Here is a 55,297-nt window from a genome sequence, read left to right on the forward strand (position 1 = left end):
CAGCACCTTGCGCACGCCGGCGACCTTGGCGGCGGCGTCAGCAGCGGCCTTGGCGTCCTTGCCGGCGACCAGCACGTCCACGTCGCCCGACAGGGCCAGCGCGGCGGTGATGGTCTTGTTGGTGGAGTCCTTCAGCGACGCGTTGTCGTGATCGGCGATGACGAGAACGGCCATTAGAGCACCCCCGCGGTCTTCAGGTTGGCGACCAGGTCGCCGGCGGTTTCAACCTTGATGCCGGCCGAGCGCTTGGCGGGCTCGGCGACCTTCAGGACCTTCAGGTGCGGCTTCAGGTCGACGCCCAGCGAGGCGGCTTCCTTGACGTCCAGCGGCTTCTTCTTCGCCTTCATGATGTTCGGCAGCGAAGCGTAGCGCGGCTCGTTCAGGCGCAGGTCGGCGGTGATGATCGCCGGCAGGCCGACTTCGATGGTCTGCAGACCGCCGTCGACTTCACGGGTCACCTTGGCGGTGTCGGCCGACAGCTCGATCGCCGAGGCGAAGGTCGCCTGCGGCCAGTCGAGGATGGCCGCGAGCATCTGGCCGGTGGCGTTGTTGTCGCCGTCGATGGCCTGCTTGCCCATGATCACCACGTTCGGGTTCTCTTCGGCGATCGCCGCCTTGAGCACCTTGGCCACTTCCAGCGGCTCCAGGTCCTGGTCGGTCTGGATCAGCACCGCGCGGTCAGCGCCCATGGCCAGCGCCTGGCGCAGGGTTTCCTGGGCCTGGGCCGGGCCGATGGAGACGACCACCACTTCGCTCGCCGTGCCCTTTTCCTTCAGGCGGACGGCCTCCTCGACTGCGATCTCGCAGAAAGGATTGATGGACATCTTCACATTGGCGAGGTCGACGCCCGACTGGTCGGACTTCACCCTGGCCTTGACGTTTGAATCGATCACCCGTTTGACCGGGACCAACACCTTCATGGGTCGCTAGCGCCTCAAATTTGTTTTGCGAAAAATTCGGTCGGATGCGGCATAACGGTTCCGCCGAGCATTGCAAGTCGGCGAGGGATCACAGTTCGCCGCATTTTCGGCGAACGAAGCCGCTAGCAGGCCCCTCGGGGGAAGACTAGAAGCACGCCATGAACCGCACCATCGACCGGCTGAAGCTGATCTTTCTCGGCCTCTTCATCGTCCTCAGCGCCGGGACGCTCGTCTATCACGTCGGCTGGGTCTGGCCGGGCCAGAAGTGCGAGGAAGCCGGCGATTGGTGGGATTGGCGCAGCCGCACCTGCGCGAGCCCGATCCTGATCTCGGACATTACCGGCCGGGTGATCAAGAACGACGAGACCCGCGCGGCGGCCAAGGCCGACGCCGCCAAGGCCCGCGCCGAAAAGGCGCCGGAAGCGCCCGCGTCGCCCAAGCCCTAGGGTCCGGACTCAATTGAGCCAGTATGCGTAGGTTGCGGCGAGCAGGACGGCCGAGAGGTAGTTCCTTGCGAGCTTGTCGTAGCGGGTAGCGATGCGTCGGAAGTCTTTTAGCCTGCACCACATGCGCTCGACGCGGTTTCGGTCCTTATAGGCGTTGGCGTCGTAGGGGATTGGAGTTCGGCGAGAGGTGGTGGAAGGGATCACCGCCTCGGCCCCGCGCTCGGCGAGCCGCCTGCGCAGATGGTCGGCGTCGTAGCCTTTGTCAGCCAGGAGCTTCTGGAAGGGGCCTGTGGCCTGGATCAGGGCGTGAGCCATGCTGATGTCGTTGATGTTTCCGGCGCTGAGCAGCAGCACCCTGGGCCGGCCGCGCTCGTCGACCAGGCCATGGATCTTGGTGGTGCGGCCCCCACGCGAGCGGCCTATGGCTTGGAGGAAGGCCCCCCTTTTGCGCCCGCCGCCGACCGGTGCGCCCTGACGTGGGTAGCGTCGATCGCCGCGCCATAGATGCCGGTGTGGCCCGTCAGCGCCTCAAACATCTGCAGCCAGAGCCCCTGGCGGCTCCAGCGGTTGAAACGGTTGTAGACGGTCGTGTAGGGCCCGAACTCCGGTGGGCAATCGCGCCAGCGAGCTCCGCTCTTCAGCATATGGACAATGCCCGAGATCACCCGGCGATCATCCACCCGATGGGCGCCCTTACGACCTCGCGGAAGCAACGGCTCGATCCGAGCCCATTCTTCGTCGCTAAGCCACTGAACCTGCTTCGCCATATCCAAGGCTCCTTCCGGAATCCTTGAATCAGCAACGCCAACGCCGCGCTAGACCCTATTGAGTACAGACCCTAGCGCGTCGCGCCGGACTGCCAGAACACCTCGGCTGCGCCGCGGTCGTTGGCGTGGCGCGCAGCCACGAACAGGAAGTCCGACAGCCGGTTCAGGTACTTCATCGCCTCCGGCCCGACGCTCTCGCCCGTCTCGACCAGCGCCACGGCGATGCGCTCGGCGCGCCGCGCCACGGTGCGGGCAAGGTGCAGGTGCGCCGCCGCCGGCGTCCCGCCCGGCAGGATGAACGAGGCGAGCGGCGGCAGTTGCGCGTTCATCGAGTCGATTTCGCGTTCCAGCCGGTCGACCTGCGACTGCACCATGCGCAGGGCGTGGGTCTCGCCCTCCTGCGGGGGCGTGGCGAGATCGGCGCCCAGGTCGAAGAGTTCGTTCTGCACTCGCGCCAGCATGGCGTCGAATTCGCCCGTCGTGTGGAGCCGCGCCAGGCCCAGGCAGGCGTTGGCCTCGTCGACCGCGCCATAGGCTTCGACCCGTAGCGAGGCCTTGGAGACCGGCTGGCCGGTGGCCAGGCGCGTCGTCCCGGCGTCGCCGGTGCGGGTGTAGATCTTGTTCAGCGTGACCAAGTCAGCCGCCGAACTTGGCGCGCCACCACACCGCCAGCACGAGGATCGCGATGGCGACCGCCTGCAGCGCCACGCGCAGCCGCATCAGCTTGTTCGAATAGGAGCGACCGAAGTCGCCGCCGCGGAACAGCGCGTAAAGCCCGACGAACAGGGTGATGGTCACCGCGGCCAGGCTGATGGGAATGAGGTAGCTGAAGATGTTCATGCCGCGATCTTAGCCGAGATCGCGGTCGCGGGCCTATCGGTTCGCGGGCGCGGGCGGACGAAATCCGCTGGCGATCAGGCCGATGTGCCGGTCCATGACCTTGCCCATGGCCTCGGCGTCGGCGTCTTCCCAGGCCGCCAGCCGGTAGGTCCAGGCGTAGGAGGCCATCAGGGCGTCGACGATCACCTCCAGGTCGGCGGCCGGATCGACGTCGCCGCGAGCGATGCCGTCGGTCAGGCAGTCGCGGATCACCAGCCGCAGGCGCTGGTTGCGGCCGTATGGACGGCTGGAGGGGCTGAGCGTCCAGTTGTAGGCCGCCGCGATGTGAGCGAGGAACAGCCGCGTACGCCGGGTTTCGAAGGCGTAGTGGATGGCGAAGATCGACTGCAGGCGGTCGGGGGTCGTTCCGCGCAGGTGCGGGACCAGCCGGTCCAGTTCGGCGTAGAGCGCGTCCAGGCGGTCAGCCATGACCTGACTCAAGATGTCGTTCTTGGACGAGAAGGTCGTGAAGACGCTGCCGACAGAAACCGACGCCAAGCTGGCGATCTCGCGGACGGTGGTGGCGTCGAAGCCCTTGGTCTCGAACAGGTCTCGAGCGGCGTCGAGCACGCGCTGACGCGTCGCCTCCTTCTGGGACTTCCGTACGCTCAAATGTTCCCCCCAGCCTGCATCGGCCGTGCAGGCGCCCGGCAAGTGCTTAGGGCGAATCCTGCGCTAGGAATGCGTGATGTAAGAAGGTGCGACAGTTCGCCGCGGAGCTGAAGTCGTAAATACCCCAGGTAAGGCGAAGGCGAGACCTGATCCCGCGGGAGCAGATCTCGCCCTGATCAGTCTAGGCGGTCGTTCAGCCGCGACGAGCGCCGGCCAGGATGACCCGAATCTGGTCCTTCGACTTGGCCTGCAGCGCTTCGAGGCTCCAGCCGCCGAAGATCGCTTCCTGGAAGTTGGCCAGGTAGCAGTCGAACAGCATCTGGCTGCGCAGCTTCACTTCGGCTTCCTGCGACAGCTCGCCGCGCTCGACGCCGAGGGTCAGCTGCTCGGTGAACAGCTCCTGCAGTTCCAGCACCGGCGGCAGGTTGCGCAGTTCCTGGCCCTGTTCCGGCATCCAGGAGATCCCGAAGGCGGCGCGGGCCAGCGGCAGGCGCGTCTTGTAGAAAGCGTAACCGGCGACGAACAGCTTCAGCAGGGTGTCGTCGACGCCGCGACCGCGCGAGACGCCGTCGCGCATCGCTTCGACCAGGGCCTCCATGTCGGCGACCATGATTTCGCGGAACAGGTCCGACTTGTCGGTGAAGTTGGCGAACACCGCACCGGTCGACATGCCGGCCTCGGCGGCGATGTCACGGATGGTCGCGCCTTCGTAGCCGGCTTCAGAGAACAGGCGGCGGGCGGCGGCCAGGACCTTGGCGCGGGTCTGCTGCTTGGCGAGCGCGCGACGGGTCGGAACGCGGACCTGGGTTTCGCCGGCGACTTCGATGTTGCTGGAAACGTGTTTCATCGGGCGATCCTCGCCGTCGCCAGCACCATCGGCGGTTCGAACTCTACGCAATACTCTTTCACTACCTTGGCGATCCGCTCAACGCCTTGCCGCGCGAAGCGCAGTCCCATCCGGGTCGCGTCGCGCAGCTCCACGATGAGCTGGCTCGGGTTTTCTACGGCTTGGTCGCCGCCCGGGGGGAGCGGACGGCGGTGACGCAGGTCGTCATGACCACTGATTCCTCTTAACCCCTCAACTCGGCGGGTCCAAGTGATGGGTTTGGTTGAGCGCGTTCAGCGAACTTGTTTCGCAATGCGTTGATGCAGGCAGCATGTAGCGTGGCGTTTCGGGCTTTGCCGTGTGGCGCAGCGTCGCAGACCGGCGTTTGCTGTGAAATTCGGTAGGGGCGTGTCGGGCGCCCGCCAGTCCCAATAAACCGCCACTCGCTGAGCATGCTCGCAAAACGTCGTGCGATGGGGCGGTTCTCGCTGCGCGTATGGCCGGTGTGCGGCAGGGTGCACACCCAAGACGTCCGGCGGCGAGGAATCCACACCCCCGAAGCGGCGATATTTCGGGGGCCGGCCGTCCGTGCGTTTCAGGTCGAATTGGACTGCTGTCCAAGGCGAGCCTTAGTAACTGACCTGTCCTCGCAGGCCCGAAACTGGTGATCGTGGCGCGCGCCGCGGTCCTTCAAGAAATCGTGTAGTCCCGCGCGCCGCGAGTATTGGCATCAGTCGCGCCAAAATATCGCCGCGATCAGTTGGCGCCTTCCAGCAGTCGGCGCGCGATGACCTGGGCCTGGATCTCGCCGGCGCCCTCGAAAATGTTGAGGATGCGGGCGTCGGCCAGCACGCGGCTGACCGGCTGTTCGGTGGCGAAGCCGGTTCCGCCATGGATCTGTACGGCGTTGTCGGCGCAGGCCCAGGCGATGCGGGCGGCGACCAGCTTGGCCATGCCCGCCTCCAGGTCGCAGCGGCGGCCGTCGTCCTTGGCCCGGGCGGCGAACCAGGTCAGCCGCCGCGCGCCGACCAGCTCGGCCGCCATCATCGCCAGCTTGTTCGTCACCCGCGGAAAGTCCGAGATCGGTCGGCCGAACTGCTTGCGGGCGACCGCATAGTCGACCGCCAGGTCGAGAGCCGATTGCGCCACCCCGATGGCCCGGGCCGCGGTCTGGATGCGCGCGCTCTCGAAGGTCGCCATCAGCTGCACGAAGCCCTGGCCCTCCTGGCCGCCCAGCAGCCGCGCGTGCGGCACCGAGAAGCCGTCGAAGGCGATCTCGTACTCCTTCATGCCGCGATAGCCGATCACGCCGATCTCGCCGCCGCTCATGCCCGGCGCGGGGAACGGGTCGGCCGCCGTGCCGCGGGGCTTGCCGGCCAGGAACATCGACAGGCCGCGGTGGTCCTTCGACGCCGGGTCGGTGCGCACCAATAGCGTCATCAGGTCGGCGCGCGCGGCGTGGGTGATCCAGGTCTTGGCGCCGGTGACCTTCCAGGTCTCGCCGTCGCGCACGGCCCGCGTGCGCAGCGAGCCGAGGTCGGAGCCGGCCTCCGGCTCGGTGAAGACGGCGGTGGGGATGATCTCGCCGCTGGTGATGGCCGGCAGCAGCTCTCGCTTCTGTTCGTCGGTGCCGTGCGCCAGGATCAGCTCGGCGGCGATCTCCGAGCGGGTGCCCAGCGACCCGGTCCCGATCCAGCCGCGCGACAGCGCCTCGGACACCACGCACATGGCGACCTTGCCCAGGCCCGAGCCGCCGAATTCCTCGGGCGCGGTCAGGCCGAAGACCCCCAGCGCCGCCAGCTCGTCGATCAGGGGCAGGGGGATCAGCTCGTCGCGCAGGTGCCAGCCGTGGGCGAACGGGACGATCTTCTCCTCGGCGAAGGCGTGGAACTGGTCGCGGACGTGCTCGAGCGTCTCATCCAGGCCGCTGGCCTCCAGCGACGGGCGGCCGCGGGCGGCCTCCAACAGCTCGACGATGCGGTGCTTCACCGCCTGCGAGGCGCCTGGCGCCAGCGCCGCGATCGCCGGCGACAGCCGCGCGGCGTCGAGGCCGAGGTCGGCCGGGCGGAAGGTCTCGCCCTGGTTCATCGGCAGCCCGCCGGCCAGCTGGCTCAGATACTCGAACGCCAGAAGCTGGGCAGGCAGGGCCTCGGCCTCGCCCAGACGGCCATCGGCCTGCAGGTCGTCCGCCCAGGCGGCGGTCTGGCGCAGGGTCTCGGCATAGGCGGCGGCCCAGGCCAGGCCATGGGCGACGTGCTGTTCGCGATCCAGGGTCTCGCGATCCAGCCGTCCGCCGACGGCCACGCGGGGGGCCAGCGCGCGGCGGGCCTCGGCGACATAGGTTTCGGCGGCGTCGGCGGCGTCGGCCAGCAGGCCGGGAAGGTTCGCAAGCATCATGGCGGGCCGACTATAGGGCAAGCTTGCCGCACGTCATCGGTGACGCTACGCCAAGTGAAACGCGGAGGAAGCGCATGATCGTCGTCCATCACCTCAACGACTCGCGCTCGCAGCGCATCCTGTGGCTGTTGGAGGAGCTGGGGCTCCCCTATGAGATCAAGACCTACCAGCGCGACGCGACCACCCGCCTGGCGCCGCCGGAACTGACCGCCGTCCACCCGCTCGGCAAGTCGCCGGTGGTGACCGAGGGCGGCGCGACCATCATCGAGTCCGGCGCGATCATCGACTACGTGCTGCGCCACCACGGCGCCGGCCGGTTGGCGCCGCCGGTAGGCACGCCCGACTACGAAGCCCACCAGCAGTGGCTGCACTACGCTGAGGGCTCGGCCATGCTGCCGCTGATGCTCAACATGTACGTCGCCCGCCTCGGGGAGGCTGGCGCGCCGCTGCAACCGCGCATCCAGGGCGAGATGGCCAACCACCTCGGCTATGTCGACCGCGCGCTCGCAGGCCGCGACTACCTGATGGGCAAGGACCTGACCGCCGCCGACATCCAGATGAGCTTCGTCGGCGAGGTGGCCGGGGCCTTCGGCCAGTTCGAAACCTATCCGCATATCGCCGCCTGGGTGCGCCGGTTCCAGGACCGTCCAGCCTATCGCGCGGCCCTGGCCAAGGGCGGCCCCTACAACCTCGGCCCCAAGACCTAGAGCCCTTCGGATAGTGGGCTAGGCGCGGGCCAGGGCGGCGACTAGCCGCCCCGGACCCTGGCGAAGGTCGAAGGCTAGGCCGGCGGCGGCGAGATTGGCGCCCACCGCCTCGCCGATCCGTTTCGCCTGCGCCTCTCCCGGCGCATCGAACACCAGCGCCAGGCGGCCGCCGGGCGCCAGCGTGCGGCGCAGGGCGGCGAGCCCCGCGCCGTCGGTGGTCCAGAACAGGTTCACATTGATCGCCAGGACCGCGTCGAAGGCGGCGGCCGGCAGGTCGGAGGTCTCCAGCGCGCCGCAGATCAGCCGCGAGCTCCCGCCCAGCCGCGCGGCGGCGGCCTCGATCGCCTTGGCCGAGCGATCCAGCGCGGTGACCTCGCAGCCGGCGGCGACCAGCTCGGCGGCGGCCACGCCGGACCCGCAGCCGATCTCCAGCACGCGCTCGCCGCGCGCCGGGGCCAGCAGCTCCAGCGCCCAGGCGATGCGCGCGGGCAGGCTCATCGCGCCCAAGGATCGTCCAGCACGCCGTCGATGAAGTCGAAGACGGCGGCCTTGGTCAGGGCGTGCGGAATGGCCGAGAAGTGGTCGCAGCCGGGGATCACCACCCCGCGCCCGTCGCCGAACGCCTGCGCCAGCAGTTCGGGATCGCCGTTGGTCTCGCGCTGGCCGGCCACCGCCAGCATCGGCATCGGCAGGGTCGCAAAGCCCTCGGTGTCCAGCGGCGGGTTCTGGGCCTGGACGAAGGCGGCCAGGGCGCGGCGATCCTCGCCCTGTTCGTCGGCGAACTGGCGGAAGCTCTTGAGGAACGGCTCGGTGATGGTCTCCGGATCGTCGGCCAGCATGGCCTGGGCCATCACCTCGCTCCGCGCCGAGGGCCGCTCGCTCAGCATCTTGTCGCCGACCCCGCCGAGGATCAGGTTCGAGAATCGGTGCGGCGCGGCCAGGGCGGCGGCGGCGGCGACGCGCGCGCCCATCGAGTAACCGAACAGGTCGACCCGGTTGACGCCGAGGTGGTCCATCAGCTCGACCACGTCGCGGGCCAGGTTTTCGCGCAAGTAAGCGTCCGGCTCATAGGCCTTGCCGCTCAGGCCGTGGCCGCGCTGGTCGAGCGCGATCACCCGGAAGCGGCGGCGCTCCAGGGCCGCATACCAGCCGGTCCGCTTCCAGCCTTCGTTGCGGTTCGAGGTGAAGCCGTGGACCAATAGGATCGCCCGCTCGTAGTCGGCGGGGGCCTGGTCGTCATAGGCGAGGGTGAAGCCGTCGCTGGTCGTGAAATCCATGTTCGCAAAGGGCTCGAAATTGAATGCGCCGTCAAAATAACGGCGCTCAACAGAGCCCCCGGCGGGCCGGATGGCAAGCCCCGGTCAGCTGCGCCAGCGCAGGGTCGCGGTCTCGACCGGGTTCTCGAACGGTCGACCGTCCTTGCGGCTGGCGGTCCATTCGCGCTTGAGCTGCTGGTACCACTTGGCCTGGCGGTCGGCGTCGTCGATCCACAGCAGCGAGGGATCGTAGCGTAGCCCCTCGTTCTGCAGGTTCACCATATCGCCGTCCTGGCGCAGGAACGCTCGCGCGCCGGCGGCGATGAACGGCTTCAGCAGCAGGAACGCCGGGTGGTCGGACCAGACTATCTGGGTGATCCGGGTCTTGGTTTCGTGGATCGGCGTCAGGCAGGTCAGCGACAGCACCTGGCGCTGGCCGACGGTGACGTGCTCCCAGCGCAGGCCGGGGATGCGGAAGGTGATCTCGGTCAGCGGCTCGCCGCCCAGGATCGCATAGGCGCGGCTGTTCTTGCTGGGCTCGTGCCGGACCATCGCGAAGCCCTGTTCGCGCGGCTCGAACTTCTTGGCCTTCTCGTGCTGGCTCTTGGCCGAGCGCCACCACCACTGCTGATGCACATAGGGCCCATGGGCCGGATCCATCAGCCCAACGACGGCATGGTCGATGTGCGAGTCGAAGTCCATGCGGTCGACCAGCTTGGGGCCGCCGCCGACCACGCCGGGGAACACCGGCGGCGGCTCGGTCGGCTCGCCGGTGAAGCGCGGGTCGGCGCTGATCCAGACGAAGACCAGGCCCTGGCTTTCCACGGCCGGATAGTTGCGCACCCGGATGCGGCTGACGTCCATCGCCTGGTCGTCGACCAGCGAGGGGATCGCCGCGCAGGCGCCGTCGGTCTTGAACCGCCAGCCGTGGTAGGGGCACTCGACGCTCTCGGCGCCGTCGGCCTCGCGGGTCAGCTTGCCGGCCGACAGCGGGGCGGCGCGGTGCGGACAGATGTCCTTGAGCGCGTAGACCTTCCCCGCGCGGTCGCGGCCCAGCAAGATCGGCTCGCCAAGGATCTCGTAGCGTTGCAGCTTTCCGGCCTTCAGGTCGCTCGCCAGGGCGGCGAAGTACCAGATGTCATGCAGGAAGCCGCGACCGAACTTGGTGTCGGCGGTGGATGCGGTTTTGGTGTCGCCGTCGGGCATGGCCGCCTTCTAGCGCGTTACGCGAGCCGCAGGAACCTGGCCGAGTGGGCGCCCATGTGGAGGGCCGCGCCGTCCAGCCTCGCCTCGCCAGCCCCGGGGGCCAGGATCGCCGCCCCGGCCAACCGCTCGTCGCCGAACACCGCCGGAGCCGGTCCCATGTTGAACAGGCAGGCGACCTGCTGGCCTCCCTCGCGGCGGATGAACGCCAGGATCGGCTCGGGCGCGCTGATCATTTCCAGGTCGCCGACGATCAGGGCCGGAGTGTCGCGGCGCAGGGCCAGCAGGGCGCGCGAGAACGCCAGGGTCGAATCGGCCGCCGCGTCCTGGCTCGCCGCCGACAGCCCGGCATGCTCGATGGCCAGCGGCAGCCAGGGCTCGCCGGCGGTGAAACCCATGTTGGCGCCCTCGGTCCAGGGCATCGGCGTGCGTGAGCCGTCGCGCCCCTTGGCGATCGGCCAGTAGAGATCGCCGACCGGGTCGCGGATCTCCTCGCGGGTCAGGCTCTGGGCCTCGGGCAGGCCCAGCTCCTCGCCCTGGTAGAGCAGCACTGTGCCTTTCAGCGTCAGCAGCAGGGCCAGCATCAGCCGCGCGATCGTCTCGCCGCCGCCGAAGCGGGTGGCCGTGCGTGGGATGTCGTGGTTGCAGAACGAGATGCAGGGCCAATGGCCGGGGAACCGGTCCAGGGTGTCGTAGTGGTCGCGGAAGATGTCCGGCGACAGCTTGCGCGCATGCAGCAGGACGAAGGTGTAGGCCGAGTGCAGCCCTTCGGCGGGCGTGCAGTAGGCGCCGCAGCGTTCCTCCTCCTCGGAAAACTCCCCGAACACGAAGCGCTCGTCGAAGGCGTCCACCCGTCGGCGGATCTCGTCCAGCAGGGGGATGTTCTCGGGCAGGTTGGAGTCGTGCAGATGGCGCTGCATCTCGCTTGCGTGCGCCCAGTGCCGGCGCAGCCGCTGCTCGGCCGCGACCGCCGGATTGTCGGTCAGGGTGTCGTCGTGCAGGAAGGTCCCGGCGACGTCGAGCCGGAAGCCGTCGATCCCCTTGTCCAGCCAGAACTCCAGCACCCGCAGGGCGGCGGCCTTGGCCTCCGGGTGGCGCCAGTTCAGCTTCGGCTGCTGGCGCAGGAACTTGTGGTGATAGTGCTGACGGCGGGCCGGCTGGTAGGCCCAGGCCGGGCCGCCGAACACCGACAGCCAGTTGTTGGGCGCGGTCCCGTCGCGGGCCGGGTCGGCCCAGACGTACCAATCGGCCTTGGGGCCGTCCGCGCCGCCGTCGCGGCTCTCGGCGAACCAGGGATGTTCGTCGGAGGTATGCGACAGCACCTCGTCCAGCAGCACCTTCAGGCCCCGCCGATGGGCGGCGTCGATCAGCGCCGCAAGGTCGTCCATCGTCCCATAGTCGGGCTGGACGCCTTCATAGTCGGAAATGTCGTAGCCCCAGTCGCGGTTCGGCGAGGGGTGGACGGGCGAGAGCCAGATGGCGTCGACGCCCAGGCTCTCGATGTAGTCCAGTTTGGCGAGGACCCCGGCCAGGTCGCCGTGGCCGTCGCCGTCGGAGTCGAAGAAGCTCCGCACATAGACGTGGTAGACGACCGCGCCCTTCCACCAGGGCGCGGTCGACACGTCAGGCCTCGGTCGCGCTGTGGATGATCTTCGAGACCAGGCCGTACTCGACGGCGGCCTCGGCGCTCATCCAGAAGTTCCGCTGGGTGTCCTTGACGATCTTCTCGTAGGGCTGCCCGGTCTCCTTGGCGATCATGCGGTTGACGCGCTCGCGCATCTTCACGATCTCCTCGGCCTCGATCTGGATGTCGCTGGCCTGGCCGCGCACGCCGCCGGCCGGCTGGTGCAGCAGGAAGCGGGTGTTGGGCAGGCAGAGACGGTTTTCCTTGGCCGCGCCCAGGAAGATGTGCGCGCCGGCCGAGGCGACCCAGCCGGTGCCGATCACCTTCACCTGCGGACCGCAGTAGCGGATCATGTCGTGGATGGTGTCGCCGCTTTCGACGTGGCCGCCGGGGGAGTTGATCACCACCTTGATCGGCTTGTCGCTGTCGGCCGACAGGGCCAGCAGCTGGGCGGTGACCCGCTCGGCCAGGCGCATGTCGATCTCGCCGAACACCAGCACGGTGCGCGACTTGTAGAGCGCGTTCTGCACAGGCCCAGCCGTCATCGGCATGTCGGGCTTGCGGGCGCCGTCTTCGCTGTCGTCGTCTTCGTCCAGGCGCCAATTACGCATATGGGGTCTCCAATTCGGTTAGTCCGGAACGTGCGATGCGCAGCGGCGCTTCGCAAGAGCCGGAAGACCACGCAAGGGTCGATAATGCGCGGGCAGGCCGTCTCTAGGCGGTTTGTCTGACGAAGTCGTTGCTTCAGCGAACCTTGAGCGCCAGCAGCAGGAGCAGCGCCGAGACGCCCAGGTGCAGCAGCATGAAGCGCACCAGCACCTGGCTGTTCGACCAGCCCAGTTCCTTGCGCACGTGGTCGTGCAGCGGGAAGCGCACCTTGGACAGCACCTTGAGGCCGAAGAACCGCATCAGCGCCACCTTCACCAGGCCGGTCGCCCCGTTCAGCAGCAGCACCGAGCCGATCAGCAGCAGGAACAGCGGGTTGTTGGTGGCGACCACCAGCATGCCGATCAGCAGCCCGATCGGGCGCGAGCCGGCGTCGCCCATCAGCACCTGGCTAGGCGGGGCGTTGTACCAGAGGTAGCCGGCGATGCAGCCGACCATCAGGAAGGCCATGATCGCCCAGTTGGCGCCGTCGCGGTTGAGCGGGATGTTCAGGTGTCCGGCCACCGCCTCGTTGCCGATCACGGTGTAGAGCAGGCCGCCCAGCAACAGGATCGCCGTGCCGCTGAGGCTGCCGGAGACCCCGTCGACTCCGTCCGAGCAGTTGGTGGCGTTGATCGACAGCCAGATGACGCCGGCCGCCATCGGGATCGAGATCCAGGGCGCCAGGGTCAGCACGCCCTTCCAGCCCGGCAGCCAGATCTGTACCGGCTGGAAACCGTAGATCACCGCGGCCGCCCCGAAGGCGATGGCGGCGTCCATGATCGCCAGTTGGTACTCGCTGAACCCGCCGCGGCGGTCGTCGAGATAGCCGACCATCAGCGCCGCCAGCATGAACGGCACGGTCAGCAGCGGCTTGGCGGTCAGCGGCACGAACACCATGCAGGCCAGGCAGAAGATGGTCACGAAGATCAGGCCTGCGCTGACCGGCTTGCCGACGCTCAGTTCGGCGTTGACCGCGAACGCCCGCCCGCGGTCGGTCGGCAGCAGGCCCCACAGCTTCGGCAGCAGCAGCCACGTGCCCAGGGCGCAGATCGCGAACCCTGCGCCCGAGAGGAAGAAGAAGGAATTGAACAGCCGCAGCGGACCCCAGGCCTCGCCGAGGGTCGAATAGATCCAGTTCAGCATTCAGGTCGCGGTCCGCGCGGTTGGACGATCGCCCGGATGTGTCGCAATCCGGGCGGCTTGTCGATGCGGCGAAGGCGCTTGGCCTATCCCGCCGTGCTGGTGGCGATCAGCCGGGCGTAGAACTGCACGGCGCGGTCCAGGTTCTCCAGGCTCATGTGCTCGTTGGTGCCGTGGATCATCTTGATGGTCTCCAGCGAGAAGACCATCGGCTGGAAGCGGTAGACGTCGTCGGCCACGCCGACCAGGTAGCGGCTGTCGGTGCCGGCGGTGACCAGGCTGGGGGCGACCGGCGCCTTTGCGGTGTCGCCGGCCAGGGCGGCGACCATCTTCCAGGCCTCCGACGTAGTCGAGGAGACCGGCGAGGGCTCGTTCGGTTTGCGGCTCCAGGCGAAGGTCACCGGCAGCGCGCCGACCGCGGCCTTGGCCCGCGCCAGCACCCCGGCCGAACTGTCGCCGGGTGCGATGCGGTAGTTGATCCAGGCGGTGGCGTCCTGCGGCAGCACGTTCTCCTTGGGGCTGCCCTTCAGCATGGTCGGGGCGATGGTGGTGTGCAGCAGCGCCGCCCCGGAGGGCGTGGCCGCGGCCTGCTTGATGATCAGCGGCTCGAACAGCCAGCGGTTGGCCATCGCCATGCGGATCATGAACGAGCCCTGCGGCGCCAGGGTCTCCATCATCATGCCGCCAGGGCCGTCCAGCTTCATCGGCGCCTGGTCCTCGGCGATCTTGGTCACCGCCTTGGCCAGGGTCAGCACGCCGCCGGAATCGGCCGGCGGGGCCGAGGAGTGGCCGCCTACGGCCTCGGCCGTGACCATCAGGGTCGCATAGCCCTTCTCGGCGATGCCGACCAAGGCGACCTGGCCCCCGGTCAGCGGGTTGTCCGAGATGATCGCCATGCCCTCGTCGAGCACGAACTGGGCCTTGATCCCGCGCGACTTGAACAGCTCGGCGACGGCCTGGGCGCCAGTGCCGCCGGCCTCCTCGTCATGGCCCGAGACCAGGATCAGCGTGCGCTTGGGCTTGTAGCCCTGTTGGGCCAGCGCCTCGACGCCTTCGAACAGGGTGACCAGCGAGCCCTTGTCGTCGATCGCGCCGCGGCCCCAGACCGCGCCCTCGGCGATCACGCCGCCGAACGGCGGATGCTTCCAGTCGTCCTCGGTGCCGGGCGTCACCGGCACGACGTCCTGGTGCGCCATCAGCACCACCGGCGCCAGGGCCGGATCGGACCCGGCCCAGGTGTAGACCAGGGTGTGGTCGGCGACGACCTCGCGGGTCATGGCCGCGTGCGCGGCCGGATAGGTGGTCTGCAGCCAGGCGTGCAGCTTGTCCCACTCGCCGGTCTGGTTGTCGGCCTTGTCCTGGTTGCTGACGGTCTGGAACTGGATCGACTGCGACAGGTGCTCGGCCGCCTTGCCGGTGTCGATCGCCACCGCCGGGGCCAGTTTCACCTTGGAGAGGTCCGCGCCGGCGTTGGGCTTATAGGTCAGCGTCCTGACCACGACGACGGCCGCGAGCAGTATGACGAGCCCGAGCAGTCCCAGAGCGATTCTACCGATGAGTTTCATGGGGTCCCTCTCCTCTGGAGCACGACCATAAGTCGGCGCCGCCGGGGAAGTGAAGCTGTGATGGCCGCTGCTAGCCGCGGGCGGCGCGGACGAAGAACACCGCGGTCATCGCGACCGACAGCGCGATGGTGGCGGCGCGCACGACCCGCGGGTCCAGCCGCCGGCCGAGGTGCGCGCCCAGGTATCCGCCGGCCAGGGCTCCGAGCGCGACCATCAGCGCCTGCGGCCAGCGGACCGCCCCGGCGATCGCGAAACAGACCACGGCGACGGTGTTGGCGGCGCTGACCATCAGGGTGCGCGGCGGGTTGAGCTGCTTGAGGTCGACTCCGGCCAGCAGGCTCCAGGCGGCCATCATCATCAGCCCAACCGCGCCGCCGAAATAGCCGCCATAGACGCCCAGCGCGAACTGGAGCGCCAGGATCGGCCCCGGTCCGATCTGCGCATGACGCTGCAGCCAGGGCGCAAGGCGCGGACCGAACGCCAGGGCGAGCGTCGCGGTCAGCAACAGCCAGGGCAGGATGACATCGAAGGTCGAGGACGGCGTCCACAACAGCAGAAGGCTGCCGGCCAGCCCGCCGATCAGCGTGACGGCCAGCATCGGCCGGATCGGCACGCCGCAGACCTGTGTCAGTCCCTGGCGATAGACCCAGGCGCTGGCCAGGCCGCCCGGATAGAGCGCCACGGTGCTGGAGGCGTTCGCCGCCACCGAAGGCACTCCCGCCGCGATCAGCGCCGGCAGGGTGACGAACGAGCCGCCGCCGGCCAGGGCGTTCATCGCCCCGGCCAGCAGTCCCGCGCCCAGCAACAGAAGTTCGCTACCCATGCCGCCAAGCTGCGCCGGCCGCGGCGGGCGCACAATGCGCGGTCGCCGTGGTCAGCCTTCGCTAGCCGCGAAGGCTAGAGCGATTTCAGCCAGGGCAGCAGCCGGGCGTTGACCTCCTGCGGGCGCTCCTGCTGGGTCCAGTGGCCGCAGCCGGGCAGTACGTCGGCCCCGCGCAGGTTCGGCATCTCCGCGCCCATGATCGCCATCAGGTCGCCCTTGCCCAGCATGGACAGCACCAGGTCGCGCTCGCCGCCGACAAACAGCGAGGGTTGCTCGATCTTGCGGCCTTCGAATTGGCGCAGGTAATCGAAGTCGCGCTGGTGATTGCGATAGCGGTTGATCGGGCCGCGGAAGCCCGAGCGCTCGAACTCGGCGACGTAGTAGTCGAGGTCGGCGTCGGTCAGCCAGGCGGGGAAGGGGGCCGGGTCGACCAGTCCTTCCAGCAGGCTCTGGCCGTGGGTCTTGTCGCTCGGCCAGGTCCCGTCGGGCGCATCGCCGCTGATCGCGTAGTAGAACTTGCGCAGGCCCCCGCGGACGTCGGCCTCCAGCTCGGCCTCGGCCGGGCCGACGTTCTGGAACCAGGCCTGGTAGAAGAACTTGCCGCGGCTGGTGAAGACGCTCTCGATCATGTCGCTGAACGGCCGCTTGGGCACGCCGGTGTAGGGCACCGAAAGACCCGCCACCGCGCGTACCCGGTCCGGCCGCACCAGCGCCGTGTTCCAGACGATCGGGGCCCCCCAGTCGTGGCCGATCAGCACGGCCGGCGCCTCGGGGCTCAGCGCCTCGACCACTCCGGCCACGTCGGCGACCATGTGCTCCATGTCGTAGGCCTCGATGGCCTGGGGGCGCGATGAGCCGCCATAGCCGCGCACGTCGATGGCGCAGGCGGTGAAGCCGGCCTGCGCGATCGGTCCCATCTGGTGGCGCCAGCTGTACCAGCTCTCGGGAAAGCCGTGGACCATGACCACCAGCGGTCCCTGGCCTTCGACGGCGGCGCGCAGCGTCACCTCCGGCAGCGCAATCTCACGAAACTCCGGCATGCTGGCTTCTCCCCGAACCGCTTGACCCAACGTCGCTCGGCGCCGCAAATGGCGACGACAAAATCAAACACGTGTTTGGAGGGAACGCCATGGGCGAACTGTTCGACCTGACCGGCAAGGTCGCTGTCATCACCGGATCCTCGCGCGGGATCGGCAAGGCGATCGCCGAGCGGATGGCCGAGCACGGCGCCAAGGTGACGATCTCCTCGCGCAAGGCCGGCCCCTGCGAAGAGGTGGCCGCCGAGATCAACGCCAAGCATCCGGGCGCGGCCATCGCCGTGCCGGCCAACATCTCGTCGAAGGAAGACCTTCAGCGGCTGGTCGACGAGACCCGCAAGGCGTTCGGCAAGATCGACATCCTGGTCTGCAACGCCGCCTCGAACCCGTACTACGGCCCGATGAGCGGCATCGGCGACGACCAGTTCCGCAAGATCCTTGAGAACAACGTCATCGCCAACAACTGGCTGATCAACATGGTCTCGCCCGAGATGCGCGAGCGCAAGGACGGCTCGATCGTGATCATCTCGTCGATCGGCGGCCTGCGCGGCACGCCGGTGATCGGCGCCTATGCGATCTCCAAGGCGGCCGACATGCAGCTGGCCCGCAACCTCGCCCAGGAGCTGTCGCCCGACAACATCCGCGTGAACTGCATCGCGCCGGGCCTCGTGAAGACCGACTTCGCCAAGGCGCTGTGGGACACCCCGGAAGGTGAGAAGCGCGCCTCCTCGGGCACGCCGCTGCGCCGGCTGGGCGAGCCGGACGACATCGCCGGCGGCGCGGTGTTCCTGGCTTCCAAGGCGGGCTCGTGGATGACCGGCCAGACCGTGGTCATCGACGGCGGCTCGACCTCCTGATCGGAAGTCGGGACCTCACGCCCGGCGCGAGAGGTCCCGGGCCTTGGCCAGGCGGCGCACGCCCTCGTCCAGCGTCTGGTCGTTCTTGGCCAGGCACAGGCGCAGGATGGTGATCACCTGGTCCTCTTCGTAGAGCGCCGAGACCGGGATGCTGGCCACGCCCGCGTCCTTGACCGCGCGCAGGGCGAAGGCGCGGTCGGGCTCGTCGATCCCCGAGGCCGCCAGGTCGACATTGAGGAAGTAGGTGCCCTGCGCGGGCAGGGTGACGAAGCCCTCGGCCGCCAGGCCCGCGGCCAGCCGGTCGCGTGAACGCTGCAGGTCGCGCGGCATCGCCTCGAACCAGTCGCCGCTGTTCTCCAGGCCCCAGGCGACCGCGGCCTGCAGGTTGGGCGCGGTGGTGAAGGTCAGGAACTGGTGCGTCCTCGACAGCGCCCGGGTCAGCTCGGCGCCGGCGCACAGGAAGCCGACCTTCCAGCCGGTCAGGCCGAACATCTTGCCGGCCGAACCGATCTTCACCGTCCGCTCGCGCATGCCTGGATAGGCGATCAGCGGCAGGTGCCGCGCGCCGTCGAACACCACCTGCTCCCAGACCTCGTCGCAGATCGCGATGGCGTCGTGGGCGACGCAGAACTCGGCCAGCAGGGCCAGGTCTTCATGCGGCAGCACCGCGCCGGCCGGGTTGATCGGGTTGTTCAGCAACACGAACCGGGTGCGCGGGCCGAACGCCGCCTCCAGCATCGCGCGGTCGAAGCGCCAGTGCGGCGGGCTGAGCTTGACCAGCCGCGGCACGCCCCCGGCGCGTCGGATCAGCGGCAGGTAGGCGTCGTACAGCGGCTGGAACACCACCACCTCGTCGCCCGGCTGGATCAGGCCGAGAAAGGCCGCCGCCAGCGCCTCGGTCGCGCCCGACGTGATGGTGACTTCGCTGGCCCAGTCCAGGTCCAGCCCCTGGGTGCGGGCGTAATGCGCGGCCACGGCGGCGCGCAGCTCCGGCAAGCCGGCCATCGGGGGATACTGGTTGTAGCCGTTCAGCACCGCGTCGGCGGCGTGCTCGCGGATCGCCTGCGGGCCGGGAGCGTCGGGGAACCCCTGGCCCAGGTTGATGGCCCCCAGTTCGCGGGCCAGGCCCGACATCTCCTCGAAGATGGTGGTCGGAAGGTTTGCGAAGATCGGATTGGCCATGGTGTTGCCTAGCACAGCTCGGCTCGGCGCGCCTCGGCCGTCGATCTCGCTCCGTCGATGCGACCTCCGGCGGCGCTGCGCGTTGTGAGGTCTGGATGGACTTTCCGCTCTAGCTTGGAGGGGGAGGAGACATGGGCGGACCCCAACCGCCGACCGGCTGGCGGCGAGGGCTCGCCTTCGGCGGCGTTTCCCTCCTGCTTGGCGTGACCCAGGGCCTGGGCTTCAACCTGGTCAATAACAACCTGCCCTGGATCCAGGGCTCGCTGGGCGCCTATCCGAACGAAGCGGCCTGGCTGTCGACCGCCTACACCGCCACCAACGCCACCATCGGCCTCTTGGCGATCAAGTTCCGCTTCCAGTACGGCTTGCGCTTGTTCGGCGACATCGGGCTTGGCCTGTTCATCGTGGTCGCCGTCGCGCACCTGTTCACCGACGATCTGCGCTCGGCCATCGCGGTGCGCGCGGCCTCCGGGGTCGCGGCCACGGCGTTGTCGACCATGGCGCTGCTCTACATGATCGCCGCGGCGCCCGAGCATCGCCGGCCGATGGGCGTCGCGCTCGGGGTCGGCTGGAGCCAGCTGGCCGCGCCGCTGTCGCGGCTGGTCTCGTCCGACCTGCTGCAGGTCGGCCAATGGCACGGCCTCTACCTGCTTGAGATCGGCCTGAGCCTGCTGTGCCTGGTGGCGGTGAATCTGGTGCGGGTCCCGCCGATGCCGCGCGTGAAGATGTTCCAGGCGCGCGATTTCCTGACCTTCGCCCTCTTCGCCCCGGGGGTGGCGCTGCTCTGCGCCGTGCTCGCCCAGGGCCGCTATGTCTGGTGGTTCGACGCGCCCTGGCTGGGCTGGGCGCTGGCGGCGGCGATCGTGCTGATCGCCGCCTCGGCGCTGGTCGAACTGCACCGCGCCCAGCCGTTGCTGCACATCCGCTGGCTCTCCAGCGCCGACATGCTGCGGCTGGTGGTGATCATCCTCCTGTTCCGCATCGTGCTGTCGGAACAGGGCGTCGGCGCCTTCGGCTTCCTTCAGGCCATGGGGATGAACAACGACCAGATGCGCGGCCTGTCCTGGGTGATGTTCTGGGCGACGCTGGCCGGAATGATCATCGTGGCGGTGACCATAAATCCGGCGCGGGTGTCGACCCCGGCCCTGATCTCGCTGCTGCTGATCGCTGCGGCCGCCTATTGGGACAGCCATGTCACCAATCTCACCCGGCCGGCGCAGATGTATTTCAGCCAGGGGCTGATCGCCTTCGCCAGCGCTCTGTTCCTGCCTGCGGTCATGCTCGCCGGCTTCGGCCGGGCCTTGCGCCAGGGCCAGGAGTTCATCATCAGCTTCGCGGTCATCTTCGGCGCCGGCCAGAGCCTCGGCGCCTTGGCCGGCTCGGCCTTCCTGGGCACGCTGATGACCGTGCGCGAAAAGGCCTATTCCGCCCAGATCGTCGAGCGGCTGCTGCTGACCGACCCACAGGTCGCCGCGCGCGTGCGCCAGTATGCAGGCGCCTATGGCGGGACGATCTCCGACCCGGCCCTGCGCCAGGGCGAGGGCCTGGCCGTGCTCAGCCAGCTCGCGACGCGGGAGGCCACGGTCCTGGCCTATGCCGACGTCTTCCGGGTCATCGCGGCGCTGTCGCTGCTGGTGTTCGCCTATCTCCTGGCCCTGCGCCTGCGCGAGGATGCGCGGGCGCGGCGCGCCGCCCTCCTGATCCCTGTCGAGGCCGCCTGACGTGAGTGACGCCGCCGCTGTCCCATCTCCCGCCAAGCGCCCCTGGTCGCGCGCGGCCATCCCCATCGTGCTGGCTGCGATCGGCGGCGTGCTGCTGGTGCTGTTCGCCTGGCGGCTGCCGCCGTTCGACACGGGCGTCCAGAGCACAGACAACGCCTATGTGCGCGGCTACGTGACGATCATCAGTCCCAAGCTGGACGGATACGTCTCCGAGGTCCTGGTGAAGGACTTCATGCCGGTGAAGGCCGGGCAGGTGCTGGTGGTGATCGACGATCGCAACTACCGCCAGAAGGTCGAGCAGGCGCGGGCGGCGCTGGCGGTGCAGAAGGCCAACCTCGCCAACTGGGACCAGCAGCGCCGTCGGGGGCAGGCCAACATCAGCCTGGTCGGCGCGCAGGAGACAAGCGCCCACGCGGCCCTGGCCAAGGCCCAGGCCGACTTCCGGCGGGCCGAGCCGCTGGTCCAGAAGGGCTGGCTGGCGCCCACCGAACTCGACCGGCTGCGGCTGGCCGTGCAGCAGGCGGAAGCTGCAGTTGGGCAGGCCCAGGCGCAGGGGCGGGTGGCGCAGGAGGATCTCGCCTCGGTCGGGGTCAACCGCGCGGCGCTCGAGGCCGCGGTGGCGCAGTCGCAGGCGGCGCTTGAGCTGGCGCAGATCGACCTGGCCAACACCCGCATCACGGCGCCGGTCGGCGGTCAGGTCGGCGAGGTGGGGGTCAAGGTCGGCCAGTACGTGGCGCCCGGAACCCAGCTGATGGGCCTGGTGCCGCAGGCGATCTGGATCACCGCCAACTTCAAGGAGACCCAGATGAAGGACGTGGCGGTCGGCGAGCCGGTCCACGTCCGCATCGACGCCCTGCCGGGAACCACGTTGCAGGGCAAGGTCGAGCGCATCGGCCCGGCGGCCGGATCGGAATTCGCGGTGATCAAGCCGGACAACGCCACCGGCAACTTCACCAAGGTGGTTCAGCGGATCCCGGTCCGCATCGCACTGGCTGGCGGGCAGGAGGCGACCGCGCGGCTGCGGCCGGGGATGTCGGCGGTGGTGAGCATCGACACTCGTCGCCGCTAGCTGCGGCTCAGAGCGCGTTCAGCGCCTCGCCCAGGGTGCGCGGGCTGAGCGGCTTGCCCAGGAAGCCGATCGGCTTGATGGCGGCCACCGAGCGGCGGAATTCCTCGGTGATCGAGCCGGAGACGAACAGCGAGCGCACCCCGAGTTTGTCGTAGAGCTTGCGGGCCAGCACGCCGCCGTCGGCGCCGCGGGCCAGGCGGATGTCGACGAGCGCGATGTCGGGACGGCCGTCCTCGGCCATCGCCCAGGCCTCGTTGGCGTCGGCGGCCTCGGCCACGACTTCATGGCCCAGGTCTTCCAGCAGGCCGACGATGTCGAGCGCGATCAGCGCGTCGTCCTCAACCACCATGATACGCACTGCGCGGCTCAACTCCTGGGGAAGACCACCGCGAACGAGGCGCCGGTCTTCGGTTGTTCAATCTCAAGTCGCCCGCCGAGCTGTCGGGCTAGGGCCTCGACGGCCCGCATCCCGAGGCTCTTGCGTTGGGTCGGTGAAAAGTCCTTGGGCAGACCTTCACCGTCGTCAGCCACGCTCAAACGGTAGAGCTCGCCTTCTGTTCCGAAGGCGACCCTTATTGTGGACGCCCTATCGGGCGGGCAGCCGTATTTCAAGGCGTTGGTGATCAACTCGTTGAGGATCAGCGCCAGCGGCACGGCCTGCTTCACGTCGAGCACGGCGTGCTCGATCGCGGTCTCCAGCGCGACATCGTCCCGGCCGAGCGAGCCGACCAGGTCCTGCGCCAGGGCTTCGGTGTAGCGGCCGGCGTCGAAGGCGCCGATGGCGTCGTCGGCCTTGTACATCTGCTCGTGCACGCGGCCGACGGCGCTGATCCGGTCGAGCGTCCGGTTCAGCGCTTCGCGGGCGTCGGCATGCTCGACGGAGCGCGCCTGCAGCCGTACGACGCTGGCGATCTGCTGCAGCGAGTTCTTGACCCGGTGGTTGACCTCGTCGAGCAGCAGGGTGCGGTCGTCGAGCAGGCGGCGCAGCTGCTGGGCGACGTCGGACTCGGCCTCGCGGTCCAGGCTGATGTCCCGCAACGCCTTGAAGAACAGCAGCGCCAGCAGGGCCGCGAAGATCATCAGAGAGGCGACGATCACCGAGCGCACGACGGTGACCTGATGCTCGCGCTGGCGCTGCAGGCGGCGTTCTTCTTGTTCCAGTTCGGCGGCGATGGCGCGCACGCCGTGCATGGCCTCGACGCCTCGTCCCCCGCGGATGATCTGGATGGCGGCGCCGGGCGATCCGGTGCGGCGCGCGGCGATCGTCTGGTCGATGACCTCCATCCGGGTGGTCATCAGCGCCTGCAGCCGGGCCAGGCGCTCCAGCTGTTCGGGATTGTCGGCGGTCAGGCGTTCCAGCGCGCTGATGTGGATCGCGGCGGCCGTGCGGGCGCCTTCGATCTGTCGGGTGAATTGCGAGTCGCCCGTGAGAATGAAGGCGCGCTGGGCCGACTCCGCTTCGGTCAGCGACAGACGCAGGCCTTCGATCTCGATCCGCACCTCGTGGGCGTGGGTCAGCCAGCCGGCGGCGCGATCATACCAGAGGAAGGCCCCGCCCAGGGCGGCGAAGGCCAGGAACAGCGCGGTGACGGTGCCGGCCAGCAGGCGAAACGCGCGCTCGCGCGCCGCCTGCCTGCTGATGCTGGGAACCGCCCCCGCTTGCGCCACTACTCCTCCTTGGCGCGCCGCTTGCGGAAGGAGGGGTTCAGCACCTGCTTGCGCAGGCGGATCGACTTCGGCGTGACTTCGACCAGTTCGTCTTCCTCGATGTAGGCGATGGCCTGCTCGAGGGTCATGCGGCGCGGCGGGGTCAGGCGCACGGCCTCGTCCTTGCCGGAGGCGCGGACGTTGGTCAGCTGCTTGGCCTTCATCGGGTTGACGTCCAGGTCGTCGGCGCGGCTGTTCTCGCCGATGATCATGCCCTGGTAGGTCTTCTCGCCGGCGCCGACGAACATCGTGCCGCGCTCTTCCAGGTTCCACAGCGCGTAGGCCGCGGTTTCCCCGTCGGAGTTGGAGACCAGCACGCCCTTGCGGCCGGCGTCGATCGCGCCCTTGTAGGGCTCGTAGTGGCTGAACACGCGGTTCAGCACGCCCGAACCGCGGGTGTCGGTCATGAACTCGCCCTGATAGCCGATCAGCGAGCGCGACGGGCTCATCAGGCTGATGCGGGTCTTGCCCGCGCCCGACGGACCCATGTCCTTCAGCTCGGCCTTACGGGCCGACAGCTTTTCGATGACGATGCCGGTGAACTCGTCGTCGACGTCGATCATGACGTCTTCGATCGGCTCCAGGCGCTGGCCGTTCTCGTCGGTCTGGAAGACCACGCGGGGGCGGCTGATGGAGACTTCGAAGCCCTCGCGGCGCATGCTTTCAATCAGAACGCCGAGCTGCAGTTCACCGCGGCCGGCGACTTCAAAGGCGTCCTTCTCGCTGGTCTCGGTCACCCGGATCGCAACGTCGGTCTCGGCTTCCTTCAGCAGGCGCGCGGCGATGACGCGGCTCTGGACCTTGTCGCCTTCGCGGCCGGCCAGCGGGCTGTCGTTGACCGAGACGGTCATCGAGATGGTCGGCGGGTCGATCGGCTGGGCGGGCAGGGCGTCGGTGACTTCCAGCGCGCACAGCGTGTCGGCCACGGTGGCCTTCGACATGCCCGCGATGGCGACGATGTCGCCGGCTTCCGCGCCGCCGTCGATCGGCTGGCGCTTCAGGCCGCGGAAGGCCAGCACCTTGGTGATGCGGCCGCGCTCGATTTCCTTGCCGTCACGCGACAGCGCCTTGATGGCGAGGCCGGGGATGGCCTTGCCGGCCTCGATGCGGCCGGTCAGCAGACGGCCCAGGAACGGGTCGCTTTCGATCAGCACCGACAGCATCTGGAAGGGCTCGTCCTTGCGGGCCTCGGACTTGGGCGCCGGGACGTGGTCGACGATCAGGTCGAACAGCGGGCCCAGATTGTCGTTCGGCTGGTTGAGGTCCAGCGTCGCCCAGCCGTTCTTGCCCGACGCGTAGATGTGCGGGAAGTCCAGTTGCTCGTCGGTCGCGCCCATGGCGGCGAACAGGTCGAAGGCTTCGTTGAGGACCCGGTCGGGATCGGCGTGGGCGCGGTCGACCTTGTTGAGGCAGAGGATCGGGCGCAGGCCCATCTTCAGCGCCTTGCCCAGCACGAACTTGGTCTGCGGCATGACGCCTTCTTCAGCGTCCACGAGGAGGACGCAGCCGTCCACCATGCCGAGGATCCGCTCGACCTCGCCGCCGAAGTCGGCGTGGCCGGGGGTGTCGATGATGTTGATGCGGGTCTCGCCCGCTTTTCCGTTCCAGAGGACGCTGGTGCACTTGGCGAGGATGGTGATCCCGCGTTCGCGCTCCTGGTCGTTGGAGTCCATGGCGCGCTCGACCGTCGCCTCATTGGCTCGGAAAACGCCCGACTGGGCAAGGAGCTGATCCACGAGCGTGGTCTTGCCGTGGTCGACGTGGGCGATGATGGCGATGTTGCGGAGCGACATTGATTTGGCTTTGTGGGCGCCTATTTGGGGAAGCGCGCGCTTTTAGGTGAGGAATGGCGATTGCGCCAGCGCCTTCTCGCCGCGGCGCCGAACATTGATATCGTGTCTTTGTGCGGTGCAGCAAATCTGGGCTGTTTGAGACGCCTTCAAATCTCACTGATTTGTAACGAAATTTTTCGGCGCTTTCAGAAAATGTGATGGGTCTGGCACAAAATCGCTTGTTGTTTTGTGCGTCGCACCGTATATGTTCGAACTGTGAGGCGGCGCTGCCGCTTCTGCCCTTCCTGGGCGTTTCCTCCCTAATGAACTGCCGGGCCTTCGGGTCCGGCTTTTTTTTGGCCTGAGGCCTGGGACTCGCGAAACTATCGGGTCCGGCCGACTCCGTGTAGGAACGGAGCATGAACCTGGACGCCATTCTCCTCGCCGTGCTGGCCGCCTTGCTGGCGGCCATTCCCGCTCTCGCCTGGGCGCTGATGGAGCGGGGGCGCGCCAATCGCGCCGAGGCGCGGGCCTTTGCGCTGCAGGACGCCGCCGCCCGCCTGCGGCTGCTGGAGGAGCAGGAGGCCAAGAACTCCGCCTTTCTGCAGGCCCAGGCCGCCGCCGCCATCGCCGAGCAGGTGATGAAGCGCGCGGACGAGACCTTCCATAATAGAGAGCAGCTCGCCCAGGCGCGGCTCGAGGCGCAGCTGAAGCCCGTCGCCGAGACCTTGGCCAAGTTCCAGGAGCAGGTGGTCGCCGTCGAGAAGACCCGCGCCGAAGAGACCGGCGGGCTGAAGGAGCAGATCAACCAGCTGATGCAGGCGTCCAGCGCCACCCAGGCCGAGGCGCGCAAGCTGTCTGCGGCGCTGCGTCGCGGGGCGGGCGTCCAGGGGCGCTGGGGCGAGCAGACCCTGCGCAACGTGCTGGAGGCGGCCGGCCTGCACAATCGCTACGACTTCGACGAGCAGACCTCGACCGACAGCGAGGAGGGCCGCCGCCGCCCCGACGTCACCGTGCGCCTACCGGGCGGCGCGGTGTTCGTCATCGACGCCAAGTGCTCGCTCAACGCCTTCCTCGAAGCCCAGGACGCGCCCGACGAGGCCGGCCGCGAGGCCGCCTATCTGCGCCACGCCCAGAGCGTGCGGGCCCACATGCAGGGCCTGTCGGCCAAGGCCTACTGGGATCAGTTCAACCAGGGCTCGCCGGACTTCGTGGCCATGTTCATCCCCGGCGACAGCTTCCTGGCCGCGGCGCTGGAGCGCGCGCCCGAGCTGATGACCGAGGCCATGGACCGCCGGGTGCTGGTCGTCACCCCGACCACCCTGTTCGCGCTCTGCAAGGCGGTGGTCTACGGCTGGCGGGTCGAGGAGCAGGCCGCCAACGCCCAGGAGATCTCCAAGCTGGGCCGCGAGCTCTACAAGCGGATCTCGGTGATGGGCGCGCACGCCGGTTCGGTCGGCAAGGCGCTGGAGGCGGCGGTCAGCCGCTACAACCAGTTCGTCGGCTCGCTGGAGACCCAGGTGCTGACCCAGGCCCGTCGCTTCGAGGACCTCAAGGTCGATCACGAGGGCAAGGAGTTGCCGGAACTGGCCCCGGTGGAGACCGGAATTCGCCCGCTGGCCAAGCTCGCGGCCGACCCCGACGCCCCCGAGAGCGGCCGCCTCGCCGCCTTGACGGCGAAGGGGCGCTGACCTACCTGCGTTTTTATGGCTATCCGTGAAATTCTCGTCGTTCCGAACCCGGTCCTCAAAGAGGTCTCGCAACCCGTCGCCAAGGTGGACGACGAGCTGCGCGCGCTGATGGATGACATGCTGGAGACGATGTACGACGCGCCCGGCATCGGCCTGGCCGCGATCCAGATCGGCGTGCCCAAGCGCGTGATCGTCATGGACATCGCCGGCCCTGACGAGGAGAAGGCCCCGCGCTACTTCGTCAATCCCGAGATCGTCTGGAGCTCCGAGGACACCGCCCCCTATGAGGAAGGCTGCCTGTCGATCCCGGACATCTATGACGAGGTCGAGCGCCCGGCCCGCGTGAAGCTGAAGTACCTGAACTATCAGGGCGAGGAAGTGGTGGAGGACGCGGACGGGCTGTTCGCCGTCTGCATCCAGCACGAGATGGACCACCTCGAAGGCGTGCTGTTCATCGACCACCTGTCGCGCCTGAAGCGCGACCGCGCCGTCGCCAAGGTCAAGAAGCAGGCCCGCGCGGCCTGATCCGTCATCGGGGTTCGCTCATATGGACCTCGACTGGACCCTCACTCTCTTTGACGCCGAGATGCGGGCACGTCCCGCGGCCGCGCCCGGCACGAAGGTGGAGCGCCTCGGCGCGCTCGTCCTGCTGACGGGCGCCTTCAACTATGTCTCCTCATGGGATCTGCGCGCCGACACCGTGCAGGCCGCCGTGCGGGACTGCGCCGCGCATTTCCGGGCCCTGGGCGAAGAGCTGCTGTGGCGGGTCTACGACCACGACGAGCCGTCTGGGCTGTCCGCCTGCCTGGCTGACGAGGGCTTTCAACCGGACCCGTCCGGAACCCTGATGTTCCTGGACCTGGACGACGCGCCCGTCATGGCGCCCATCGCCGGCGCTGAGGTGCGGCGGGTGCGCACCCTCGAAGATCTCGACGACTTCATCCAGGCCAACGGTCGGGCGTTCGGCCAGGAAGAGCCATGGCAGAGGGCTGCGTTCGGCCAGCAGCTGGGCGATCCCGATTTCGTGCTCTTCACGGCCTATGCGCAGGGCCAGGCTGCGGCCTCCGCGCGGCTGGAGATGGCCGACGGCCGCCCCTTCGGCCTGCTGTTCGGCGGCGGCGTGGTCCCGGCCTATCGCGGCCTGGGCCTTTATCGCACCCTGGTCGCCGCACGCGCGGCCGCGGCCAAGGCGCGCGGCCTGCGCTACCTCAGCATCGAGGCCCGTGACACCAGCCGGCCCATCCTCGAGCGGCTGAGCTTCGTTCCAGCGGTTCGCGAGGTCACCTGGGTGCTCCGCCCCTAGCGCCGACGCGCTTGCGGGAATGATAGGTGAGCGCCAGCGCGATGCAGTGGGCGACCACGTCTTCATCCAGCTGCGCCTCGATGTCGCTGGTCTGTTGCATCGCCCAACATCGCGCCTGCCCGAGCTGGACGCCCAGGCAGGCGCGAGGCCGTTAGTGCTTGTCCGGCGCGGTCGCGTCGTGGACCGCGGCCTTGGCGTCCTTGGCCACGCCGGTGGCGGCGGCCTTGGCGTCAGCGGCCGCGTCCTTGGCCGCGACGCTGGCGTCGGCGGCGGCGGCCTTGGTGTCGGCGGCGACGGTTCCGGCGGCGGCCTGGGCCTCGGCGGCGGCCTTGTCGGCGGCTGCCTTGGCGTCAGCCGCGGCCTTGTCGGTCGCCGCCTTGGCGTCGGCGGCGGCCTGATCGGCCGTGGCCTTGGCCTGGTCCTGGGTGGCCTGCGAACAGGCCGAGAGGGCGAGGCCCGAGGCGACCAGGGTGACGATCATCAGATTACGCATGGATTGGTTCTCCCTTCCCGAGTGCTTCTCAGAACGGCGAAGCTTGCCTGAGGTTCCTAAATTCATCCGTCATCGTTACATGCACCCCTGATGCGCATCGCCTTTCTCGGAACTCCGGACTTCGCCGTCGCCGCCCTCGCCGCCTTGGTCGAGGCTGGGCACGAGGTCGTCTGCGTCTACTCCCAGCCGCCCGCGCCGCGCGGGCGCGGCCAGACGCTCAAGCCCTCGCCGGTCCATGCCTATGCTCAGGAGCGCGGCATCCCCGTGCGCACGCCGCTCTCCATGCGCGACCCCGCCGAGATCGAAGCCTTCGCGGCGCTGCAGATCGACGCCGGCGTGGTGGTGGCCTTCGGCCAGATCCTGCCGGCCGCGGTGCTCGACGCGCCGCGCCTGGGCTGCTTCAACCTGCATGCCTCGCTGCTGCCGCGCTGGCGCGGGGCCGCCCCCATCCAGCGGGCGATCATGGCCGGCGACGAGGTCACCGGCGTCGAAGTCATGCAGATGACCGAAGGCCTCGACGAAGGTCCGGTGCTGGCCTCGGAGACCGTCCGCATCGACGCCCTGGAGACCGCCTCGACCCTGCACGACCGGCTGGCCGCCGTCGGCGCCGGCCTGCTGGCTCGGACCATGGCCGCGGTCGAGCGCGGCGAGGCGAGGGCCACGCCCCAAGCGGAAGCGGGACTGACCTACGCCAAGAAGATCCGCGCCAAGGAGGCGCGCATCGCCTGGACCAAACCGGCCGTGGAGGTCGACCGCAAGATCCGCGGCCTGTCGCCGTTCCCCGGCGCCTGGTTCGAGCTGCCGACCGACAAGGGCCCGGTCCGGGTCAAGGCGCTGCTCTCGCGCCTCGAGGACGGCCAGGGCGCGCCGGGCCAGGTGTTGGACGACGCGCTGCTGATCGCCTGCGGCGAGGGCGCGGTGCGCCTGTTGCGGGTCCAGCGCGAGGGCAAGGGGCCACAGGACGCCGAGACCTTCCTGCGCGGCGCCCCCGTCGCGTCCGGGACCGAGCTGGCCTGATGCCGCGCTACAAGCTGACCATCGAGTACGACGGGCGGCCCTACAAGGGCTTCCAGGCCCAGGACGACCTGCCGTCGGTCCAGGGCTCGATCGAGCGCGCGGTGAAGGCGTTCAGCGGGCAGACCCTGCGCCTGCAGGCGGCCGGCCGCACAGACACCGGCGTCCACGCCACCGGCCAGGTGATCCACATCGACCTCGACAAGGAATGGCGGCCCGAGGTCGTGCGCGACGCGATGAACGCCCACCTCGTACCCGAGCCGGTCGCCGTGCTGGACGCCGAAATCGCGGTCGGCGACTGGCATGCGCGTTTCTCGGCGACCGAGCGGCGCTACATCTACCGCATCCTCAACCGCAAGAGCCCGCCGGCCCTCGACCAAGGTCGGGTCTGGCACGTCAAGAAGCCGCTGGACGCTGCTGCGATGGACGCTGCCGCCCGCCAGCTGATCGGCCACCACGACTTCACCACCTTCCGCCACATGCAGTGCCAGGCGAAGTCGCCGATGAAGACGCTCGACGTCGCCCGCGCCTGGCGCGAGGGCGAGTACGTGCTGCTGGAGTTCGCCTCGCGCTCGTTCCTGCATCGCCAGGTCCGCTCGATGACCGGCACCCTGGCCGAGGTCGGCGTCGGCCGCTGGGCGCACGACGATGTCGCCGCTGCGCTGGAGGCTCGCGACCGCAAGGCCTGCGGCCCCGTCGCCCCTGCCGACGGCCTCTATCTGACCGGCGTGAAGTATTGAGGCCCTAAGATCCTCCCCCTCTGGGGGAGGTGGCTCGGCGCGTAGCGCCGAGACGGAGGGGGCCTGCGGAGTTGGAAATCCCCCCAAGTCGGCTGCGCCCACAGCCCCCCAGGGGGGAGCATCTGGAGTCACCCGAACGTCGCGAAATACCGTTCGATCAGCCGCTCATAGACCTTCTGCAGGTCGTGGATCTCCTGCACCGGCGCGCGCTCGTCGACCGCGTGCATCGTCTTGCCGACCAGGCCCAGCTCCACCACCGGGCAGAGCGCGCGGATAAAGCGCGCGTCCGAGGTGCCGCCGGTGGTCGACAGCTCCGGCGCCGCGCCGGCGACGTCCTGCACCGCGGCGGCGACGACGTCGGTGAAGGCCCCCGGCTCGGTCAGGAACGCCTCGCCGCTGATCACCGGCTCGACGGTGATGGTCCCGGCGAATCCGTCCCGCGACTTGGCGGCCTCGGCCTCGATCCAGGCGGCGAGCTCCCCGCCCTTGTGGGCGGGATTGAAGCGGATGTTCAGCCGCGCCTTGGCCTGGGCCGGAATGACGTTGGTGGCGGCGTTGCCGACATCGACCGTGGTGACTTCCAGGTTCGACGGTTGGAATCCGGTGTAGCCGTCGTCCAGCACGTGGTTCTGCAGCCGCGCTAGCAGGTCGATCAGCACTGGGATCGGGTTGGCCGCGCGGTGCGGATAGGCGACATGGCCCTGGCGGCCGTCGACCGTGATCCAGGTGTTGATCGAGCCGCGGCGGCCGATCTTGATCATGTCGCCGAAGGTCTCGGCGCTCGACGGTTCGCCGACCACGCAGTGGTCGATGGCCTCGCCCTCGGCGGCCAACGCCTCGACCACCATCTTGGTGCCGTGGGTCGCCACGCCTTCCTCGTCGCCGGTGATCAGGAACGACAGCGAGCCCGACACCTGGCCGGCGGCGATGGCCTTGGCCGCGGCGGCGGCGAAGGCCGCGACTGCGCTCTTCATGTCCACCGCCCCGCGGCCGATCAGCATCCCCTCGACGATCTCGGCGGCGAAGGCCTGGCGGCTCCAGGCCGCCGCGTCGCCGACCGGAACCACGTCGGTGTGGCCGGCGAAGCAGAGGTTCGGGCGGGCGGTCCCATAGCGAGCGTAGAGATTCTCGATCTCGCCGAACTTCATCCGCCGGCAGGAAAAGCCCAGGTCCTCCAGCGTCCGCTGGACGATGTCCATGGCGCCTTCGTCGGCGGGGGTCACCGACGGGCGGCGAATGAGTTCCTGGGTCAGGGCGACGGGATCGAGCTGCGGCATGGCTCGCTGGTAGCGGCGAGCGTCGCGCGGGGCAATGGCGTTGAGTCGCGCGGGCGTCAAGTCGCCGCGCCCGGAATGGGTAGCTTAATGAAAGCTTACCCACCCGATATGGGAAGTAACTGTATCGACCTGGGACGCCCCTTCAAGAACTATGCCTTATCCGCTCACGGAGACGGCGAACGATGTTCAATTTTTTCAAGCAAAAAGCGTCGTTGGCGTCTGCAGAGACGGTTGTCGATATCATCGACATTCTTGAGCGCGGAGGAAGTGTCCGAGGATCTCAACTACCGCCTCAGATATTCATGCCCAAGGCGGAGCATCAGGTCTCGGCCAGCGATCACATCTATTTTGCGGTTCGTTCGGTCGCCGCCGACAGTCGCCAGCATGTGTTGCAGTACGCCTTCGTCGATGATCGCGGCAACGTGGTGCTCAGCGCCTTCGTTCGGTCGAGCGGCGCCACGGCGCTTTACGGCGGCGTTTGCAGCGAGGACCTGTCCGTCGATCCGATGGAGGAGGCGGCGTTCACCGGCCTGGCCATGAAGCTTTGCCGGGGGGCGACCTTGGTGGCGTTTCATCGGGTTCTACAGGGCGGCCTGCTGCCCCAGGGCTCGCTGGCCGCGGCGAGCGGCGCCGAGTGCGCTTGGCGGCGGTTCCAGGCGGTGGCGCGGCGCAAGGGCATCGGCCTGTCGCGCCGCGAGCCGCTGGCGCTGAACGATTGCCTCGAGAAGTTGGGCATGGCGCCGCTCGAGAGCGAGGACGCGGCGCTTCGCGCCCTCGCGATCCGCAGGCTGTGGCGCCGGCTGGACGATCTCGAATAGGGGAGCGCGGTCAGCGCTCCGTCCGCACCGCGTCCCAGAACAGCGGCTTGAGGTCCGTGAAGAACTGGTCGACGTCGTAGCCTTCGCCGAGGGTGAACAGGCCGTCCGGCTCGCGCACCAGCAGACCGCGCTCGACCAGGGCCAGCAGCTTGCGCCGCGTCGTTTCGCGCGGGATCTGGGTGATGTCGGCCAGACTAAGGGCGTTGAGGCCGCGCCGTCGGCGGAAGGTCGGCGGCGGGCGCGGCCCGCGCGGCAGCGACTCCGACATCTCGGCCAGCAGGAAGACCAAGTATAGCAGGTACTGGTCGAGATCGCCGTCGAAGCGCGAGCGGATCTTGATCAGGGTCGCTGAGAGGTGGCCGCCCCAGCGGTAGAAGAACCGCATGGCGTCCTGCTCCAGATAGCCGGATGCGGGCTCGGTCCAGTTGGCGGTTTCGTGGTCTGAGCGCTCAGTCGGCAGAACGTCTGAGAAGGCTTCGACGGCGGCGATGGATAGCGCTTGGCTCATGGTTCGGGCGCTCCATTAAGGTTAATTTCAGTCGACCCCAGTCATCGCCGGCAAAATTCAATATCCTGTAATAACAACGGGCTCCGAACTCGCCGCGTGTCGCGTTAGGGATATTGATGTTGTCTGCTTTCTGATGCTCGCGTCACTGGAGAAGCTAGCTTTGGTGAAGTATCGCGAGAAGCGAATGCTATAGTTAATTGCGCATTAGCCCCGATCTTGGGGCCTTTTCCTGTGGATGAGGGCGCGGGCCTGACCCAAAATGAAACGCCCCGGCCCGCATAGGCGCGGCCGGGGCGTGTGAAGAGCGGCCCTGCACGTGCGTGCGGGGCGAATCACCAAGAGAATCAGTCGCGAAGCAGCTCGTTGATCGAGGTCTTGGAGCGGGTGCGCTCGTCGACGGTCTTGACGATGACCGCGCAGTTGATCGAGGGCAGGCCTTCGCCGAACGGGCTCGGCATCGAGCCGGGCATGATCACCGAATAGGGCGGGACCTCGCCCTGGAACACTTCGCCGGTCTTGCGGTCGACGATGCGGGTGGTCGAGGTGATGAAGGTGCCCATCGACAGCACGCTGCCTTCGCGCACGATCACGCCCTCGGCGACTTCCGAACGGGCGCCGATGAAGCAGTTGTCCTCGATGATGGTCGGATTGGCCTGCAGCGGCTCCAGCACGCCGCCGATGCCCGCGCCGCCCGACAGGTGCACGTTCTTGCCGATCTGGGCGCAGGACCCGACCGTCGCCCAGGTGTCGACCATCGTCCCCTCATCGACGAAGGCGCCGATGTTCACGAACGAGGGCATCAGCACGGTGTTGCGGGCGATGAAGGCGCCGCGGCGGACGACGGCGCCGGGCACCGCGCGGAAGCCGGCGGCTTCGAAGCGGGCGGCGTCCCAGCCGGTGAACTTGGACGGCACCTTGTCCCAGTAGGGGCCGGGGGCCGGCGCATCCATCAGCACGTTGGCGTTCAGGCGGAAGGACAGCAGGATCGCCTGCTTGGCCCACTGGTGGGTGGTCCACACGCCGTCCTCGCCGCGCGAAGCGACGCGCAGGGCGCCGCTGTCGAGGCGGCTCAGGGTTTCGTCCACGGCCTCGCGGACCTGGCCCTTGGTGGCGGTGTTGACGCCGTCGCGGGCTTCCCAGGCGGCTTCGATCACGGACTTCAGGTCATCGGACATCAGGCGGTTTCCTTCAGGCGCGCCGAACTCAGGAACGGCGTCAGCTTCTCGGTGCGGTGGTGGACGAAATCGGCGGTGGAGGCGAGCGCGCGCGAGCCGACCAGCACCGTGGTCATGCCCAGGTCCGCGGCCGGATGCAGGTTGCGCTCGGAGTCCTCGAAGAAGGCCGTGCTGGCCGGCGTCAGGCCGTGGGCGTCGATCATCCGTTGGAAGCCCAGCGGGTCGGGCTTGGGCGCGAAGCCGAACGAGTGGATGTGGAACACGTCGTCGAACAGCCCGCGCAGGTTCAGGTGCGCCAGCACCCGCTCGGCGTGCTTGTCGTCGGCGTTGGTGAAGATCAGCCGACGCCCCGGCAGCCGCGCGATGGCGGCCACCAGTTCCGGGTCCTTGGCCAGCAGGTCCAGCGACAGGTCGTGGAACAGGGCGTGGAAGTCGGCGGGATCGACGCCATGGTGCAGCATCAGCCCCTTCAGCGTCAGGCCGTGTTCGGCCAGATAGTGCTTCTGCAGACTGTAGGCGGCGTCATGCTCAAGCCCCGTGACCTTGGCCACGAAGGCGGTCATGCGGCTCTCGACGCCCTGCATGAACCCGGACTCCTCAGGGTAGAGGGTGTTGTCCAGGTCGAACAGCCAGGTGTCGATATGCGTCAGGTCCGCGGTCATGCGCGGATGAGCGTGCCCGAGCCGTGTTCCGTGAAGAGCTCGGTCAGCATCGCATGCGGGCGGCGGCCATCCAGGATGACCACGGCCTCGACGCCGGATTCGACCGCGGCGATCGCGGTCTCCAGCTTGGGGATCATGCCGCCGGTGGCGACGCCCGAGGCGATCGCCTCGCGGGCCTCCGCCAGGGTCATCTGGCGGATCAGCTCGCCGTTCTTGTCCAGCACCCCACGCACGTCGGTCAGCAGCAGCATGCGCTTGGCGTTCAGCGCCCCGGCCAGGGCGCCGGCGACGGTGTCAGCGTTGATGTTGTAGGTCTCGCCTTCCACGGACACCCCGATCGGCGCGACCACCGGGATGTAGTCCTCTTCGGCGTAGATCAGCGCCTCGATCAGCTTCGGGTCGATCCGGGTCGGCTCGCCGACGAAGCCCAGGTCGACGACCTGTTCGATCTGGCTGTCGGGGTCCTTCTTGGTGCGGTGCGCCTTCTCGACGGTGATCAGCCGGGCGTCCTTGCCCGACAGGCCCACGCCGCGCACGTCGGCCTCGGCCCCGGCCAGGGTGATCCAGTTGGCGATCTCCTTGTTGATGGCGCCCGACAGCACCATCTCGGCGACCTCCATGGTGGCCTCGTCGGTCACCCGCAGGCCGTCGATGAAGGTCGACTTCACGCCGGCCTTGTCGAGCATCCGCGAGATCTGCGGCCCGCCGCCGTGCACCACGACCGGATGCACGCCGAGCATCTTCAGCAGCACCGCGTCGGCCGCGAACAGCTTGGCGACGCTCTCCTCGCCCATGGCGTGGCCGCCGTATTTGATCGTCACGACCTCGCGGTCGTAGATCTGGATGTAGGGCAGGGCCTCGGCGAGGGTCTTGGCGGTGGCCCAGCCCTGTTCTTCGGCGTCGTCGGTCAAGGTCGCAACCCTCCAGGAGCCGTCCGCGGCTCCGCCACACTAAGCCAGGCGCGAAGGCTCGCGCGCTGTGGGGGCTCCGATAGCGGACCTGCGGCCCCCTGTCACCGCCTGGAGGGCCGGAGTCGGGTGCGCGGCCCTCAGATCGACCGGGCGACCACTTCCTTCATGATCTCGGACGTGCCGCCATAGATCCGCTGGACCCGCGCGTCGCGCCACAGCCGGGCGATCGGATACTCGTTCATGTAGCCGGCCCCGCCGTGCAGCTGCAGGGCGATGTCGCAGGCCTCCCATTGCAGCTCAGTGTGGAACAGCTTGGCGGCCGAGGCTTCGGCGGCGTCCAGCTTGCCGGCCACGTGGCGGGCGATCGCCCAGTCCAGGTGCGCCCAGCCGGCCTGCAGCTTGGCCTTCAGGGCCGCCAGGGTGAAGCGGGTGTTCTGGAAGTCGAAGATCGACTGGCCGAAGGCCTTGCGCTCCTTGGTGAATTTCACCGCCTCGTCGAAGGCGCGCTGGGCGCCGGCCTGGCCGGCGATGGCGATCTGCAGCCGCTCCTGGGCCAGCTGGTTCATCAGGTAGGCGAAGCCGCGGCCTTCCTCGCCCAGGCAGTTGGTGATCGGAACCCGCACGTCGTTGAAGAACAGCTCGGAGGTGTCGGCCGAGTTCTGGCCGACCTTGTCCAGGTTGCGGCCGCGCTCGAAGCCCGGGGTTCCGCGCTCGACCAGGATCAGCGAGATGCCCTTCGAGCCCAGGCTGGGGTCAGTCTTGGCGACCACGATCACCACGTCGGCGTTCTGGCCGTTGGTGATGTAGGTCTTGCTGCCGTTGAGGACGTAGTGGTTGCCGTCGCGGATGGCCGTGGTCTTCACGCCCTGCAGGTCCGAACCGGTGCCCGGCTCGGTCATGGCGATGGCGGTGACGATTTCGCCCGAGACCATGCCCGGCAGCAGCCGCTGCTTCTGTTCTTCGGAGCCGTAGTTGATGATGTAGTCGACGGTGATGTCCGACTGCAGGGTCACCCCGGCCGACGAGCCGGCATAGGACAGCTCCTCGCCGATCACCGCGTTGTAGCGGTAGTCGAGGCCCAGCCCGCCGTACTCGGCCGGAACCTGCGGGCAGAGCAGTCCCGCCGCGCCGTACGCCTTCCAGAACTCGCGATCGACGATGCCGTCCTCTTCCCAGCGGTCGAGGTGCGGGTAGAGCTCCTTGTCGAAGAACTTGCGCACCTGGTCGCGGAACAGGTCGAGGTCGGCGTCATAGGCCGTGCGGGCGGCGGTCGAGAGCATGGTGGCGGTCCTGGGCGTTTCCTTCCCGCCGTTGTTCCATGGACATCCGGGCCCGCAAAGACTGACCCCGCGTCAGCGCGGCGTCGCGACCTAAAGCGTGATCTCGCAGGCCGACATGATCTCGGCCCGCAGCTCCGGGATGCCGACGCCCTTTTCGGACGAGGTGGCCAGCACCCGCGGGAACGCCGCCGGGCGCTTCCGGATCGCCGCCTCGGTGCGCAGGCGCACCGCCTCGACCTCGGCGGGCTTCAGCTTGTCGGCCTTGGTCAGGATGATCTGGTAGGAGACCGCGGCCTTGTCGAAGGCGGCCATCGGCTCCTCGTCCACCGCCTTCAGGCCGTGGCGGGCGTCGATCAGCAGATAGGCGCGCTTGAGGTTGGCGCGGCCGCGCAGGAAGTCGCGGCCCAGGTTCTGGAACTTCTTCACCTCGACCTTCGAGGCCTTCGCCCAGCCGTAGCCGGGTAGGTCGACCAGCCGCAGCCGCTCGTCCAGCATGAAGAAGTTCAGCTCGCGGGTGCGGCCCGGCTCGTTGGAGGCGCGGGCCAGGCCCTTGTGGCCGACGAGAGCGTTGATCAGCGACGACTTGCCGACGTTCGAGCGGCCGGCGAAGGCGACCTCGGGCAGGTCGCCCGGCGGCAGGCCGTCGATCGAGACCGCTCCCATGAGGAAGCTGGCCTGCCGAGCGAACAGCACGCGCGCGGCTTCCAGTTCGTCCTCGGAAAAGAGCGGATCCTGGCTCACCCGACTTCCTTCGGCTTGCCGGTGACCTTGGCGATGATCTGGTCGATCGGATTGTCGACCTTGAACCGGCGCATGATCACGTACTGCTGCAGGATCGTCAGCACGTTCGACCACGTCCAGTAGATCAGCAGGCCGACCGCGAACGGCGCCATGATGAAGGTGAACATCACCGGCATGAACTGGAAGATCTTTTGCTGGATCGGGTCCGGCTGCGGCGGGTTCATCGCCGTCGAGAGGTACATGGTCACGCCGTACAGCAGCGCCATGGGACCAAGGTGCAGCAGGTCGGAATTCAGGATCGACCCGATCACCGGCACGGTCGCCGGGTTGTAGGGCAGCAGGCCGAACAGGTTCCAGATGGTCAGCGGGTCCTTGGCCGACAGGTCCTGGATCCAGCCGAAGAACGGCGCGTGACGCATTTCGATGGTGACGGTCAGCACCTTGTAGAGGCCGTAGAAGACCGGGATCTGGACCAGCATCGGCAGACAGCCAGTCAGCGGGTTGATCTTCTCGCGCTGGTACAGGGCCATCAGCTCCTGCTGCTGCTTGGCCGGATCTTCCTTGAACTTCGTGCGCAGCGCTTCGACCTGCGGCTGCACCTTCTTCATCTTGGTGAGCGACTCGTAGCTCTTGTTGGCCAGCGGGAAGAAGATCAGCTTCACCGCCACGGTCAGCAGCAGGATGGCGATGCCGAAGTTGCCGACCTTCTGGAAGATGAAGTCCAGGAACATGAACATCGGGCGGGTGATGAACCAGAAGTTCCCCCAGTCCACGGCCATGTCCAGGTGCGGCACGCCGAGCTTGGTCTCGTATTCCTTCAGCAGCGGCACGGTCTTGGCGCCGGCGAACAGGCGGGTGACCTCGGTGACCTGCTTGCCGGCCGGGATGATGTGCGGACGACCGACATAGTTGGCTTCATAGATGTCGGCGGCGAGCGACTTGGTCACCCGATACTGGCTCTGGATATGTTCCTTTTGATCGGGGATCAGGGCGGTCAGCCAGTACTTGTCGGTGATGCCGGTCCAGCCGCCGACGGACGACACGTTGAGGCCGCCCTCCTTCAGCCACTTGGCGTACTTCAGCTGGCGCAGTTCGCCGCCCAGCCAGCCGATCGCGCCCTCGTGGACGATCTGGTTGCGTCCCAGCTCGGCCGGCACGCCCTGGCGCTGGACCGAGGCGTAGGGGGCCAGGGTCACCGACCCGGCGCCGGTGTTGGCCACGGTGTCGGTCACCGTGAACATGAACTTGTCGTCGACCTCGAGCTTGCGCGTGAAGGTCAGGCCCTGGCCGTTCGAGGTGCGCAGCACCAGCGGCTGGCCGGGCGCGAGGGTCGAGCCCTCGACCACCTGCCAGACGGTGTCGGCGTTGGGCAGGCCGGGCAGGTTGGCCCCTGTCCAGCCGAATTCGGCGAAGAAGGCGTACTTGGCGCCCTCGGGGCGCAGCAGCTCGACCGGCGGCGAGTCCTTGGCCACCGCCACGCGGTAGTTCTTGAGGAACAGGTCGTCGATCCGCGCCCCGCGCAGCGAGACCGAGCCGGCCAGGGCCGGCGTCGCGATCGGCGCGCGCGCGCTGGCGGCGGCGGCGTCCTGGCGCGACACCACGACCGGGCCGGGCTTGGCGCTGGGCGCGCCGGGCAGGGCCGGCGTCGCGCCCGAAGCGGCCTGCACCTCGGCGGCGGCGGCCTTCTGGCGCGCGGCCTCGGCGCTGCGCTTCTTGGCGGCCGGATCCAGCACGAAGAACTGGTAGGCGATCAGGATCAGAACCGCGCTGACCACGAAGATGATCGTGTTGCGGTTGTTGTTCTCTTGCATGGGGACGCGCGCTCAGGCGGAAGAAGAAGGGGCGCGCTGCGAGGCGCGGGATGGGCTGTCGCTTTCGGCCGCGAGGCTTATCAGCGCGGTTTTCACATCGTCAAGCAAACGCGGCCACGCCCGGGTGGGCGCGCCGTTGCGAGCGATCAAAACATAGTCAAAGCCGGGCTTGCCGAGTTGCGGCAAAATCGCCTGCGCGGCGGCGCGCATGCGCCGCTTGGCGCGGTTGCGCACGACGGCGCCGCCGATCTTGCGGGTGGCGGTGAAGCCGACGCGAATGACGGGGGAATCGTCGGCCCGGTCACGGGCCTGCATCACCACCGCGCCCTCGGCGTGCGAAGACGCCCGCGCGGCGGCGAGAAAGTCCGAGCGCTTCTGAATGCGTTCGATGACTTTTGGGGCGTCGGTCATGCCGACACCTTAGGCTCCAAGACGCGGATGCGTCTTAGGCGGTCAGGCGCTTGCGGCCCTTGGCGCGACGGCGAGCCACGATCTTGGCGCCGTTCTTCGTAGCCATGCGCGCGCGGAAACCGTGACGGCGTGCACGCACCAGTCGGGACGGTTGGAAAGTCCGCTTCACGAGATCAACTCCGGTATAAAATTGAGCGGCGGTTCCTAAGGGGTGCAGGGAGAGGAGTCAACCTTCTCCCGTGTTTTCAGGCCGCCAAGGTCAAGATAATCGGTCCGCGACGGGTCGCGACCAGGGTATGTTCGTATTGGACGGTCGGTTCGTGGCCCGGCGGGGTCAGGGTCCAGCCGTCGTCGCCCTCCTCGACCCAGTCGGCGCCGAGCGACAGGAACGGCTCGATGGTGAACACCAGGCCCTCGTGAATCCGGCGGCGGTCGCCCGGCTCCCACCAGGTCGGAATCTCGGCCGGTTCGTCGTGCAGCGAGCGCCCCACGCCGTGGCTGGCCAGGTTGGTGACCAGCGAGTAGCCGTTCTTGTCGGCGAAGCCCTGGATGGCCTTGCCGACCTCGTTGAGCTTGACGCCCGGGCGCACGGCGCGGATGCCGGCCCACATGGCGCGGCGGCCGTCGCGGCACAGCCGCTCGATGTTCGGCTTGACCGGCGGCACCGCGAAGCTGGCCCCGGTGTCGCCGAAGAAGCCGTTGAGCTCGGCCGAGACGTCGATATTCACCAGGGTCCCGGCCTCGATGCGCCGATCGTCGGGAATCCCGTGCGCGCAGTCGGGGGCGACCGAGATGCAGGTCGCGCCGGGGAAGTTGTAGGTCAGCTCCGGCGCCGAGCGGGCGCCCTCCAGCTCCAGCATCCGCCGGCCCAGCTGGTCCAGCTCGCGGGTGGTGATGCCTGGCTCCAGCGCCTTGCCCATGGCCTCCAGGGTCCGCGCCACCAGCCGGCCAGCGGCCTTAAGGCCCTCGAGTTCGTGTTCGTGTTCGACGGTCATGAACCGAATATATAGCTCAGAGGTCGGGCCGCACGATGGTTTTGCCGACCACCTTGCGCTCGGCCAGCGAGTCGAAGGCCGCGCGCCAGTCGCTCAGCGGGTACTCGTGGTCGACCCGCGGCTTCATCTGCGCCGCCAGGTCCCAGATCGCGGCCTGGTTCTCGCGGCCCTTCTCGGGGAACTGGCGGCCGTATTCGCCGGCCCGCACGCCCATCACCGAGAAACCCTTGATCAGCGCCATGTTGACGGGCAGCACCGGCAGCCGGCCCGAGGCGAAGCCGACCACCAGCAGGCGGCCGTCGAAGGCGATGCAGCGGGTGCTCTCGTCGAACACATCGCCGCCGACGGGGTCGTAGATTACGTTCGCGCCGCGTCCGCCGGTGATCTCCTTGACCTTCTCGCGGAAGCCGCCGGTGACGTTGACGACGGCGTCGGGACGATACTCGCGCTCGACGATGGCCAGTTTGTCGTCCGAGGCCGAGGCCGCGATCACCCTGCAGCCGAGGTGCTTGGCGAGGTCCACCGCCGCCAGGCCGACGCCGCCGGCCGCGCCGTGCACCAGCACCCACTCGCCGGGCTGCACCGCCGCGCGGCGGACCAGCGAGACATAGGCCGTCAGATAGGCCGTCGCGTACCCTGCCGCCTGGCTGAACGACAGGCCCTCGGGCTTGCGGCGCAGACCCGCGGCGGGGGTGACGGCGTATTCCGAGAATCCCCCGACCCGCGCCCCGCCGACCACCGGCTCGCCGATCTGGAACTGCTCGACACCCTCGCCCAGGGCGCTGACCTCGCCGGCGATCTCCAGGCCGGGAATGAAGGGGAGCGGCGGCTTGTGCTGGTACTCGCCGCGGGTCTGCAGCAGGTCGGGAAAGTTCACCGCCGCGGCCCGCACCCTGACCTGCACCTCGCCGGGGCCCGGGGCAGGGGTCTCTATCTCCTTCAGCACGCAGCCGCCGTACTCAGGCTTCAGTTCCTCAACCAGCAGCGCGCGCAATACGTCCCTCCAGACCTTCGCGGACCAGGCCCGCAACCTCCCGACACGCCACGTCGGCGCAGGGGACTACGCCGGTGAAGGCGGTGAACCCGTGGGCCATGGCGTCATAGCAGCGATAGATCACCGGCACGCCGGCGCCGCGCAGGCGCCGCGCATAGGCCTCGCCCTGGTCGACCAGCGGGTCGAAGCCGGCGGTGACCACGACTGCGGGCGCCAGCCCGGCGAGGTCGGCTTCACGGATGGGCGACAGCCGCGGATCGGCGGGATCGGCGCCCAGGCCCATATAGTGCCCCATGAACCAGTCCATCAGCGGCCGCGACAGCGGGAACGCCTCGGCATAGGTGGTCATCGAGGCGCTCTGGCTGGCGACGTCGACGCACGGATAGATCAGCAGCTGCAGGGCTGGCTGGGGTTCGCCGGCGCGGGCCAGCTCCTGGCAGATCACGGCCGCGAAGTTGCCGCCCATCGAGTCGCCGCCGATCACCGCCTGGCCGCTCGGCGCGCCGAACTGCGCGGCGTGGTCGCGGACGTACCTGTAAGTCGCCAGGACGTCCTCTAGGCCGGCCGGGAACCGATGCTCGGGGGCCAGCCGGTACTCGACAGAAACCACCGGCGCCCGGGTCACCTTGGCCAGGATGCCGCAGAAAGCGTGGCTGGTCTCTAGGTCGCCGATCACCCCGCCGCCGAAGTGGGCGAATACGATGGCCGGCGCGTTCGGGTCCGGCCGCTCGGGCCGGTAAAGGCGGGCCGGAATACTGCGGTCCGGCGCCGGGATGGTCAGCGGCTCGACGCGCACGCCGGGCTCCGGACGGCCGCCATAGACCCGGGCGCCCTCGGCGCTTGTCCGGCGGGCCTCCTCAGGCGACAGCGAGGTCATCGCCGGCATGCGCGCGGCCTGGGCGGCCATGAACTGGAAGCGCGGATCCAGCGTGCGTCCGCCGCGATAGACAGCCGCGCCGCCGGACATCAGGCGCAGGATCGGCGAGGGCAGCGACAGCAGGGTGCGGGCAAGCGTGCGCTGGAGACTCGCCACCCCGGCTATCCTTCGGCCTGCCGCAGGCCGTTGAGCCCGCCCTGGATCATCGCCACGGCGAAGGCGGTCGCGCCCTTGGTGTCGATCGGGCGGCGGGCCAGCATCTTCTCGCCGACGTCGCGGGCGATGGCGATGCAGGCGGCCGCCAGGTAATCGGGGTCGGTGGAGCTCGCCTCGCCGTCGTTCATTTCCTCGACGATGGCCGCGCGCACCTCCTCGAAGACCGCGGACATCTCCGGGGTCTCGCCATGCACGTGCGGCTGGGTCTCTCCGGCCGGGCGCTGGCTCAGCCAGCTCTTGTGGGCGTCGGCCAGGAACAGGAAATAGGCCTCGATCGCCGCATGGACGAACTCTTCCCAATTGGCCGACTGCGCGCGCTGGGCCTTGAGCAGCGGCGCGAACTGCCGCGCCCCTTCGCTGGCCAGGGCCAGGTACACCTCATCCTTGGATTTGAAGTAGTTGTAGAAGGTCCCCGCGGCCAGGCCTGTCCCGCGGATGATGTCGCGCACCGTGGCGGTCTCGTATCCGAGGTCCCCGAACACCTTGCGGGCGGCGTTGAGGATGGCCTGCCGGTTGGCGACCTTGGTCAGTTCGCGCTTGCCGGCGGGAAGATAGGCGGCTTCGGACATCTCAGGCCTGACTCGGAAAGGTGACGCCCGTCATATTACGACCAGGGCGAGGCGGAAGCCAAGCTGCCGAAACGCTCCGGGTTCGGAGCAAGCGGCTCTCGGCTGCCAAGGGCCCGTGCTCACACCGTCCGGGCGGCGCGGTCCTTGGCGTTGGTGGTCTGGATCGCCTCCCGGGCGGCGGCCCATTCGGCGTCGCCCCAGCCGGCCAGGCGCGAGAAGTTGCCCCCAGAGGCCTGCCAGGCGGCGCCGTCGATGGCGATGGTCTGGCCGTTCACATAGGCCGACAGCGGGTGCAGCAGATAGACCGCCAGATTGGCCAGTTCGCGCATCTCGCCGACCCGGCCCATGGGGTTGCCGCTCATGTCGGAATAGGCGCCGCCCGTTTCCTGGCTCTGGCCGGGGTTGAGCCGTGCGCTCATGCCTTCGGTCGGGAACGGGCCCGGAGCGATGTTGTTGAACCGGATGCCGTGCTGGCCCCACTCGACCGCCAGCGACTGGCTCATGGTGGCGATCCCGGCCTTCGACATCGCCGAGGGCACGGTGAACGGCCCGCCGTTCCAGATCCAGGTGGTCAGGATCGAGATCACCGAGGCCCGCCGCCCTTCGGCGATCCAGCGCTTGCCGCACTCCAGGGTGACGAAGAACGAGCCGCGGAACACGATGTTGGCGATGGCGTCGAAGCCGCGCGGCGACAGGTCCTGGGTGCGGCTGATGAAGTTGCCGGCGGCGTTGTTGACCAGCCCGCTCAGCGCCCCGCCGTCGGCCCAGATGACGTCCAGCATCTCGGCGATCGCCTCCGGCACGCGGATGTCGCAGGCTAGGCCCACGCACTTGCCGCCATGGGCGTCCATCAGCTCACGGGCGGTCGCCTCGACGACCCCGCCGCGGCGACCGCAGATATAGACCTCTGCGCCCAGGATCAGCAGCGCCTCGGCCATCACCTTGCCCAGGCCCGTGCCGCCGCCGGTGATCAGGATCCGTTCGCCGCTCATCAGGCCCGGCTTGAACATCAGGTCGTCGGCGGTGAACTGGGCCATGGCGTTTCCTCCCGTGCGCTGCGGGAACTGCACGCGGCCTGACGCCGCGTCGGTCAAGCGGGACGGGCGCAAAGAAAAAGGGGCCGCCTCGCGGCGACCCCTTCGTTCCTGGACGTCTTCTTATCCTTAGAATTCTTCCCAGCTGTCCTCGTCGGCGTGGGCGGCGGTCGCCAGGGCCGTGGCCCCGCGGGTGGCCGGGCGCGGCGCGGGTTGGTGGGCGCGCGGGGCGCCGACCGTGCGGGTGGCGGTTTGCACGCCGCCGCCAGTGACCTTGAAGCGGGCGACCAGCCGGGCCAGTTCCTGGGCCTCGTCGGCCAGCACGCGGCTGGCGGCGGTGGACTGCTCGACCATGGCGGCGTTCTGCTGGGTGACCTGGTCCATCTGGTTGACCGCGGTGTTCACCTGGCCGAGGCCGAGGGCCTCTTCCTTGGCGCTGGCCGCGATCTCGCCGACCACGTTGGAAATCTCGCCGACCTGGCGGACGATGCGCTCCAGGGCCTTGCCGGTCTCGCCGACCAGGCTGACGCCCGAGGCGACCTGCTGGCTGGAGGCGCTGATCAGGGTCTTGATCTCCTTGGCCGCTTCGGCCGAGCGCTGGGCCAGGGCCCGCACTTCCGAGGCGACGACCGCGAAGCCGCGGCCCGCTTCCCCGGCGCGGGCGGCTTCGACCCCCGCGTTCAGGGCCAGCAGGTTGGTCTGGAAGGCGATCTCGTCGATCACCCCGATGATCTGGCTGATCTGCTTGGCCGAGCTCTCGATCTGGCCCATCGCCTCGATGGCGCGGCCGACGACCAGGCCGCCTTCTTCGGCGTCGGTCTTGGCGGCGGCGACGGCTTCACGGCCGTGGCTGGCGCCTTCCGAGGTCTTGTTGACCGTGGCGGTGATCTCGTCCAGCGCCGCGGCGGTTTCTTCCAGGGTCGCGGCCTGATGCTCGGTGCGGCGCGACAGGTCGTCGGCCGAGGTGCTGATCTCGCCCGCGCCCGACTGGATCGAGGCGGTGGCCCCGGCGATGGCGCCCATGGCTTCTTCCAGCTTGGCCGAGGCGGCGTTGAAGTCGTCGCGCAGCTTGCGGTAGTCGCCTGGGAACTCGGCGTCCAGGCGGTAGGTCAGGTCGCCGGCGGCCAGGCTGTCGAGGCCGCGGGCCAGCGAGTTGACCACCATCGCCTGTTCCTCGGCGATGGCCGCGGCGGCTTCGGCGTTCTGGCGGCGGGTGACCTGGGCGGCGGCCTCGGTCTGCTCGTGCTCGACGCGCAGCTTTTCCAGATGCAGCTGGTTGTCGCGGAACACGGTCAGCGACGAGACGATCGCGCCGAGTTCGTCCTTGCGGGCCAGCTTGTCGAGATCGATCGAGCTGTCGCCGCGGGCCAGGGCCTCGGTGGCGCCGGCGATCTGCTTGACGTCGCGGCGCAGCATCATGGTCAGCGCCCAGGCCAGGGCCCCGGCGATCAGCAGCGTCGCGACGGCGGCGACCATCTGGATCATCTGGGCGGTCTGCGAGCGCTGCTCGCTGGCCTTGGCGTTGGCGTCGGTCAGCGCGTTGTTGGCGGCGACGATCTTGTTCAGCGTGCCGGTCATGTTCGCGTATTCCTGCTCGAACGGAGCGGCGAACCCGGCGGCGGTGCCGAAATCGGTGGTGATCATGGCCGCGATGACGTCCAGCGCGTCGCGGGTCTGCTTCAGGGCCTTGATCAGCTCCTGGAAGGACTTTTTCTGAGCGGCGGGGGCCTTGGCCTCCATCGCCTGGACTTCCTTGGTGATGGCGTCGACCTCGGCCAGCAGTTCCTGGCTCTCGCCCTCGATCTTGTCAGTATCGATCGAGGCGGCCTGATGGGTCAGCAGGAAGTAAAGCTCGCCGTGAACGGCGGTGATCCGTTCGGAGACCTTCTGCAGCTGCAGGCTGTTGGGCAGATCAGTATGCACGACCTGCTTCAGGTCGGCCGACTGGCCACGTTGGATAATGACCGCGCCGCCGGCCGTCAGGGCCAGCATCACCAGAGCGAAAGCAGGTGCAAAGCCGATCTTCGCGATCAGCGGCAGGTCGACGAGCCTAAAGCGCATCACCAAAGTTTCCCCCGACTAGGTAGTATCCTTAGCTTCACAATGACGGGAGGTTGCTAACCAATTGTCACTGGAAATCCGCATTTTCCCGACTTCACGTGCGCAATAGATATAAAGACACGACAATTGTGATTGTCGCGTTTACTTGGGATTAACCAAATCTAATTCTCGGCCATCAGATTCTTTTAACCTGAATGCCTCATACAGGGTCTGCGTCCGTTATCTAGAAAGGAGTGGGGCCATGAAGAATCTCATCAAAATCGGCGGCGGTGTCGCCCTCTGCCTGGCGTTTGCCGGCGCGTCGGCTGCGGCTGATTTCCAAGAAAGCATGTCGAAGTGCCTGACCAAGCACGCCAACACCCGCGACGCGGCGGTGGTGATGCTCGAGTGCAACGCCACGGCGGGCAAGCTGTCGGGCTGTAAGGTCCTGGAAGACAGCAAGGCCGGCAAGGGCTTCGACAAGGCCGCCCTGTGCGTGGCCGACGCTCTGCCGATGGGCTCGAAGACCGGCGTCGTGAAGGTGCCGATGCGCTTCCCCGGCGGCGCGTAAGCACCGCAACAAGAATTCGCATTCTTGCAGATCCCGCCCTCGGCCTCGGCCGAGGGCGTTTTGCGTTATGGGGCTAGCGATTGACGCGCTTCAGCAGTTCCTGCGCCGCCGCCGGGGCGCGGACCTTCCCTTCGTGAATAAAGAACACGAAGGTCTCGTGCGGGCCTTCCGCCGGCCCGGTGCGGTCGATGGGCGGAAGATCGCCGGGAACGCGCCCTTGCGAGTATTCGCCGAAGCGCTCGGCCCAGGCGTCCAGGTCTTCGGCGACGTAGCCGGTCTCGATCTTGTCCGAGCCCATCAGCAGGCGCGAATAGACGAAGTCGGCGGTGATGTCGGAGATCAGCGGATAGTTCTCGTTCTCCGACACGCAGATCGCCACGCCCCGCTCGCGGCACATCCTGACGAACTTCGGATCGACGAAGCTGGCGTTGCGGACCTCGACGCAGTGGCGCAGCTTCAGTCCGCCGTGGGTCTTGGGCAAGAGGTCGAGGAACCCGCCGAAGTCGGCCTCGTCGAACTTCTTGGTCGGCATGAACTGCCAGAGGATCGGGCCTAGCCGGTCGCCCAGCTCGACGATCCCCTGGTTCAGGAACTTGGCCACGGAGTCGCCGGCCTCGGCCAGCACGCGGCGATTGGTGCAGAACCGCGAAGCCTTCACCGTGAAGACGAAGCCGTCCGGCGTGGCCGCCGCCCACTTGGCGAAGGTCTCCGGCTTCTGGCTCGAATAGTAGGTGGAGTTGATCTCCAGCGAGGTGAGATGGCGACTGGCGTAGGCCAGCTCGTCCGCATGCTTGAGGCCCTGCGGATAGAAGACCCCGCGCCATGGTTCGAAGGTCCAGCCCCCGATCCCGGCCCGGATCTGACCTGCCTGCGCCATCTCGTTCCTCGCCTCTGCTACTTCCTCTCGGCCGCGGTCGCGTCCCGGGTCAGCTTGAATTCCGAGCCCGCCTTCCACTCCGGCCAGGTGGCGGAGTCAGCCAGTTGGCGGCCCAGCTCGAACATCAGTTGGCCGTCCTGGGCGATGCCTTCAAGGTTCCAGCTGGCGTCGAAGTGGTCGGCCGGCTGGTGATAGCGGTCGGCGGTGTAGGCCTTCGACCAGGCCGCGCCGGCTTCCTTGCCGCCTTGCACCAGGTCGTAGCCCGAGCCGAACGAGATCGCCGGCACGCCGCGCTTGGCGAACGGGAAGTGGTCCGAGCGGAAGAACAGGCCCGCTTCCGGCTTGGAGTCCGGCGTGTAGTGGCGGCCGTGGCTCTTGCCGACCGCGACCAGCGCGTCCTGCAGGGTCGAGGCCGCGTCGCCCGAGGTGGTGAAGTCCTTGGCCGGGCCGGCCGGCGACAGGGCGTCCATGTTGATGTTCGCGACCGTCTTGCCGAGCGGGTAGAGCGGATTGGCGGCGTAGTATTCCGAGCCCAGCAGGCCCTTTTCCTCGGCGGTCACCGCCAGGAACACCACAGAGCGGTCCGGCTGCGGGCCCTTGGCGAAGGCGCGGCCGATCTCGATCATGGTGGCGATGCCGTCGGCGTTGTCGACCGCGCCGTTGTAGATCGTATCGCCCTTGGCGTCCGGCAGACCGACGCCCAGGTGGTCCCAGTGGCCCGAATAGATGATGGTCTCGTCCGGGCGCTTGGCGCCGGGGATCAGCCCGACCACGTTCTTCGAGACGATCTTCTGCACGTCGACGCCGTAGTCGGTCGAGAAGGTCGCGCCCTTCAGCTCCACCGGCTTGAAATCGCGGGTCTGGGCCTGCTTCTTGGCGGCTTCGAAGTCGAGGCCGGCGGCCTTGAACAGCTCGACCGTGCGGTCGCGCTGGATCCAGCCTTCCAGCAGGGCGTGGGCCTCGCTCGGCTTGTCGCGGATGATGTCGAACAGCGGGGCGGTGTTGGAGTTCTTCACCGTCGCCCAGCCGTAGGAAGCCGGCGCGGTCTCGTGCACCACCAGGAACCCGATCGCGCCGCGGCGCGCGGCCTCCTCGTACTTGTAGGTCCAGCGGCCGTAATAGGTCATCGCCTTGCCGCCGAAGTCGCCTTTCCCGGTCTCGAAGTCGGGATCGTTGACCAGCACCAGCGCGACCTTGCCCTTCAGATCGACGCCCTTGAAGTCGTCCCAGTTTCGCTCGGGCGCGGTGACGCCATAGCCGACGAAGACGATCGGCGCGTCCTTGACGGTGACCCGCTCAGCGCCGGTCTGGGCGGCGCGCAGCGCGACCTCCTCGCCTTGGGTCCAGGCCTGGGTCTTGCCGCCGGCGGTGACGCCGACCGAGACGGGGCCCTTGATCTCGAAGCGGGCCAGCGGCACGTCCTGGGTCCAGGCGCGCTGGCCCTCCACCAGATCTCCACCCGGCTTCAATCCGGCGTCCTTGTACTGCTCGATGATGTAGGCGACCGTCTTCTTCTCGCCTTCGGTGGCCGGGCCACGTCCTTCGAACTCGTCCGACGCCAGCACCTTCACGTGCTCGGCGATCTTGGCGGGGTTGATGTCGCCGGCGAGGGCCGGGGCGGCGAAAACGGCCCAAATCGCGGCGCCAGCGAGCAGAAACTGTTTCATAGTGCACTCAAATGGGGGGTGGAATTGCGCGGAACCCTAGTTCGCGACGTGGTCTCGCGCCAGTGCCCTGCGACCGGCATGCGACACTTGGAATGCGCTTTGCCGAATGTCTCGTCTCTGCAATCGACCTGAAGCATGAGCGCGGCTAAGAACGGAACGCCGGTATCGAGGTCCGCGCCGCACGTGTTTGTCGTGCCGGGCGCGGTGGGCGGTGTCGCAAACCGATAATGATGAAAAGAGCGATGCGCCTAGTTACCCCTGCGGTCGGATCGGTGACCGGCCTGGCCCTGATGCTGTCGGCCTGCGCCTCCACCCGCGACGTCGATACCCGCCTTCCGGCCGCCTACGAGGCGCCGTCCTCGCCGGCCATCGCCGCGGCCCCGTCGCTGGAGACGTGGTGGACGGGGTTCGACGACCCGCAGCTCACCGCCCTGATCACCGAGGCGCTCGCGACCAGCCCGGACGCCCGCAGCGCGGCGGCCAAGCTGCGCGAGGCGCGCGCCACTCGCGCCGGCGCCCTGACCAGCTTCCTGCCCCAGGGCAATCCCCGCGGTTCGATCACCGAGACCGACAGCAAGGTGATCGACGGGGCCGCGCTCAACATTCCGGGTCTCTCGAGCAACGGCGACAGCCGCACCGAGACCGCCAATTTCGACGTCAGCTGGGAAATCGACCTTTTCGGCCGCATCTTCGCCGCCCGCCGCGCGGCGAACGCCGAGATGGCGGCGGCCCGCCTCGACTATGAAGCCGCCCGCGCCAGCCTCGCGGCGGCGGTGGCCGACGGGTATTTCCAGGCCCGAGGCCTGGCGATCCAGCTCGACGACGCCCGCGCCACCGAACGGATCCAGGCCGAGCTCTTCCGCATCGTCGACATCCGCGCGCAGCGCGGCCTCGCCGCGAGCGCCGACGCCGACCGCGTGGCCGGCGACCTCGCCCAGGCCAGGTCCCAGGTCGCTGGCCTGGAAGCCGAGCTCCAGGCGGCCCGGCGCAACCTGCTGATCCTCACCGGCCGCGGGATCGAACCGCTGGCCGCCCTGCCGATCGACGCCGAGGTGGGCGTGGCCCCGCAGGTGCCGGACGTGCTTCCCGGCGAACTGCTCGCCCGACGCCCCGACGTGCGCCGCGCCGAGGCGATGCTCGCCTCGGCCCTCGGACGCCTCGACTACGCCAAGCTGGCCTTCTTCCCGACCTTCAAGCTGGCGCCGGGCGTCGGCCTGCAGACGAACGACCAGCCCGGCTATTCGGCGACGACCCAGAGCTGGAGCATCGGCGCCAACGTCGTCGTTCCGGTGCTCGATATCCCGCGCCTGCTCTCGGAGATGAAGGCCCAGGACGCCCGCTCCGAACAGGCCGCCATCGCCTACGAAAAGGCCGTCCAGACCGCCTTCGGCGAGGCCGAGAATTCGCTAGTCCAGCTGGAGGCCGATCGCCGCCGCGTGGATCTGCTGACGGACGGCGAGATCCGCGCCCGGCGCGCCTACGAGGCGTCCCGCAAGGGCTACGTCGCCGGCTTTATCGACCTGCAGGCCACGCTCGACAACGAGCGGGCCTGGCGCACCGTGCGCACCCTGAAGACCGCCGCCCAGGTGCAGGCCCTGCGCCGCGCGGTTCAGACCTACAAGGCGCTCGGCGGCGGTTGGCCGCTCGAGACCGCCCCGACCAACAAAGAGGCTCGCTGAAGTGACGAGAACCAAGACCATCCTGGCCCTCGCCGTCGGCCTGGCTTCCGCCGTGACGCTCGCCGCCTGCGGCTCCAAGGAGCCGCCGAAGAAGGACCCGGCCGCCCAGGCGCGCGCGGTGTCGGTGGTGCGGCTGGAGCCCCGTGCGATCACCGGCGCGCTCAGCGCCTCGGGCACGCTGCGCCCGCGCGAAGAAGCCGCCGTGGCCGCCGAGGTCGCCGGTTTCCGCGTGCTGCGCGTCAATGCCGACGTCGGCGACACGGTGCGCGCCGGCCAGGTGCTGGTGCAGCTCGACCCGGCCCTGCTCGAGGCCCAGATCGCTCAGGCGCAGGCGCAGGCCGCCCAGGCTGAGGACCAGGCCAAGCGCGTCGCCGACCTCGACGGCCAGGGCGTGCTGGCCCAGGAACAGATCGCCCAGCGCAGGTTCCAGGCCCAGGCCGCCCGCGCGAACCTGCGCGACCTGCAGACCCGCCTGGCCAAGCTCTCCGTCGTCGCGCCGGTGTCCGGCGTGATCCTCGAACGCACCGTGCGTCCGGGCGACCTGTCGTCCGGCGGCGGCACGCCGTGGTTCCGCATCGCCCGCGACGGCCAGATGGAACTGGGCGCCGACATGTCGGAAGACGACCTGGCGCGCATCCGGGTCGGGCAGGCCGCGACCGTCACCCTGCCGGGCGGCGGCCAGGTGCAGGGCACGGTGCGCATCGTCAGCCCGCAGATCGACGCCCAGACCAAGCTCGGCCAGGTCCGCGTCCTGCTGCCGGCGCGCTCCGACATCCGCGCCGGCGGTTTCGCCCGTGCGGTCTTCGCCGACGCCAGCGCCTCGACGCTCGCCCTGCCTGAAACAGCGATCCGCTACGACGCCAATGGCGCGGCGGTCATGGTGGTCGGCGCCGACAACCGCGTGAAGCACGTGGCCGTCCAGACCGGCCAGCGCGGCTCGGGACTTGTTCAGATCGTGAAGGGCCCGGCCTCGGGCTCCCGCGTGGTCCAGAACGCGGCCTCGTTCCTGCTCGACGGCGACCTGGTGAAGCCGGTCGAGGCCGGCGCGGCCGCGGCCCAGCCTGCTGCGACGCAACCCGCCGCGAGGGCCAAATGAGCGAGCATCAAGGCGGAGGCTCCGGCTTCCCGATCTCGGCCTGGGCGATCCGCAACCCGGTTCCCGTCACCCTGCTGTTCATCGGCCTGCTGGTCGCCGGCATGATCGCCTATTCGGGGCTGGCGGTTAAGCAGTTCCCGAACATCCAGTTCCCGGTGGTCGCCGTCACGGTGACCCAGAGCGGCGCCGCGCCCGGGGAAATGGAGACCCAGATCACCCGGCCGGTCGAAGACGCCATGTCGGGCATCACCGGGGTCAAGAACATCCAGTCGGTGGTGACCCAGGGCGTCTCGACGACGTCCATCCAGTTTGAAATGGGCGAGGATCTTCAGAAGAAGACCGACGAAGTCCGCGCCAAGGTCGACCAGACCCGCCAGATTCTGCCGCGGGATATCGATGAGCCGACCGTCACCCGGGTCGAGATCGACGACGCCTTCCCGATCATCACCTACGCGGTCGAAGCGCCGTCGATGTCGGACGAGCAGCTCTCCTGGTACGTCGACGACAAGATCGCCCGCGATCTTCAGACCGTGAGCGGCGTCGCCCAGATCACCCGCGTCGGCGGCGTCGCGCGCGAAATCAACGTCGTCGTCGATCCCGACAGGCTGGCGGCGCGCGGTCTGACCGCGGCCGAGGTCAACAACGCCCTGATGGCCTTCCAGCAGGACGCGCCCGGCGGCCGCGTCCAGGTCGGCGGCCGCGAGCAGACCATCCGCGTGCTGGGCTCGGCCGAGACCGTCGCCCAACTGCGGGCCATGACCATCGCCACGGGCGGCGGCGGCTTTGTCCGTCTCACCGACGTCGCCGATGTCGGCGAAGGCTCGGCCGAGGCGCGCGGCTTCGCGCGGCTGAACAACCGCCCCGTGGTCGGTTTCCAGGTCAGCAAGACCAAGGAATCCTCGGACGTCGACGTCGAGGACGGCGTGAACGTCAAGCTGGCCGAGATCGCCAAGGCCGACCCCAGCGTCAAGTTCACCAAGATCTACGCCTCGGTGGACGAGACCCGCGCTAACTTCCGCGCCACTCAGCACGTGCTGCTCGAAGGCATGGTGCTGGCGGCCCTGGTGGTGCTGTTGTTCCTGCGCGACTGGCGCGCCACGGCCATCACCGTGCTGGCCATGCCGATCTCGCTGATCCCCACCTTCTTCGTGATGAAGCTGGCCGGGTTCTCGCTGAACCTGGTGACGCTGCTGGCCCTGACGCTGGTCATCGGCATCCTGGTCGACGACGCCATCGTCGAGATCGAGAACATCGAAAAGCGCGTCGCCCGCGGCGTGCGGCCGTTCAAGGCGGCGCTGGAAGGCGCCGACGCCATCGGCCTGGCGGTGGTGGCGACCACCTTCGCCATCGTGGTGGTGTTCACCCCGGTCAGCTTCATGCCCGGCATCCCGGGCCAGTTCTTCAAGGAGTTCGGCCTCACCGTTTCGGTGGCGGTGCTGTTCTCGCTGTTGGTCGCGCGCCTGGCGACGCCGCTGATGGCGGCTTACTTCCTCAAGCCGACGGTGCATGAGCGGCCGCAGAAGCCATTCGAGGGCTTCTATCCCAGCGCGCTCAAGTGGGCGCTCGAGCATCGCATTCTCGCCTCCATCGCCGGCCTCGTGCTGTTCGCCTGTTCGGCGATGATGATCGGCTTCCTGCCCAAGGGCTTCCAGCCGCCCGGCGATCCGGACTACGTCTACATCAACGTCCAGGGGGCCCCCGGCGCGACCATCGGCGACATGGAGCGCGCGGTCCAGCAGGCCACGCAGGTCATGGCCGCCCAGCCCGAAGTCACCGGCGTCTTCAGCCAGGTCGGCTCGACCGTGGCGAACTTCGGCCCCGGCGGCGGCGGCGGCGGCAGCGACCTGCGCAACGGCACCATCACTGTGCTCTTGAGCGGCGACCGCAAGGTCACCGGCAACGAGCTGAAGGACCGGGTCCGCGCGCAGATCGCCGCGGTTCCGGACGTGCGGCTCAACTTCCTGGACGGGCAGGGCTCGGCCGGGTTCGAGCAGATCCTGATCAGCTCCGACCCCAAGGCGCTGGAGCAGGCCGCCCTCGAGCTCGAGCGGCAGATGCGGACCTTGACCAAGGTCACCGATCCGCGCCCGAAGAACCCGCCGATCGGTCCCGAACTGGTGATCCGTCCGCGGCCGGACGAGGCCGCACGCCTCGGCGTCTCGGTGGCGGCGATCGCCCAGGCCGCCCGCGTCGCCACCGTCGGCGACATCGACGCCAACATTCCGAAGATGAACGAGGGCGAACGGCGCATCCCCATCCGGATCCGCCTGCCGGAATCGGCGCGCGCCGATATCGAGCAAATCCGCCAGCTGCGCCTGCCGACCGCCTCGGGCGGCTCCACGACGCTCGGCGCCGTGGCCGATGTGGAGTTCCAGGCCGGCCCGGCGCGGATCGACCGTCTCAACCGCCAGCGCCAGATGACCGTCCAGGCCGAGCTGGCCGACGGGGTGGAGCTCGGCGACGCGACCCAGGTCGTCCACCAGCTGCCGATCATGAAGAAGCTGCCGCCCGGGGTCGCCCCCAGCGCCATCGGCGACGCCGAGGCCATGGCCGAGATGTTCGGCGGCTTCGTGGTCGCCTTCGCCACCGCGGTGTTCCTGATGTTCGCCGTGCTGGTGCTGCTGTTCCGCAGCTTCTTCAAGCCGATCGTCATCCTGGCCGCCCTGCCGCTGGCGGTGGGCGGGGCCTT

Annotated in this window: 56 protein-coding genes (2 of these 56 only partly in view); 15 read left to right on the plus strand and 41 right to left on the minus strand. The window is 68.6% G+C overall.

The window, feature by feature from the left end; translation table 11 throughout:
- On the minus strand, positions 1-174 hold the 5' end (the start) of the coding sequence (locus O4N75_RS03350) for an electron transfer flavoprotein subunit alpha/FixB family protein (RefSeq protein WP_267233060.1). It extends 771 nt beyond the left edge of the window; only the first 174 of its 945 coding nucleotides appear in the window; the start codon lies at positions 172-174; the stop codon falls past the left edge of the window.
- Positions 174-920 carry an electron transfer flavoprotein subunit beta/FixA family protein gene (locus tag O4N75_RS03355; protein ID WP_267233061.1) on the minus strand — a complete coding sequence of 249 codons (747 nt, stop codon included), beginning with the start codon at positions 918-920 and terminating at the stop codon, positions 174-176. The genes O4N75_RS03350 and O4N75_RS03355 overlap by 1 nt, the downstream gene beginning before the upstream one ends.
- 158 nt (positions 921-1,078) lie before the next feature.
- Here O4N75_RS03355 and O4N75_RS03360 point away from each other — a divergent pair, with 158 nt between their 5' ends.
- Entirely contained in the window at positions 1,079-1,366 is a 288-nt protein-coding gene (locus O4N75_RS03360; protein ID WP_267233062.1) for a hypothetical protein, read from the plus strand.
- A 9-nt stretch (positions 1,367-1,375) separates the two neighbouring features.
- Here the strand turns inward: O4N75_RS03360 and O4N75_RS03365 are convergent.
- The 7 genes from O4N75_RS03365 to O4N75_RS03395 all read right to left on the minus strand — a co-directional run bounded on the left by O4N75_RS03365 (position 1,376) and on the right by O4N75_RS03395 (position 6,847).
- Positions 1,376-2,133 (minus strand): IS5 family transposase gene (locus O4N75_RS03365; RefSeq protein WP_269627278.1). Its coding sequence is split into 2 segments (ribosomal slippage): positions 1,376-1,800 and positions 1,800-2,133, totalling 759 coding nucleotides; the frame shifts between segments, so codons are not numbered across the junction.
- Positions 2,134-2,204: 71 nt separating this feature from the next.
- A complete protein-coding gene (locus O4N75_RS03370) occupies positions 2,205-2,768 on the minus strand; it encodes a cob(I)yrinic acid a,c-diamide adenosyltransferase (RefSeq protein ID WP_269627967.1) in 564 nt (187 codons plus the stop codon).
- A 1-nt stretch (position 2,769) separates the two neighbouring features.
- Positions 2,770-2,973, minus strand: coding sequence for a twin transmembrane helix small protein (locus O4N75_RS03375; RefSeq protein WP_267233064.1), 204 nt, complete (start codon positions 2,971-2,973; stop codon positions 2,770-2,772).
- 33 nt (positions 2,974-3,006) lie between these two features.
- Complete coding sequence (locus tag O4N75_RS03380) at positions 3,007-3,582, minus strand: TetR/AcrR family transcriptional regulator (protein WP_348649524.1); 576 nt, start codon at positions 3,580-3,582, stop codon at positions 3,007-3,009.
- 235 nt (positions 3,583-3,817) lie between these two features.
- A complete protein-coding gene (locus tag O4N75_RS03385) occupies positions 3,818-4,471 on the minus strand; it encodes a TetR/AcrR family transcriptional regulator (protein ID WP_267233066.1) in 654 nt (217 codons plus the stop codon).
- Positions 4,468-4,605, minus strand: coding sequence for a hypothetical protein (locus O4N75_RS03390; RefSeq protein ID WP_269627969.1), 138 nt, complete (start codon positions 4,603-4,605; stop codon positions 4,468-4,470). Before O4N75_RS03390 ends, O4N75_RS03385 begins: the two co-directional genes overlap by 4 nt.
- Before the next feature lie 601 nt (positions 4,606-5,206).
- Entirely contained in the window at positions 5,207-6,847 is a 1,641-nt protein-coding gene (locus O4N75_RS03395; protein ID WP_269627970.1) for an acyl-CoA dehydrogenase family protein, read from the minus strand.
- Between the two features lie 74 nt (positions 6,848-6,921).
- Here O4N75_RS03395 and O4N75_RS03400 point away from each other — a divergent pair, with 74 nt between their 5' ends.
- Positions 6,922-7,554 (plus strand): glutathione S-transferase, encoded by a 633-nt coding sequence (locus O4N75_RS03400; protein WP_269627971.1) that lies wholly within the window; start codon positions 6,922-6,924, stop codon positions 7,552-7,554.
- Between the two features lie 18 nt (positions 7,555-7,572).
- On the opposite strand, the gene O4N75_RS03405 is transcribed toward O4N75_RS03400, so the two are convergent.
- The 9 genes from O4N75_RS03405 to O4N75_RS03445 all read right to left on the minus strand — a co-directional run bounded on the left by O4N75_RS03405 (position 7,573) and on the right by O4N75_RS03445 (position 16,853).
- On the minus strand, positions 7,573-8,052 hold the full coding sequence (locus O4N75_RS03405) for a class I SAM-dependent methyltransferase (RefSeq protein WP_269627972.1): 480 nt from the start codon (positions 8,050-8,052) through the stop codon (positions 7,573-7,575).
- The gene (locus O4N75_RS03410) at positions 8,049-8,831 is read right to left on the minus strand and encodes an alpha/beta fold hydrolase (protein WP_269627973.1); all 783 of its coding nucleotides are present in this window, start codon (positions 8,829-8,831) and stop codon (positions 8,049-8,051) included. Before O4N75_RS03410 ends, O4N75_RS03405 begins: the two co-directional genes overlap by 4 nt.
- An 84-nt stretch (positions 8,832-8,915) precedes the next feature.
- On the minus strand, positions 8,916-10,016 hold the full coding sequence (locus O4N75_RS03415; RefSeq protein ID WP_269627974.1) for an aromatic ring-hydroxylating dioxygenase subunit alpha: 1,101 nt from the start codon (positions 10,014-10,016) through the stop codon (positions 8,916-8,918).
- A 17-nt stretch (positions 10,017-10,033) separates the two neighbouring features.
- Positions 10,034-11,635 (minus strand): alpha-amylase family glycosyl hydrolase, encoded by a 1,602-nt coding sequence (locus O4N75_RS03420; protein WP_269627975.1) that lies wholly within the window; start codon positions 11,633-11,635, stop codon positions 10,034-10,036.
- A gap of 1 nt (position 11,636) precedes the next feature.
- On the minus strand, positions 11,637-12,248 hold the full coding sequence (locus O4N75_RS03425; RefSeq protein ID WP_269627976.1) for an ATP-dependent Clp protease proteolytic subunit: 612 nt from the start codon (positions 12,246-12,248) through the stop codon (positions 11,637-11,639).
- A 133-nt stretch (positions 12,249-12,381) separates the two neighbouring features.
- Positions 12,382-13,428, minus strand: coding sequence for a hypothetical protein (locus O4N75_RS03430; RefSeq protein WP_269627977.1), 1,047 nt, complete (start codon positions 13,426-13,428; stop codon positions 12,382-12,384).
- Positions 13,429-13,511: 83 nt separating this feature from the next.
- Positions 13,512-14,990 (minus strand): M20 family peptidase, encoded by a 1,479-nt coding sequence (locus O4N75_RS03435; RefSeq protein ID WP_269627978.1) that lies wholly within the window; start codon positions 14,988-14,990, stop codon positions 13,512-13,514.
- 70 nt (positions 14,991-15,060) lie between these two features.
- A complete protein-coding gene (locus O4N75_RS03440; RefSeq protein WP_269627979.1) occupies positions 15,061-15,813 on the minus strand; it encodes a sulfite exporter TauE/SafE family protein in 753 nt (250 codons plus the stop codon).
- A gap of 74 nt (positions 15,814-15,887) precedes the next feature.
- Entirely contained in the window at positions 15,888-16,853 is a 966-nt protein-coding gene (locus O4N75_RS03445; protein WP_269627980.1) for an alpha/beta hydrolase, read from the minus strand.
- A gap of 89 nt (positions 16,854-16,942) precedes the next feature.
- Here O4N75_RS03445 and O4N75_RS03450 point away from each other — a divergent pair, with 89 nt between their 5' ends.
- Positions 16,943-17,707, plus strand: a complete 765-nt coding sequence (locus O4N75_RS03450; protein ID WP_267233079.1) for an SDR family oxidoreductase — start codon at positions 16,943-16,945, stop codon at positions 17,705-17,707.
- Between the two features lie 15 nt (positions 17,708-17,722).
- On the opposite strand, the gene O4N75_RS03455 is transcribed toward O4N75_RS03450, so the two are convergent.
- Positions 17,723-18,889, minus strand: coding sequence for an aminotransferase (locus tag O4N75_RS03455; RefSeq protein WP_269627981.1), 1,167 nt, complete (start codon positions 18,887-18,889; stop codon positions 17,723-17,725).
- 131 nt (positions 18,890-19,020) lie between these two features.
- Here O4N75_RS03455 and O4N75_RS03460 point away from each other — a divergent pair, with 131 nt between their 5' ends.
- Both O4N75_RS03460 and O4N75_RS03465 read left to right on the plus strand, forming a co-directional pair.
- Entirely contained in the window at positions 19,021-20,610 is a 1,590-nt protein-coding gene (locus O4N75_RS03460) for a transporter (protein WP_269627982.1), read from the plus strand.
- Position 20,611: 1 nt separating this feature from the next.
- Positions 20,612-21,679, plus strand: coding sequence for an HlyD family secretion protein (locus tag O4N75_RS03465; protein WP_269627983.1), 1,068 nt, complete (start codon positions 20,612-20,614; stop codon positions 21,677-21,679).
- Between the two features lie 7 nt (positions 21,680-21,686).
- Here the strand turns inward: O4N75_RS03465 and O4N75_RS03470 are convergent, their stop codons facing one another.
- The 3 genes from O4N75_RS03470 to typA are packed head-to-tail and all read right to left on the minus strand — an operon-like array spanning position 21,687 to position 25,179.
- A complete protein-coding gene (locus O4N75_RS03470) occupies positions 21,687-22,028 on the minus strand; it encodes a response regulator (protein ID WP_269629430.1) in 342 nt (113 codons plus the stop codon).
- A gap of 17 nt (positions 22,029-22,045) precedes the next feature.
- Positions 22,046-23,347, minus strand: coding sequence for a CHASE3 domain-containing protein (locus O4N75_RS03475; protein WP_269627984.1), 1,302 nt, complete (start codon positions 23,345-23,347; stop codon positions 22,046-22,048).
- Entirely contained in the window at positions 23,347-25,179 is a 1,833-nt protein-coding gene (gene typA / locus O4N75_RS03480) for a translational GTPase TypA (RefSeq protein WP_269627985.1), read from the minus strand. The genes O4N75_RS03475 and typA overlap by 1 nt, the downstream gene beginning before the upstream one ends.
- Before the next feature lie 398 nt (positions 25,180-25,577).
- Here typA and O4N75_RS03485 point away from each other — a divergent pair, with 398 nt between their 5' ends.
- The 3 genes from O4N75_RS03485 to O4N75_RS03495 all read left to right on the plus strand — a co-directional run bounded on the left by O4N75_RS03485 (position 25,578) and on the right by O4N75_RS03495 (position 28,152).
- Positions 25,578-26,849 (plus strand): DNA recombination protein RmuC, encoded by a 1,272-nt coding sequence (locus tag O4N75_RS03485; protein WP_269627986.1) that lies wholly within the window; start codon positions 25,578-25,580, stop codon positions 26,847-26,849.
- Positions 26,850-26,864: 15 nt separating this feature from the next.
- On the plus strand, positions 26,865-27,374 hold the full coding sequence (gene def / locus O4N75_RS03490) for a peptide deformylase (RefSeq protein ID WP_269627987.1): 510 nt from the start codon (positions 26,865-26,867) through the stop codon (positions 27,372-27,374).
- A 61-nt stretch (positions 27,375-27,435) separates the two neighbouring features.
- Positions 27,436-28,152 carry a GNAT family N-acetyltransferase gene (locus O4N75_RS03495; RefSeq protein ID WP_269627988.1) on the plus strand — a complete coding sequence of 239 codons (717 nt, stop codon included), beginning with the start codon at positions 27,436-27,438 and terminating at the stop codon, positions 28,150-28,152.
- A gap of 151 nt (positions 28,153-28,303) precedes the next feature.
- Here O4N75_RS03495 and O4N75_RS03500 read toward each other — a convergent pair whose 3' ends face one another.
- The gene (locus O4N75_RS03500; RefSeq protein WP_269627989.1) at positions 28,304-28,645 is read right to left on the minus strand and encodes a hypothetical protein; all 342 of its coding nucleotides are present in this window, start codon (positions 28,643-28,645) and stop codon (positions 28,304-28,306) included.
- 90 nt (positions 28,646-28,735) lie between these two features.
- Between O4N75_RS03500 and fmt the strand changes: the two genes are divergently transcribed.
- Together fmt and truA are read left to right on the plus strand one after the other, a co-directional pair.
- Positions 28,736-29,662, plus strand: a complete 927-nt coding sequence (gene fmt / locus O4N75_RS03505) for a methionyl-tRNA formyltransferase (protein WP_269627990.1) — start codon at positions 28,736-28,738, stop codon at positions 29,660-29,662.
- Positions 29,662-30,399 carry a tRNA pseudouridine(38-40) synthase TruA gene (truA, locus tag O4N75_RS03510; RefSeq protein WP_269627991.1) on the plus strand — a complete coding sequence of 246 codons (738 nt, stop codon included), beginning with the start codon at positions 29,662-29,664 and terminating at the stop codon, positions 30,397-30,399. The genes fmt and truA overlap by 1 nt, the downstream gene beginning before the upstream one ends.
- Positions 30,400-30,527: 128 nt before the next feature.
- On the opposite strand, the gene dapE is transcribed toward truA, so the two are convergent.
- A complete protein-coding gene (gene dapE, locus O4N75_RS03515; protein ID WP_269629431.1) occupies positions 30,528-31,676 on the minus strand; it encodes a succinyl-diaminopimelate desuccinylase in 1,149 nt (382 codons plus the stop codon).
- Between the two features lie 182 nt (positions 31,677-31,858).
- Between dapE and O4N75_RS03520 the strand changes: the two genes are divergently transcribed.
- Positions 31,859-32,494: a hypothetical protein gene (locus tag O4N75_RS03520; RefSeq protein ID WP_269627992.1), complete on the plus strand. Its 636-nt coding sequence runs from the start codon at positions 31,859-31,861 to the stop codon at positions 32,492-32,494.
- Between the two features lie 10 nt (positions 32,495-32,504).
- On the opposite strand, the gene O4N75_RS03525 is transcribed toward O4N75_RS03520, so the two are convergent.
- The 15 genes from O4N75_RS03525 to O4N75_RS03595 all read right to left on the minus strand — a co-directional run bounded on the left by O4N75_RS03525 (position 32,505) and on the right by O4N75_RS03595 (position 46,742).
- A complete protein-coding gene (locus O4N75_RS03525) occupies positions 32,505-33,002 on the minus strand; it encodes a hypothetical protein (RefSeq protein ID WP_269627993.1) in 498 nt (165 codons plus the stop codon).
- Positions 33,003-33,346: 344 nt separating this feature from the next.
- Complete coding sequence (gene dapD, locus O4N75_RS03530) at positions 33,347-34,177, minus strand: 2,3,4,5-tetrahydropyridine-2,6-dicarboxylate N-succinyltransferase (RefSeq protein ID WP_267233095.1); 831 nt, start codon at positions 34,175-34,177, stop codon at positions 33,347-33,349.
- Positions 34,177-34,839, minus strand: coding sequence for a pyrimidine 5'-nucleotidase (locus O4N75_RS03535; protein ID WP_269627994.1), 663 nt, complete (start codon positions 34,837-34,839; stop codon positions 34,177-34,179). Before O4N75_RS03535 ends, dapD begins: the two co-directional genes overlap by 1 nt.
- Positions 34,836-35,750 carry an acetylglutamate kinase gene (argB, locus tag O4N75_RS03540; RefSeq protein ID WP_269627995.1) on the minus strand — a complete coding sequence of 305 codons (915 nt, stop codon included), beginning with the start codon at positions 35,748-35,750 and terminating at the stop codon, positions 34,836-34,838. The genes O4N75_RS03535 and argB overlap by 4 nt, the downstream gene beginning before the upstream one ends.
- Positions 35,751-35,887: 137 nt before the next feature.
- On the minus strand, positions 35,888-37,030 hold the full coding sequence (locus O4N75_RS03545) for an acyl-CoA dehydrogenase family protein (RefSeq protein WP_269627996.1): 1,143 nt from the start codon (positions 37,028-37,030) through the stop codon (positions 35,888-35,890).
- Between the two features lie 90 nt (positions 37,031-37,120).
- A complete protein-coding gene (gene yihA / locus O4N75_RS03550; protein WP_269627997.1) occupies positions 37,121-37,771 on the minus strand; it encodes a ribosome biogenesis GTP-binding protein YihA/YsxC in 651 nt (216 codons plus the stop codon).
- On the minus strand, positions 37,768-39,582 hold the full coding sequence (gene yidC / locus O4N75_RS03555; RefSeq protein ID WP_269627998.1) for a membrane protein insertase YidC: 1,815 nt from the start codon (positions 39,580-39,582) through the stop codon (positions 37,768-37,770). Before yidC ends, yihA begins: the two co-directional genes overlap by 4 nt.
- Positions 39,583-39,594: 12 nt before the next feature.
- Positions 39,595-39,993 carry a ribonuclease P protein component gene (gene rnpA / locus O4N75_RS03560; RefSeq protein WP_269627999.1) on the minus strand — a complete coding sequence of 133 codons (399 nt, stop codon included), beginning with the start codon at positions 39,991-39,993 and terminating at the stop codon, positions 39,595-39,597.
- A gap of 34 nt (positions 39,994-40,027) precedes the next feature.
- Complete coding sequence (rpmH, locus tag O4N75_RS03565) at positions 40,028-40,162, minus strand: 50S ribosomal protein L34 (protein WP_056017364.1); 135 nt, start codon at positions 40,160-40,162, stop codon at positions 40,028-40,030.
- A 76-nt stretch (positions 40,163-40,238) separates the two neighbouring features.
- Complete coding sequence (gene map, locus O4N75_RS03570; protein WP_269628000.1) at positions 40,239-40,988, minus strand: type I methionyl aminopeptidase; 750 nt, start codon at positions 40,986-40,988, stop codon at positions 40,239-40,241.
- Between the two features lie 16 nt (positions 40,989-41,004).
- Entirely contained in the window at positions 41,005-41,982 is a 978-nt protein-coding gene (locus tag O4N75_RS03575; RefSeq protein ID WP_269628001.1) for an NADPH:quinone oxidoreductase family protein, read from the minus strand.
- Entirely contained in the window at positions 41,963-43,015 is a 1,053-nt protein-coding gene (locus O4N75_RS03580) for an alpha/beta hydrolase (RefSeq protein WP_269628002.1), read from the minus strand. The genes O4N75_RS03575 and O4N75_RS03580 overlap by 20 nt, the downstream gene beginning before the upstream one ends.
- A 5-nt stretch (positions 43,016-43,020) precedes the next feature.
- Positions 43,021-43,644: a TetR/AcrR family transcriptional regulator gene (locus tag O4N75_RS03585; RefSeq protein ID WP_269628003.1), complete on the minus strand. Its 624-nt coding sequence runs from the start codon at positions 43,642-43,644 to the stop codon at positions 43,021-43,023.
- Positions 43,645-43,763: 119 nt separating this feature from the next.
- Entirely contained in the window at positions 43,764-44,681 is a 918-nt protein-coding gene (locus O4N75_RS03590; protein WP_269628004.1) for an SDR family oxidoreductase, read from the minus strand.
- Positions 44,682-44,807: 126 nt separating this feature from the next.
- Positions 44,808-46,742, minus strand: a complete 1,935-nt coding sequence (locus O4N75_RS03595) for a methyl-accepting chemotaxis protein (protein ID WP_269628005.1) — start codon at positions 46,740-46,742, stop codon at positions 44,808-44,810.
- Positions 46,743-46,980: 238 nt separating this feature from the next.
- Here O4N75_RS03595 and O4N75_RS03600 point away from each other — a divergent pair, with 238 nt between their 5' ends.
- The gene (locus O4N75_RS03600) at positions 46,981-47,289 is read left to right on the plus strand and encodes a hypothetical protein (protein WP_267232094.1); all 309 of its coding nucleotides are present in this window, start codon (positions 46,981-46,983) and stop codon (positions 47,287-47,289) included.
- Between the two features lie 73 nt (positions 47,290-47,362).
- On the opposite strand, the gene O4N75_RS03605 is transcribed toward O4N75_RS03600, so the two are convergent.
- Both O4N75_RS03605 and O4N75_RS03610 read right to left on the minus strand, forming a co-directional pair.
- Complete coding sequence (locus tag O4N75_RS03605; protein ID WP_269628006.1) at positions 47,363-48,166, minus strand: DUF72 domain-containing protein; 804 nt, start codon at positions 48,164-48,166, stop codon at positions 47,363-47,365.
- A 17-nt stretch (positions 48,167-48,183) separates the two neighbouring features.
- The gene (locus O4N75_RS03610; RefSeq protein WP_269628007.1) at positions 48,184-49,833 is read right to left on the minus strand and encodes a M28 family metallopeptidase; all 1,650 of its coding nucleotides are present in this window, start codon (positions 49,831-49,833) and stop codon (positions 48,184-48,186) included.
- Positions 49,834-50,075: 242 nt separating this feature from the next.
- Between O4N75_RS03610 and O4N75_RS03615 the strand changes: the two genes are divergently transcribed.
- The 3 genes in view from O4N75_RS03615 to O4N75_RS03625 are tightly spaced (at most 1 nt apart) and all read left to right on the plus strand, a layout consistent with a single transcriptional unit that may run on beyond the window.
- Complete coding sequence (locus O4N75_RS03615) at positions 50,076-51,512, plus strand: TolC family protein (protein ID WP_269628008.1); 1,437 nt, start codon at positions 50,076-50,078, stop codon at positions 51,510-51,512.
- 1 nt (position 51,513) lies between these two features.
- Entirely contained in the window at positions 51,514-52,608 is a 1,095-nt protein-coding gene (locus tag O4N75_RS03620; RefSeq protein WP_269628009.1) for an efflux RND transporter periplasmic adaptor subunit, read from the plus strand.
- Positions 52,605-55,297: the 5' portion of an efflux RND transporter permease subunit gene (locus O4N75_RS03625; protein ID WP_269628010.1), read on the plus strand. It continues 439 nt past the right edge of the window; the window shows 2,693 of its 3,132 coding nt (coding positions 1-2,693); the start codon lies at positions 52,605-52,607; its stop codon lies beyond the right edge, outside the window. Before O4N75_RS03620 ends, O4N75_RS03625 begins: the two co-directional genes overlap by 4 nt.

The organism is Phenylobacterium sp. NIBR 498073 (assembly GCF_027286305.1).
GTDB lineage: Bacteria > Pseudomonadota > Alphaproteobacteria > Caulobacterales > Caulobacteraceae > Phenylobacterium.

Bases quoted from the DNA above. Each gene is read 5' to 3' on its own strand.
- O4N75_RS03355 (WP_267233061.1), bottom strand. From the start codon at position 920: ATGAAGGTGTTGGTCCCGGTCAAACGGGTGATCGATTCAAACGTCAAG.
- O4N75_RS03360 (WP_267233062.1), top strand. From the start codon at position 1,079: ATGAACCGCACCATCGACCGGCTGAAGCTGATCTTTCTCGGCCTCTTC.
- O4N75_RS03375 (WP_267233064.1), bottom strand. From the start codon at position 2,973: ATGAACATCTTCAGCTACCTCATTCCCATCAGCCTGGCCGCGGTGACC.
- O4N75_RS03385 (WP_267233066.1), bottom strand. From the start codon at position 4,471: ATGAAACACGTTTCCAGCAACATCGAAGTCGCCGGCGAAACCCAGGTC.
- O4N75_RS03395 (WP_269627970.1), bottom strand. From the start codon at position 6,847: ATGATGCTTGCGAACCTTCCCGGCCTGCTGGCCGACGCCGCCGACGCC.
- O4N75_RS03400 (WP_269627971.1), top strand. From the start codon at position 6,922: ATGATCGTCGTCCATCACCTCAACGACTCGCGCTCGCAGCGCATCCTG.
- O4N75_RS03405 (WP_269627972.1), bottom strand. From the start codon at position 8,052: ATGAGCCTGCCCGCGCGCATCGCCTGGGCGCTGGAGCTGCTGGCCCCG.
- O4N75_RS03410 (WP_269627973.1), bottom strand. From the start codon at position 8,831: ATGGATTTCACGACCAGCGACGGCTTCACCCTCGCCTATGACGACCAG.
- O4N75_RS03415 (WP_269627974.1), bottom strand. From the start codon at position 10,016: ATGCCCGACGGCGACACCAAAACCGCATCCACCGCCGACACCAAGTTC.
- O4N75_RS03425 (WP_269627976.1), bottom strand. From the start codon at position 12,248: ATGCGTAATTGGCGCCTGGACGAAGACGACGACAGCGAAGACGGCGCC.
- O4N75_RS03430 (WP_269627977.1), bottom strand. From the start codon at position 13,428: ATGCTGAACTGGATCTATTCGACCCTCGGCGAGGCCTGGGGTCCGCTG.
- O4N75_RS03435 (WP_269627978.1), bottom strand. From the start codon at position 14,990: ATGAAACTCATCGGTAGAATCGCTCTGGGACTGCTCGGGCTCGTCATA.
- O4N75_RS03440 (WP_269627979.1), bottom strand. From the start codon at position 15,813: ATGGGTAGCGAACTTCTGTTGCTGGGCGCGGGACTGCTGGCCGGGGCG.
- O4N75_RS03445 (WP_269627980.1), bottom strand. From the start codon at position 16,853: ATGCCGGAGTTTCGTGAGATTGCGCTGCCGGAGGTGACGCTGCGCGCC.
- O4N75_RS03450 (WP_267233079.1), top strand. From the start codon at position 16,943: ATGGGCGAACTGTTCGACCTGACCGGCAAGGTCGCTGTCATCACCGGA.
- O4N75_RS03455 (WP_269627981.1), bottom strand. From the start codon at position 18,889: ATGGCCAATCCGATCTTCGCAAACCTTCCGACCACCATCTTCGAGGAG.
- O4N75_RS03460 (WP_269627982.1), top strand. From the start codon at position 19,021: ATGGGCGGACCCCAACCGCCGACCGGCTGGCGGCGAGGGCTCGCCTTC.
- O4N75_RS03470 (WP_269629430.1), bottom strand. From the start codon at position 22,028: ATGGTGGTTGAGGACGACGCGCTGATCGCGCTCGACATCGTCGGCCTG.
- typA (WP_269627985.1), bottom strand. From the start codon at position 25,179: ATGTCGCTCCGCAACATCGCCATCATCGCCCACGTCGACCACGGCAAG.
- O4N75_RS03485 (WP_269627986.1), top strand. From the start codon at position 25,578: ATGAACCTGGACGCCATTCTCCTCGCCGTGCTGGCCGCCTTGCTGGCG.
- def (WP_269627987.1), top strand. From the start codon at position 26,865: ATGGCTATCCGTGAAATTCTCGTCGTTCCGAACCCGGTCCTCAAAGAG.
- O4N75_RS03495 (WP_269627988.1), top strand. From the start codon at position 27,436: ATGCGGGCACGTCCCGCGGCCGCGCCCGGCACGAAGGTGGAGCGCCTC.
- O4N75_RS03500 (WP_269627989.1), bottom strand. From the start codon at position 28,645: ATGCGTAATCTGATGATCGTCACCCTGGTCGCCTCGGGCCTCGCCCTC.
- fmt (WP_269627990.1), top strand. From the start codon at position 28,736: ATGCGCATCGCCTTTCTCGGAACTCCGGACTTCGCCGTCGCCGCCCTC.
- truA (WP_269627991.1), top strand. From the start codon at position 29,662: ATGCCGCGCTACAAGCTGACCATCGAGTACGACGGGCGGCCCTACAAG.
- dapE (WP_269629431.1), bottom strand. From the start codon at position 31,676: ATGCCGCAGCTCGATCCCGTCGCCCTGACCCAGGAACTCATTCGCCGC.
- O4N75_RS03520 (WP_269627992.1), top strand. From the start codon at position 31,859: ATGTTCAATTTTTTCAAGCAAAAAGCGTCGTTGGCGTCTGCAGAGACG.
- O4N75_RS03525 (WP_269627993.1), bottom strand. From the start codon at position 33,002: ATGAGCCAAGCGCTATCCATCGCCGCCGTCGAAGCCTTCTCAGACGTT.
- dapD (WP_267233095.1), bottom strand. From the start codon at position 34,177: ATGTCCGATGACCTGAAGTCCGTGATCGAAGCCGCCTGGGAAGCCCGC.
- O4N75_RS03535 (WP_269627994.1), bottom strand. From the start codon at position 34,839: ATGACCGCGGACCTGACGCATATCGACACCTGGCTGTTCGACCTGGAC.
- O4N75_RS03545 (WP_269627996.1), bottom strand. From the start codon at position 37,030: ATGCTCTCGACCGCCGCCCGCACGGCCTATGACGCCGACCTCGACCTG.
- yidC (WP_269627998.1), bottom strand. From the start codon at position 39,582: ATGCAAGAGAACAACAACCGCAACACGATCATCTTCGTGGTCAGCGCG.
- rnpA (WP_269627999.1), bottom strand. From the start codon at position 39,993: ATGACCGACGCCCCAAAAGTCATCGAACGCATTCAGAAGCGCTCGGAC.
- map (WP_269628000.1), bottom strand. From the start codon at position 40,988: ATGACCGTCGAACACGAACACGAACTCGAGGGCCTTAAGGCCGCTGGC.
- O4N75_RS03585 (WP_269628003.1), bottom strand. From the start codon at position 43,644: ATGTCCGAAGCCGCCTATCTTCCCGCCGGCAAGCGCGAACTGACCAAG.
- O4N75_RS03590 (WP_269628004.1), bottom strand. From the start codon at position 44,681: ATGGCCCAGTTCACCGCCGACGACCTGATGTTCAAGCCGGGCCTGATG.
- O4N75_RS03600 (WP_267232094.1), top strand. From the start codon at position 46,981: ATGAAGAATCTCATCAAAATCGGCGGCGGTGTCGCCCTCTGCCTGGCG.
- O4N75_RS03605 (WP_269628006.1), bottom strand. From the start codon at position 48,166: ATGGCGCAGGCAGGTCAGATCCGGGCCGGGATCGGGGGCTGGACCTTC.
- O4N75_RS03610 (WP_269628007.1), bottom strand. From the start codon at position 49,833: ATGAAACAGTTTCTGCTCGCTGGCGCCGCGATTTGGGCCGTTTTCGCC.
- O4N75_RS03615 (WP_269628008.1), top strand. From the start codon at position 50,076: ATGCGCCTAGTTACCCCTGCGGTCGGATCGGTGACCGGCCTGGCCCTG.